This window comes from uncultured Cellulomonas sp. (genome assembly GCF_947494015.1).
GTDB lineage: Bacteria > Actinomycetota > Actinomycetes > Actinomycetales > Cellulomonadaceae > Pengzhenrongella.
The window spans coordinates 57,672-115,342 of the sequence record NZ_CANLTL010000007.1 but is presented as its reverse complement, the minus strand read 5'-3'; the positions used below and the strand labels follow the sequence as shown (position 1 = coordinate 115,342).

The window sequence follows — 57,671 nt, the reverse complement described above, 5'->3', positions numbered from 1 at the left end:
GCCGAGGACCTGCATGCCGACCCGTGCCGCCCTGCCGACGGTCACCGGCCCGGCCGTGCCCGCGGTGCACGCCGGGGCGCCGACGGGCGGGACCCTCGTGGTCGGGACCGTCGTGGGAGGCCCCCTCGGGGGCTGGCCCGGTGCGCGCCCGCGCCCCCAGCGTCGCGTCGTGGTCGCCGACGACGACGGCGACCAGCGGCTGCTCGTGGAGATCGCGGTGCGGCGCGCGGGCCACGACGTCGTCGCCTCGGCGGTCGACGGCACCGAGGCACTGGCGGCAGCCCGGACGTGGCTGCCGGACCTGCTCGTGCTCGACGTCGCCATGCCCGGCATGAGCGGCCTCGAGGTGTGCGCGGCGCTGCGTGCCGATCCCCGGACGGCCGGCGTGCGGGTGCTGCTGGTGACCGCCGCGGCCGGGCCCGCGGCGGTCCGCGCCGGGTCGGCTGCCGGCGCGGACGGGTACGTCGTCAAGCCGTTCCGGGTGCGCGACCTCAGCGCCCGGGTCGCTGCCCTGCTGGTGGCCTGACCGGCAGGTGCGCGGCGAGCCAGTCGAAGACGGCGGTGAAGAACGCCGTCTGCGCCGGCTCGTCCGACAGGGCCAGGTCGTGGATGCCGCCGTCGACGCGGACGAGGGTGACGTCGGGGCCGAGCAGCGGGGCCCGGGCGGCGATGTGGTCGACGTCCAGCACGGTGTCCTGACGGTCCAGGTCGGGGTTGTCCTCCGAGTTCGGCCCGCTGGCGGCCGCGGTGCACACCAGCACCGGCGCCGCGATGGCCAGACCGCGGGCGAGCCGGGCGTGCCCGCGGCGGACCGCCCGCAGCCAGCCCGCGCGTGCCGGGATGCCGGCCGCCGCCTTCAGCTGCAGGTCGTACTGCCACCGGCCGCCGTGGTTGACGTGCAGCCGGCGCGAGTACGGCGACCCGCCGTCGGACACCACCCGCAGCGGGTCCAGCGGGCCCAGGGCGTCGATGATCCGGGTGGAGACCACGCGGCTGAACCACGGGGCGTTGAGGTCGAACCACGGGCTGTTCAGCACGACGGCGTCGACGAGGCCGAGGTCCCGCACCCGGTGCGCCCACAGCGCGGCCAGCAGCCCCCCGGTGGAGTGACCCATGACCACGAGCCGGTCGTGCCCGAGCTCGTCGCGGATCGTGCGGGCCGCAGCGTCCAGGTCGGGGATGTACTCGCGCAGGTCCGTGCAGTAGTGCGGCGTCTGCCACGGCCGCAGCGACCGGCCGCACTTGCGCAGGTCCAGCGCGTACAGGGTGTAGCCGTGCTCCTCGCACCGGTCGGCGAGGTGGGTCTGGAAGAAGTAGTCGTTGAAGCCGTGCAGGTACAGCACCGCGGGCCGCGGGGGCGCGGCGTCGCCGTCGGTGGTGCCGGCCGGGTGGGCGGCGGCGGTGACCGCCGGGCCGCGGCGCACGAGCGTGGCGACCACCGGTCCCTGCGCGTCGGCCCCGAGGTCGATGGTGCTCTGCTCCCAGCCGGGGCCGAGCGGGTCGTCCGTCCACGGGCTGCGCCGGACGGTCACGTGGTCGACGCCACCGTCGCCGGGCCGCGGGCCCCCACCCGCAGCGGCAGCAGCAGCGCCAGGCCGAGGCCGATCACGAGCATGAGCCCGACGATGCCCCAGTGCTGGGAGCCCGAGACCACCACCGACGTCGAGAAGGCCAGCGGGGCCAGGAAGCTCGCCGCACGGCCGGTGGTCGCGTACAGGCCGAACACCTCGCTCTCCCGGCCGGGCGGGATGACCCGCGACAGCAGCGAGCGGCTGCACGACTGCGCCGGCCCGACGAACAGGCACAGCAGCAGGCCGAAGACCCAGAACACGGTCTGGCCGCCGTCGTGCAGGACGAAGACCGCCGCAGCGGCGACCAGCAGCCCGACCAGGGCGGTCACGATGATCGCCTTGGGCCCGACCCGGTCGTCCAGGTACCCGGCCACGATGGTGGAGACCCCCGCGACGACGTTCGCGGCGATGGCGAACAGCACGACCTCGCTCGCGCTGAAGCCGAACGTGCCCGAGGCGATGACGGCGCCGAACGTGAAGACCCCGGCTAGGCCGTCGCGGTAGACGGCGCTCGCGAGCAGGAAGTACAGCGTCGCACGCTGGTGGCGCCACAGCCCGGCGATGTCGGCGACCAGGCGCCGGTAGGACGCCACGACGCCGGTCCGCGGGCGGCGCTCGTTGGGTGGGGCCTCGGGCACCGCGAGCAGCACGGGGACGGCGAACACCCCGAACCACACGGCCGCCAGCAGCACCGAGAGCCGGATGTCCAGCCCGTCGTCGCCGGTCACGCCGAACCAGCCCACCTCGGGGTCGATGAAGCCGACGAACAGGATGAGCAGCAGCACGATGCCGCCGATGTAGCCGGCGCCCCAGCCGATGCCGCTGACCCGCCCCCGGGTGGCCGGCGTCGACACCTGCGACAGCATCGCGTTGTAGTTCACGCTCGCGAGCTCGAAGAAGACGTTGGCGGTGCCCAGCAGCACGATGCCGAGCAGCAGGTTCCCGGTCAGCGACGCCGGGTCCGGCCGGACGAGGAACATCGCGGCGCAGATCGCGACCGTGATCGCGGTGTGCACCGCGAGCCAGCGGCGCCGCCGGCCGGCGTCGTCGGACCGGGCCCCGATGACCGGGGCCAGCAGGGCGATGGCCAGACCCGCGACGGTCAGGCCCCAGCCCAGCCACGCGGAGTGCTGGGCCAGCACGGCGTCCAGCGCCGCGGTGGCGGGCCCGTCGCCGCCGGCCTCCGCGGCCGCGGCCGCGGCGGTGGCCGGGTCGACGAAGGCGTCGCTGGTCAGCCACCGGGTGAACACGAAGGTCGTGATGACGGCGTTGAAGGCCGCCGAGCCCCAGTCCCACAGCGCCCAGGCCGTGACGTCCCGCCGGGTGGGGGAGGGGACCGGTGCCGCCGCCGGGAGCGTGTCGTGGTCGTGGTTCACCGCCGCAGGCTAGTGCGCCGCACCCACGCCTCGGGGGAGGTCCACCCCACCGGGCGACGGCGACTCGCCGACCGTCCGGTGAACGGCGGCGGCCGTGCGCCACGCCCACATCACGAGCGGTACCTGCAGCGGGAGCCGTCCCCACGCGACGGCCGGCCGGCGGGCCGGCGACCGCGCGCCGGGGCGGGCGTCCAGGGCCATCTGCACGTTGCCCGGGAAGACCGCGACGAACAGCGCCGCGGTGGCGAGGGCGCCCGTCCGGCGGGTCGCGGGGTGGGCGACCGCGGCGGCGCAGGCGAGCTCGGCGACGCCGCTGCCCAGCACCCACGGCCGGGGCGGCCCGAGCCATCGCGGGATCAGCCGGTCGTAGAGGTCCGGACGGCGCAGGTGCGTGACGCCGGCCGCGCCGAGCAGCGCGGCGAGGGCGAGCGCCGAGGCGGTCCCGGCGGGCCTGGGGCGGGGGGGCATCCGCTCACGTTAGGCGAGCGCGCTCGCCGGGGGCGGTCCGCGGGTGCGGCATGCTGCGCCGGCCGGTGCGCCGGCCGGTGGGGCGCCGCGGCCTATCCTCGGCGACGTGCCCGCCACCGACCCCGCCGTCCCGGCGCCGGGGCTCGACCGCCGCCTCGGTCTGGCCGACGCCGTCGTGCTGGGGGTCGGGTCGATGCTCGGTGCCGGGGTGTTCGCGGTGCTCGCGCCCGCGGCGGCGTCGGCCGGGCCGGCCCTGCTGGTCGGGCTCGCGATCGCCGCGGTCGTGGCGTACGCCAACGCCATGTCGACCGCGCAGCTCGCGGCCGTCATGCCGACGTCGGGGGGCGCCTACCGGTACGGCCGCGAGCGGCTCGGGCCGTGGTGGGGGTACGCCGCGGGGTGGTGCTTCGTGCTCGGCAAGACGGCGTCGTGCGCGGCGATGGCGATGACCTTCGCCGCGTACGTGCTGCCGGACTGGCAGCGCCCGGTGGCCGTCGCGGCGGTCGTGGTGCTGGTCGCGGTCAACGAGCGCGGTATCACCCGCACCGCCGGGGTGACGCGCGTGCTGGTCGCGGTCACGACCGTGGTGCTGGCTGCCGTGGTGGTGGCGGGCGTCGCGGCGCTCGACGGACCACGGACGGCCCTCGCCGCCGGCGCCGGGACGGACGCGGGCGATGCGTCCGTGCTCGAGGTGCTCCGGTCGGCCGGGCTGCTCTTCTTCGCGATGGCGGGATACGCGCGCATCGCGACGCTCGGGGGTGAGGTCCGCGACCCGCGCCGCACCATCCCGCGCGCGATCGGCATCGCGCTGGGCGCTGTGCTGGTCGTCTACGCGCTGGTCGCGGTGGTGGCGCTCGCGGTCGTGGGGCCCGCCGGGCTCGCGACGTCGACCGCGCCGCTGGTCGACGTCGTCACGGCGGCGGGCCGGCCGGAGCTGGCGCCGCTGGTGCGGGTGGGTGCCGCCGCCGCGTGCCTGGGGGCGCTGCTGGGGCTGGTCGCCGGGGTCGGCCGGACCACGTTCGCGATGGCGCAGGAGGGCGACCTGCCGCGCCGCCTCGCCGCGGTGCACCCGCGGTCGCGCGTGCCGCACCTGGCCGAGCGCGCCGTCGGCGTCGCCGTGATCGCCCTCGTCCTGGTCGCCGACGTCCGGACGCTGCTGGGGTTCTCCTCGTTCGGGGTGCTCCTGTACTACGGGGTCGCGAACGCGGCCGCGCTGACCCAGCGCGGCCGCGAGCGGCGGTGGCCACGCGCCCTGCACGTCGTCGGGCTGGTCGGCTGCCTCGTCCTGGCGGTCACGCTGCCGCCGTCCGGCGCCCTCGCGGCCGCCGCCGTGCTCGCGGTGGGGCTCCTCGGTCGCCACCTCGCCCGTCGCCGGGCGTCCGGTCGGGGTGACGCGGCCGCGAGCTGACGGACGCCGGCCGGGTGGCGTCGCTTCCCCGCGTGGTGGGTGACATGGTCGGCGGCCGTCGCCGATGCCGGGGCGGACACCGGTGCTGACTGCGCCGCCTGGAGCAGCGGTTGCTCTCGAGCAGGTGGGACACCGACGAGTCGCGGCCCCGGAAGCTCTGCTCCACCCGTCCCGCCGGTCATGCCCTCGCCGTGCCGTCCTGAGTGCCACGCTGACCGATCGTCAGCCGCACGCCGTGGTGCGCCGGGTGCCCGAGGCGTCCCGGGGCGACGTCGCCGCCGAGCTCCAGGCGTCCATCGCCGACCAGATCGACGTGCGCGTCGCCGGGGGTGGACCTCGCGGCGCTGCAGAGCGAGCTGATGCCCGACCTGCAGAGGTGATCCGGAGCGAGGTCGGGCCAGGTGGCACGGCCCGACGTGCACCTCCTGCCCGCTGCTCGGAGCCTCTGGGCGCCGCCGTCCCCGGAGAGGCGTTTCGGTTATCGTGCGGAGCCGTCGCCGTGCGTGCGGCGCCCGTCGTCGCGTCTGCCGGGACGTCGGCTCGACCAGCGTGCCGGCAAGGCTCGCCATGAAGGAGGTTCACATGGAGGTGCGCATCGACGCCGCCGCCTGCGTCGGGCACGGGGTGTGTGAGGCTCTTGCTCCGCACATCTTCGAGGTCGACGACGACGGCAAGGCACAGGTCGTCGCCCCGTCGCTCGACGAGGCCGACCGCTCGGACGTCGAGAACGCCGTCAACCAGTGCCCGGAGCAAGCCCTGCGCCTGCTCGGATGAGCACGGCCGGGCTCGTGGTCGTCGGGGCCGGCCTGGCCGGGGTGCGTGCTGTCGAGGCCGCTCGACGCACCGGCTTCGCCGGGCCCGTGACGCTCCTGGGGTCCGAGTCCGATGCGCCGTACGACCGTCCTCCGCTGTCCAAGAAGTTCCTGACCGAGAGCGCCGCCCTGAAGTACCTGCGCACCGCGGACAGCCTGCGCGACGAGCTCGACGTCGACCTCCGGCTCGGTGAGACCGCCACCGCGGTGGACCCGGCCACGAGGACCGTGACGGTCGGTGACCAGGAGCTGCCCTACGCCGGGCTGGTGATCGCCACCGGTTCGACCGCCCGACTGCTGCCGGGGATGCACGGGCCGGCCGGCGTGCACACGCTGCGCAGCCATGCCGACGCCGTCGCCCTGCGCTCGGCGATACGCCCGGGGAGCCGCGTCGTCGTCATCGGCGCGGGCTTCATCGGCTCGGAGTTCGCCTGCTCGGCGTTGCACCTCGGCGCGCACGTCACCGTGCTGGAGGCTGCCGACGTGCCCCTCGTGCGGGCGGTGGGTCCGGCGATGGGCGAGGCGCTCGGTGGTCTGCACGTCCGGCACGGCATCGACGTGCGGTGCGGCGCGCTGGTCGAGGCCGTGATCGGCCGGGACACCGTGGAGGCGGTACGGCTGGCCGACGGCCAGGTGCTGCCGGCGGACGTCGTGCTCGTCGGCGTGGGCGCTGCCCCCGTGACGGACTGGCTCCGCGGCTCAGGCCTGACGATCGAGGACGGCGTCGTCTGCGACGCGACGCTCAACGCCGGCGCCCCGGGCGTGTACGCGGCCGGGGACGTCGCCCGGTGGCACAACCCGACGTTCGACCGGTCGATGCGCCTGGAGCACTGGACGTCGGCGGCGGAGCAGGGCGCGGTCGCCGGTCGCAACGCCGTCGCCACGGGTGGGCCCGAGACCTGCGACGTCGTCCCGTACTTCTGGTCGGACTGGGTGTCCGACCGCATCCAGTTCGTCGGGGTGCCGGAGAGCGACGAGGCCGTCACGGTCGTCGGCTCGGCCGAGACCGGCGACCTGCTGGCCCTCTACCGCACCGGTGACCGGGTGACCGGCGCCCTGGGCGTCAACCAGCGCCGAGCCGTCCTGCGCCTGCGGCTCATGATCGGTCAGCGCGCGGACTGGCAGGCGGCCGTCGAGCTCGCCCGGTCGACCACCGTCCGCAGCCGGTGAGCGTCGCTGCGGAGTCCCGGGGCAGACGCCGGTCCATGACCGCCGAGGCCCAGCTCCCGCACGATCGGCGCTGAGGTCCAGCGCCGGGACCTCGCCGGTGCGGGCGAGGGCTAAGCGGGCCGGGCGCCGGTCAGCGCCGCACCGCCGAGGACCGCGGTGGCCACCGTGACGAGCCCGAAGACCCCCACCCACAGGATCGCCGGCACGTGCGTCAGGCGGGCCAGCACGTCGGCGTCCGACGTCCGCGCGCCGCGCGCCCGGGTCCGCCCGAGCTCCGTCACGGTGCGGACGGCGCCCAGCAGGAGGTACCAGCTGACCGTGCACGCCGCGAGCGTCTGCCACACGGTGGGGGCCCACCAGGTCACCGCGACGAGGGTCACCCCCGTGACGAGGACCGACCACAGACCGAACAGGTTGCGGACGCCGACGCCGAGCACCACGACCACCAGCAGCAGGGCCCACAGCAGCGCGACCCCGCGCCCGTTCGCCGTCGCCCACGCCGCTGCGAGCCCCAGCATCCCCGGGGCGACGTAGCCGGCCGCCGCGGTGAGCACCATGCCCGGTCCCCGCGGACGGCCCACCGACGTGGTCAGGCCGGAGGTGTCGGAGTGCAGCCGGATTCCCGCGAGCCGGCGTCCGGTGAGGACCGCGACACCGGCGTGCCCCGCCTCGTGCACCAGGGTGACGCCGTGCCGGGCGACGCGCCAGGCGGGGGGCCACAGCACCACGAGCGCCGCGACGGCCGCCGTCGCCAGCACGGTCGCCGACGACGGGGCCGGCTGGGTCGACGTGACCCGGCGCCACATCTCGGTGAGCAGCTCGACGGGCACGCCGGACACCGTACGGGCCGGCAGGAGACCCGACTCACACCGGCCGCGCGCGACCCATGGTGCATACTCGGTGGCGGAGCGGCGTGAGTCTGCGCCCTCCCAGCGTCGTGGAGCACCTGCGAGTTCACGCGGCGAGCCCCGACCCCACCACCGCCGGAAAGGCGAACACCTCCATGTCTTCTGCCGTGCCCTCTTTCTCGAGCCTCGGCGTGCCCGAGACCCTCGTCCGCTCGCTGACCGCGTCCGGGATCACCGAGCCGTTCCCCATCCAGACGGCGACGCTCCCCGACACCCTCGGTGGCCGCGACGTCCTCGGCCGTGGCCGTACCGGCTCGGGCAAGACCCTCGCCTTCTCGCTGCCGATGGTCGCCCGCCTCGCCGCGTCCAAGGCGCCCCGCAAGGCGGCCCGGCCGCGGGGCCTGGTGCTCGCGCCGACCCGGGAGCTCGCGACCCAGATCGCCGCGACCCTCGAGCCGCTGGCCAAGGCCGAGCGGCTGTCGCTGACCGTGGTGTTCGGCGGGGTGTCCCAGAACAAGCAGGTCTCGGCGCTCAACGGCGGGGTCGACATCCTCGTCGCGTGCCCCGGCCGGCTCGAGGACCTGCTCAACCAGCGGCTGCTCACGCTGGACGGCGTCGAGATCACCGTGCTCGACGAGGCCGACCACATGGCCGACCTGGGGTTCCTGCCCGGCGTCAAGCGGATCATGGACAAGACCCCGAAGCAGGGCCAGCGGATGCTGTTCTCCGCGACCCTCGACAACGGCGTGGACCAGCTGGTCAAGCGGTACCTCAGCAACCCGCTGACGCACTCGGTCGACTCCGCCGAGTCGCCCGTCGCCAAGATGACCCACCACGTGCTCGCCGTGCACGACGCCGAGTCCAAGCGCCTCGTCGTCAACGAGCTCGCCTCGGGCACCGGTCGCCGGGTGCTGTTCACCCGCACCAAGCACCAGGCCAAGAAGCTCGCGAAGCAGCTGACCGCCGCCGGCATCCCGGCGGTCGACCTGCACGGGAACCTCAGCCAGCCCGCGCGTGAGCGCAACCTCGCCGCGTTCTCCTCCGGTGACGTCCGGGTGCTGTGCGCGACGGACATCGCCGCCCGCGGCATCCACGTCGACGACATCGAGCTGGTCGTCCATGTCGACCCGCCGGCCGAGCACAAGGCGTACCTGCACCGCTCGGGCCGCACCGCACGTGCCGGCTCGGCCGGGGACGTCGTCACCGTGATGCTCCCGGAGCAGGCCGGCGACGTGAAGACGCTGACCCGGCTGGCGAAGATCACGGTCACCCCGCAGCGGGTCGGTCCTGGCTCGCCGGTGACCGCCGCGCTCGTCGGCGAGGTCGCCCCCGTGGTGATGCCGGCCGCCGAGCCGGTGTCCGTGCCGCAGCCGAGGTCGGCCGGCGCCGGCGGCGCCGCCGGCGCGGCCCGCGGCCCGCGTGGTGGTGGCCGACGCCGACACTCCGGCGCAGGCGCGGCCGGTGCCCCGTCCGGTGGCGGGCAGGCGTCGCGCTCGAGCGGTGGCCGCTCGGGTGGCTCGGGCTCCGGCGGCCGTCCCGCCCGCGCGCCGCAGGGCGGCTCGACGACGGTGTACTCCTCATCCACCGGTGGGCGCAGCGGCGCGGTGGAGATGTCCCGCGGTGCGGCGTCGGGTCGTCGCCGCTCCCGCTGACGGCATGGAACACAGGGCCGGTCCTCGCGCGTTGCGCCGGGACCGGCCCTCCGTCGTCTGCACGGCGGGCGGACGGCCGCACGCCCGGAATATCCTGGGCGACGTCGCGAGGGAGAGGGACGCATGCCGTACGAGGTGGAGAAGTCCGACGAGGAGTGGCGGGTCGCGCTGGACCCGCAGGAGTTCGCCGTCCTGCGCCGGGCGGGGACGGAGCGTCCCTACACCGGTGAGCTGCTGGACGAGCACCGCGAGGGCGTCTACCGGTGCCGCGCGTGCGGCAACGAGCTGTTCCGCTCGGACACCAAGTTCGACTCCCACTGCGGCTGGCCGAGCTTCTTCTCCCCGCTCGCCGGGGACGCCGTGGAGCTGATCGAGGACCGCAGCGTCGGGATGGTCCGCACGGAGGTCCGCTGCAGCCGCTGCGGCTCGCACCTGGGCCACGTGTTCGACGACGCGCCGCAGACGCCCACGGGGGACCGGTTCTGCATGAACTCGGTCTCGCTGACCTTCGAGCCGTCGACCTGAGGGTCGACTCGCGGAGCGGACGGGTGGCGCAGGGGGGGACGGCGGCGCAACGGCCACCGGTGACGCAGGAGCCACGTCCGCGCGCCGGCTGGCTGGGGCACCTGTCGCGGATGTGGGAGGACGACGGCGCGATCCTGCAGCGGCAGGTGCCGTTCGTGCTGCTGTTCGTGCTGTCGGTGGTCGGCCTGCTCGTGTTCCGGATCCCGGCCAGCTTCACGTCCCTGGTGTGGGTCGCGGTCGCCGCGGTGGCGCTGATGGCCGTGCTGGCGGTGGCGTTGCCGTGGCGTCGGCTGCCGGTGGGCGCCCGGCTGGTGCTGCCGGCGCTGCAGCTGCTCGCCGTCGGGCTGATGCGTGAGGGCACCGGTGGGCCGTCGTCGCCGTTCCTCGCCCTGCTGTTCCTGCCGGTCGTGGTGGCGTCCTCCGAGCGCGGCCGCAGCGGGGTCGTCCTGTCGACCCTCGCCACCGCGGTCATCGTGGAGGTCCCCGCCGTGGCCGACGGCGGCCCGGGCTCGACGGTGGAGGGGCTGCGCGGCCTGTACGCCGCCCTCGTGGTGCTCGTGGTGGGACTCACCGTGAACGCGATCACCGAACGCCGTCGCGCCGAGGTGCAGGCGCTGGACGCCCTGCGGACGACCGAGGTGCAGCTGCGCGAGCGCAGCGAGAAGGCCGCTGAGGAGCTGGTGACGCGCACGCAGGAGGTGCTGCGGGCCCGGGACCTGTTCGCCGGCGTGATCGACGCCGCCACCGAGCAGGCGATCATCGGCACCGACCCCCGGGGCGTGATCGACCTGTTCAACCCCGGCGCCGAGCGGCTGCTCGGCTGGACGCCCCTCGACGTCGTCGGCCGCCTGCGGATCACCGACCTGCACCTGCCGGAACAGCTTGCCGAGCGGCGCGCGGAGCTCGCCTCGGCCGGCGGCGACGCCGCGGACGTCGGGGTGTTCGGCGCGCTCGTGGGCCAGGCGTACACGGGGGGCTCGGACGTGCGGGACTGGTCCTACGTGCGCGCCGACGGCAGCGACGTGGTGGTGCGCGTCGCGGTCACCCGGCGGCTGGACCCGGCCGGGGCGACCGTGGGCTACATCTTCGTCGCCACGGACATGAGCGAGGAACGGGAGGCGGCCCGGCTCAAGGACGAGTTCGTCAGCCTCATCAGCCACGAGCTGCGCACACCGCTCAGCTCGATCCTGGGGTACCTGGAGCTGATCACCGAGGACGGCGACCTGACCGCGGAGCAGCGCCAGTACCTCGACGTCATCGAGCGCAACGCCTCGCGGCTGCTGCGGCTGGTCGGCGACCTGCTGTTCACGGCGCAGGTGGAGGCCGGCCGCTTCACCCTCGTACGGCAGCCGGTCGACCTCGCGGCGCTTGTCCTGGCCGCGGTGGAGTCCGCGCGGCCGGGTGCCGCGACCGCCGGCGTCGTCCTGGGAGCGACCGGCACGGAGGTGCCGGTGATGCTGCAGGGTGACGCCGTCCGGCTCGGCCAGGCGCTGGACAACCTGGTGTCCAACGCGGTGAAGTTCACGCCGCGGGACGGGCGCGTCGTCGTCGATCTCACCGTCCGGCACGTCGAGGGGCCGAGCGCGCGACAGGGCGAGGGGCAGGGCGCGGACGACGACGGCGGGACCGCGACGGTCGCGGTCAGCGACACGGGCATGGGGATCCCGGCGGCCGAGCTCGACCAGCTGTTCTCCCGGTTCTTCCGGGCCTCCACGGCGACGCGCAACGCCGTCCCCGGAGCCGGTCTCGGGCTGACCGTCACCCAGGCCATCGTCACCGCCCACGGCGGCGAGCTCGCCGTGCGCAGCACGGTGGGCGAGGGCACCACGTTCGCCGCGACGCTGCCCCTCGGGGCGTCCACGGCCGCGGCCACGCCCGGCGCCACCCCCTCGACGGACGGCGTCAGTCCCGGCGCCTGACCTCGTCCAGCGTGGAGTTCAGCCGCTCGAGCGTGGTCGCCAGGGTCTCGATCTCGCCCTCGCTCCAGGACGCCAGCGCCGCGCGCAGCCACTCCCGGCGGGCGCCCTGCGCCTCGGCCAGCCGGCGGGTGCCCTCGTCGGTGAGCTCCAGCAGCTGGCCGCGGGAGTCGGCCGGGTCGGTCCGGCGGGTGAGCAGTCCCAGGGTCTCCAGGCGCTTGACCTGCCGCGAGATGGTCGCGCGGCCGACGCCGACCTGGTCGGCGAGCTCGCTGCCCCGAACCCCGGGCGTCCGGGCGATCCAGACCAGCAGCGGGTAGGCGGCGGCGTCGAGGTCCGGGTGCACCCGGGTCGCGACGGTGTTGGAGGACGCGTGCGCGCGTCGCAGCAGCACGCCGAGCTCGCGTTCGACGCGTGCGTTGATGTCGGTCACCGGCTCATCCTGTCAGCGCGGACGGGTCCGGCGGTGGACCCGTGAGGGGTCCACCGCCGGTGTCGTCCGCGCTGCCGCGGAACCAGGCGGGGCGGTCAGGCGCGCGGCATCGTGTCCAGCGTCGCCTGGGCGGTGCTGCCCTCGCGAGCCAGGGCGTCGTCGGCCATCCGCTGCTCGGCGCCGGAGCGCGTGCCGAGCGGGACCTCCTTGAGCAGCAGCACCGCGACGAGGGTCACCAGACCGAGCGGGGCCGCGATCAGGAACAGGTCGGCGATGCCCTCCCCGAACGCGGCCTCGACCACGGAGCGCACGGGCTCCGGCAGGGTGGAGACGTCGGGGACGGCGGTCGTGTCGCCGCCCAGCGCCGCCGGGTCCACGCCGACCTCCGTCAGGCCACGCAGCAGCAGCGTGCTGATCCGTGAGCCGAGCACCGCCCCGAGGGCCGAGACGCCGACCGCGCCACCGAGCGTGCGGAAGAAGGCGACCACGGCGGTGCCGCTGCCCATCTCGCGGTGGTCCAGGGTGTTCTGGGTCGCGAGCACGAGGTTCTGCATGAGCATGCCGACGCCCGCCCCGAGGATCGCCATGTACAGGCTGACCAGCACGAAGCTCGTGTCGTAGCGGATGGTGCCCATCAGCGCCAGGCCGACGGTGAGGGTGATGGCCCCCGCGACCATGTAGCGCTTGTAGCGCCCGGTGCGGGAGATGATGCGGCCGCTGAGCGTCGAGGAGACGAGCAGCCCGAGGATCATCGGGATGGTCAGCAGGCCGGACTGGGTCGGGGTCTTGTCCCGGGCGATCTGCATGTACTGGCTGAGGAACACCGACGTGCCGAACAGGCCGACGCCGACGGCGACGCTCGCGACGACCGCCAGGACGAGCGTGCGGTTGCGGAACAGGTGCAGCGGCAGGATCGGCTCGGCGGCGCGCGACTCGACCCACACGGCGAGCGCGAGCAGCGCGGCGGAGCCGGCGAGGAAGGCGACCGTCTGCCACGACGCCCACTCGAAGTCGGTGCCCGCGAAGGTGACCCACAGCAGGAGGGCCGAGATGCCGGCGGAGAGCAGCAGCGCACCGGCGTAGTCGATCTGCACCTTGCGGCGCCGCAGCGGCGGGAGCTTGAGCGTGCGCTGCAGGACGATGATGGCCGCGACCGCGAACGGGACGCCGACGAAGAAGTTCCACCGCCAGCCGGGGCCGTCGGTGATGACCCCGCCGAGCAGCGGCCCGCCGACCATGCCGATCCCCATGACGGCTCCCATGAGCCCCATGTACCGGCCACGCTCGCGCGGGGAGATGATGTCGGCGATCAGCACCGTGCCCAGCGCGGTCAGCCCGCCGGCGCCCAGGCCCTGGAAGGCGCGCATCGTGATGAGCATCGCGGTGGACTCCGAGAAGCCGGCGACCGCGGAGGACACCACGGAGATCACCAGCGCGACCTGGATGAGCAGCTTGCGGTCGACGAGGTCGGCGAGCTTGCCCCACACGGGCGTGGAGATCGTGGTGGTGAGCAGGGTCGCGGTGACGACCCAGGTGAAGGCGGACTGCGTGCCGTCGAGGTCGGAGATGATCCGGGGCAGCGAGGACGAGACGACGCTCGTGGCCAGGATGGAGACGAACATCCCGAGCAGGATCCCGGAGAGGGCCTCGAGGACCTGCCGGTGCGACATGGCGGGGCGGGCGGGTGGTGCGGCGGTGGTCATGCGATCTCTCGTTCCGGGGACGGTGCGGATGTGACGTGGGGTGCCGGCTGCGGGCCGGGCGGGTGCGCAGGCGGCCGGTCCGGCGGGGGACCGGACCCGGCGGTACCGGCGGCCGCGTGGTGGTGCGACCCGATGGCGGTCGCCACCCGGCGGATCTGCGCGGCGGCGGCGGCGACGTCGTCCTCGGACCAGTCCCCGAAGACGCTCGCGGCCAGGTCGAGGGCGGCCTGCGAGGAGCGCGCCGCGAGCTCGCGGCCGGCGTCGGTGAGAGCGACGGTGCGGGTGCGCCGGTCGGCGGCGGGGACGTCGCGCTCGACGATCCCCGCCTCGACCAGCCCGGCGACGTGGCGGCTGGCGACGGACACGTCCACGCGCAGCGCGTGGGCGAGCTCGCCGACCTGGCGGGGACCGCCACCGAGCAGCCGGACGACGGCGAGCCCGCCCCGGCCGCACTCGAGCTCACGGGACAGCCAGGCGCCGGACTCGCGCTGAGCCCGGGCCATGTCCTCGATGGCCCCGATGAGGGCCACGTGCGCGGACACCATCGCGTCACCTCCGGTAGTTGCTTGGAGCAACTGTATGCCCGGTCGTTGCAGACGGCAACGGTCCGCCGTGGTGACCGCCGTCACGCACATCCCCACGGTGCGGGTGGGACGGGCGGTGTCCACACTGGGGTGGTGAGTGACCACGACAGCGCGCCGAGAAGACCCCGCCGTCCCGCGATGCTCGACCCCCGGCAGGCCGACGAGCTGCCTGGCGACATCGACCCCGCCGTCCGCGCCGAGCTCGCGCACACGACCGCGGGCGCCCTGGTGCACCAGGCCCGCGCCATGGACGACCCCGAGGTGGTCGAGCGGCTGATCCGCCTGGTCGAGGCGGAGGGCCTCGACGTCGTCGCCGCGATGTGGGCCGACAGCCCGCCGGACACGCTGCCCGGTGCGCTGTGGCGCCTGTACGTGGTCCGCGAGTGGGTCCGCCGCGACCCGCAGACGCTGGCCGAGCGGTTCCGGATGGGGGTCACCGCGGCGCCCGTGCACGTCGCCGTGGCCGGGGTCGCCGAGGCGCCCGGGCCGGCCGAGCTGCGCCAGGTGGTCGACGCCGTGCTGTCGGGCGTCTACGCGGGTGACCTCGCGGTCGCCCTCGAGCGCGGCGCGGCGTTCTGCCGGGTGCTCGCGACCGGTGCCGCGTTCGATGCCGACTACGTCGAGGACCGCGACGCCGAGGCGGCGCTCCGGCTGACCCGCGGGGCGGGCTCGCTGGTGCGGACCGCGGAGGAGCTCGAGCAGGCGGCGTCCCTGTGGCGCGCCGACCGGCTGGAGTAGGTCAGCCCAGCAGCGGGCCCAGCACCAGGTACATCAGCGCGGCGACCGCGGCGGCCATCGGGATGGTCAGCACCCACGCCAGGCCGATGTTCCGGGCCACCCCCCAGCGCACGGCGGACAGCCGCTTGGTGGCGCCGACCCCCATGATCGCCGAGGTGATCGTGTGGGTCGTGGAGACCGGCGCCGCGAACGCGAACGCGGTCGTGTAGAGCACCGAGGCGGCGACGGACTCGGCGACGAAGCCGCGGGCGGGGTCCAGCTCGATGATCTTGCGGCCCAGGGTGCGCATGATCCGCCACCCGCCGGCGTACGTGCCCAGCGAGATCGCGGTGGCCGCCGAGAGCTTGACCCACAGCGGGATCTCGTCGCCCTCGTGCAGCCCGCCGGCCACCAGCGCGAGCACGATGACCCCCATCGTCTTCTGGGCGTCCTGCAGCCCGTGCCCCAGCGACATGGCCGCGGCCGACGCCGTCTGCGCGATCCGGAAGCGCCGCTGCGCACGGGCCGGTGCGGCGTTGCGGAAGATCCACAGCACGGCGACCATCAGCGCGTACGCCAGCCCGAACCCGATCAGCGGCGACAGGATCATCGGCAGGACGACCTTGTCGAGGATGACGTCCCAGTGCACGGTGGTCGCCGAGGCCACGCCCGCGCCGGTCAGACCGCCGATGAGGGCGTGCGTCGACGACGACGGCAGTCCCAACCACCAGGTGATGAGGTTCCAGGTGATGGCCCCGATCAGGCCGGCGAGCACGATCGCCAGACCGTGGGTGCCGGCGTCCGGGGCGACCTCGATGATGCCCGACCCGATGGTCTGCGCGACCTCCGTGCCCAGCAGCGCGCCCACCAGGTTGAACACCGCCGCCATCAGCAGCGCGACGCGGGGGGTCAGGGCGCGGGTCGAGACCGAGGTCGCGATCGCGTTGGCAGCGTCGTGGAAGCCGTTCGTGTAGTCGAACCCGAGGGCGAAGGCGACGACGACGACGACGAGGACGATCTCCACCGGTGCTCAGGACTCCTTGAGCGCGATGGTCTCGACCGTGTTCGCCACCTTCTCGAAGGCGTCGGCCGCGTCCTCGAGCTTCTCCACGACCTCCTTGAGCTTCATCAGCAGGATCGGGTCGGCGACCTCGTCGAACAGGTGCGCGAGCAGCTTGCGGTGCGCCTTGTCGGCCTGGTTCTCCAGCCGGTTGACCTCGACCCAGTACTCCTCGAGGCCGGACATCGCGCGCAGCCGCGGCATCGCGTCCGCGGTGAGCTCGGCGGCGCGCTGCAGCACGTGCACCTGGTCCGCGACGCGCGCGGGCAGCTCCTCGAGCCGGTACAGCACGATGAGGTCGGCCGCCTCCTCCATGTGGTCCATGCAGTCGTCGAGGTTCGAGGCCAGCGCGTAGATGTCGTCGCGGTCGAACGGCGTGACGAACGTCTGGTTGAGCCGCCGCATGACCGAGTGCGTCGCCTCGTCCGCGAGGTGCTCGACGTCGCTCATCCGCTTGGCGATCTCCTTGCGGCCCGCACGGTCCGCGCCGAGCAGCTCGGCGAGGAGGTTCGCGCCGGTGACCAGGTGCTGCGCCGACGCGGCGAACAGGTCGAAGAACGAGGTGTCGCGCGGTGTCAGGCGCAGGCGCACGTGAGGACTCCGAGGGGAGGGGGGCGGGTCGGACACAGGCTAGGGCAGCCGGACAGTGAACACGCAACGTCCGCAGGTCGCCTGAGGTGACCGTCACACCACGCGAGGGTGAACAGCGCGGGACGGTGAAGGGCGACGCCGGACCGCAGAAGCGCCTGTCGGCGCGAAGGCCGCTCGAGGCGGCTTTGTGTGGAGCCCGGGGCTAACGCGGCCCGACGTCGCCCGACCAGTGTAGGCGCCGGTGCGCGTGGTGCCAGCCCGGGGCGGCGTGCGCCGCGGCGCCGGCGACCGGCGTCACGCGCCCGGCCGCCGCCGTCACTCGGCCGGCGGCCGGTGCTGCTCGACGGCGATGACCCGGGGGCCCTGGGCGGTGTGCGCCACGTGCGCGACCAGCACCTCCCCGGTCTTCAGGTACGGGTCGGCACCGGGCAGGGCGTCGGCGACCGGCCGCGGGGAGTGCTGGCCGAGCACGTCCAGCACCGTGGGCAGGACCGGACGGTGCGTGCACAGGACCACGTCCCGACGGCGCTCCAGCAGCCGGTGCACCCCGCCCGCCACCCGGCTCGGGGATCGCTCGTGCTCGGCCTCGGTGAGGTACGCCCGGGCGCCCGGGACCAGGCCGGCGGCGTCGGCGTACGGCTGGATGGTGGCCGCGCACCGCTCCCACCGACTGGTGACGACGTCGAGCACGCCGAACGCCGCGAGCACCGGCACCAGGGCCCGCGCCTGGGCGCGCCCGGTGCCGGTCAGCGGTCGGTCGGTCTCGCCGCCCTTCCAGGCCGACCGCCGCTTGGCGCGCCCGTGGCGCGCGATGACCAGCACGTCCGTCATCAGTCGCTGCTTGGCGTGCAGGGCGAGCAGCGCCTCGAGCGGCTCGACGTCGGTCGCCCGGGTCAGCATGCGTCGCGCCTTGTCCACGCTCACCCACCGCACCGCGTCGATCTCGTCGTCGCCCGCCGGGCTGACCGGCGGCCGGGCGGCGAGGGCGGGGGCGTCGCTCTTGCGGGCGACCCGTGCCGACCAGTACTGCACCCGCTTGGTCCCGCCGTCGCCGGTGCGGTAGCGCAGCGTGGGGAGCGGGGCGCCGAGCACGATGGCCAGCCCCGTCTCCTCCTCGACCTCGCGCACCGCCGCGGCGGCGACGCCCTCGCCCGGGTCGAGCTTGCCCTTGGGCCAGGACCAGTCGTCGTACTTGGGCCGGTGGACGACGACGACCTCGAGCACGCCGCGGCGCTCGCGCCAGACGAGCGCACCGGCCGCCTCGACCGGACGCTGGCGAGGCGAACCCGACGTCATCGGTCGATGATGTCCACGCCGGGGACGGGTCGCAATGCGGGCCGGGCGGTCATCGCGACCGCGACGGGCGACGGCGGGAGGCGATGTACCGCTGCTGGAGGTCCAGCAGCGGGGCGCCGTCCGCGTCGAGGTGGTGCCGCACCCAGGTGTCGTCCGGCCCCAGGTGCCACGACGCGGTGCCGTCGTCCATCGAGGCGTCGATCATCTCGACGAGGTCGTCGACGTGGCCGGGGTCCACGATCCGCACGAGCGTCTCGACGCGGCGGTCGAGGTTGCGGTGCATGAGGTCCGCCGAGCCGATGAAGACCTCGGGGCCGTCGTGGGTGGCGTCGGCGAACGCGAACACCCGCGAGTGCTCGAGGAAGCGGCCCAGGATGGACCGGACGCGGATCGTCTCGCTCAGCCCCGGCACCCCGGGCCGCACCGCGCAGATGCCGCGGACGACGAGGTCGATCGGCACCCCGACGCGCGAGGCGCGGTAGAGGGCGTCGATGGTGGCCTCGTCGACGACCGAGTTGACCTTGATCTTGACCCACGCCGGGTGACCGGCGAGGTGGTTGGCCGCCTCCCGGTCGATGCGCTCGACCAGTCCGGTGCGCACCGAGCGCGGGGCGACCAGCAGCCGGTGGAACCGTGACTTGGGGGCGTAGCCGCTGAGCTGGTTGAACAGCCGGGTCAGGTCCTGGCCCACCTCGGGGTCGGAGGTCAGGATGCCCAGGTCGGTGTACAGCCGGGCGGTCTTCGGGTTGTAGTTGCCCGTCCCCACGTGGCAGTACCGGCGCAGGCCGTCCGGCTCCTGCCGCACGACGAGGCTGAGCTTGCAGTGGGTCTTGAGGCCGACGATGCCGTAGACCACGTGCACGCCGGCCTGCTCGAGCTTGCGCGCCCAGGAGATGTTGGCCTGCTCGTCGAACCGCGCCTTGATCTCCACCAGGGCCAGGACCTGCTTGCCGGCCTCCGCGGCGTCGATGAGTGCGTCCACGATCGGGGAGTCCCCGGACGTGCGGTACAGCGTCTGCTTGATCGCGAGCACGTCGGGATCCGCCGCGGCCTGCTGCAGGAACGTCTGCACCGACGTCGAGAACGAGTCGTACGGGTGGTGCAGCAGGATGTCGCGCTCGCGGATCGCGGCGAACACGTCGCTCGCCTTGGCGCTCTCCACCTCGGCCAGGTGCCGGTGCGTGGTGGGCACGAACCGCGGGTAGTGCAGGTCGCTGCGGTCCAGGTCGGCGATGAGGTTCAGCCCGGTGTGGTCCAGCGGCGCCGGCAGCTCGTAGACCTCGTGCTCGGCGACCCCGAGCTCGCGGATCATCAGCTCGCGGATGCGCGGGTGGATGCCCTCGGCCAGCTCCAGGCGGACCGGCGGGCCGAACCGGCGGCGCAGCAGCTCCTTCTCCATGGCCTGCAGCAGGTTCTCCGCGTCATCCTCCTCGACCTCCACGTCCTCGTTGCGGGTGACCCGGAAGGTGTGGTGCGCGGTCACCTCCATGCCGGGGAACAGCTGGTCGAGGTGGTGGCCGATGAGGTCCTCGAGCGGGACGAACGAGATCGGGCCGCGCTCGGGTGCGGCCGCCTGCGCGCTCGGCGCGCTCGGCCGGCCGCGGGCGTCGACCGCGATGAACCGGGGCAGCAGCGGGGGCACCTTGACCCGCGCGAAGTGCTCCTTGCCGGTCGAGGGGTTCACCACGACGACGCCGAGGTTGAGCGACAGCCCCGAGATGTACGGGAACGGGTGCGCCGGGTCGACGGCGAGCGGGGTCAGCACGGGGAAGATCTGCTTGCGGAAGTACTTGTGCAGCCGGTCCTGCTCGTCGGCGCCGAGGTCGTCCAGCGGGACGAGGGTGATGCCCTCCTTGGCCAGGGCGGGCTGGACCGAGTCCGTGAACACCCGTGCGTGCCGCTCGCTGAGCTCGTGCGCGCGCTCGGCGATGCTCTCCAGCACCTGCCGCGGGCTCATCCCGGAGGCCGCCGTGACGGCCAGGCCGGTGGCGATGCGCCGCTTGAGGCCGGCCACCCGGACCATGAAGAACTCGTCGAGGTTGGAGGCGAAGATCGCCAGGTAGCGCACCCGCTCCAGCAGGGGCTGGGCGGGGTCCTCGGCGAGCTCCAGCACCCGCTGGTTGAAGGCCAGCCAGCTCAGCTCGCGATCGGCGAACCGCGCCCGCGCGTCGTCGCCGAACTCGTCCGTGTCGGCGCCGGCGGAGGCGTCGCGCGGGTCACGGGTGTCGCGCGCCTGCGTCGGCGCGGGGACGGCGGCGATGTGCGGCCGGGGCTGAACGCCGACGCTGCGGGGGAGCGGCTGGTCCGTCATCGGCCCATCGTGCCACCGGACCACGCGGGCGTGCGGCGGGGACCGGCCGGTGGTCAGCCGAACTGGACGTCCACGCCGGTCCGCTCGAAGCCGGCGCGGGTGTACGTGCGCACCGCCACCGTGTTGTCCGCGTCGGTGTAGAGCATGACCCGCCGCAGACCGCGTGCAGCCAGGTGCGCCAGCCCGAGCCGGGTCAGCGCGCCGCCGAGGCCGAGTCCCTGGGCGTCGGGGTCGACCCCGACGACGTAGATCTCGCCGACCGGCTCGCGGTCGTCCTGCGCCGGGTGCACCTTCGTCCACACCGAGCCGAGCAGGACCCCGTCCCGCTCGGCCAGCAGGAAGCCCTCGGGGTCGAACCACGGCTCGGACATCCGGGCCTCGAGGTCCTCGCGGGTGATCCGGCCCTGCTCGGGGTGGTGCGCGAAGGCCCGCGCGTTGACCCGTCGCCACCGCTCCTCGTCGGCGCCGCGGCGGAACGCCGTCACGGTGACGCCGTGGGGCAGCGTGGGATCCGGGTCGACGGGGTGCTCGTCGAGGTCCACGGTCATCTGCCACAGCTCGCGGACCACGTCCATGCCCGCGGCCGTGGCCAGCGCCCGGGCCGCCGGCAGGTCCCCGTGCGCCCACACGACCAGGGACCGCGGCGGGTCGGCGTCCGGCGAGGTCGCCGCCACCTGCCGCAGCGCCTCGAGCAGCCGCCGCCCCATCCCGGCCCGGCGCAGCGGCGGCGCCACGACGAGCTCCGCGCTGCCGACGTCCGGGGCGCCGAGGTCGAGCTGGGCGTAGCCACCGAGCGCGCCGTCGACGTCCCGGGTGAGCAGGTGCACGGTCGCCGTCCCGGTGCCGAGCGCGAGCAGCGGCCCCTCGGACAGCGGGGCGACCCCGTCGGCGGCCGTGGCCTCGGCGGCGAGCGCGCGGACCTCGTCGGCGGTGTGGCCGTCGAGCGGGCCGCGGTGGACGGCGGGCAGGCGCGCTGGCATGGGTCCATCCCATCACGCCGACCGGGTGCGCAGCCGCCGGTCGGCGGACAGGGTGGAGGCGTGACCCCCCGCGCGCCGCGAGCCGTCGACGTCGTCGTCGTGGGCGCCGGTCAGGCGGGGCTGTCGGCCGCGTACCACCTGCGTCGGGCCGGTCTGCGCGCGGCCCCGGCCGCCGCCGGCTCCGACGACGACGGCGCCGGCACGTTCGTGGTGCTCGACGACGCCCCGGCCCCCGGTGGGGCGTGGCAGCACCGCTGGGACTCGCTGACCATGCAGCACACGCACGCGGTGCACGAGCTGCCCGGCCTGCCGCTGCCCGCCGTCGACCCGGCGGAGCGGGCGTCGGTCGCCGTGGCGCGGTACTTCGAGGCGTACGAGCGTGCGTGGGACCTCGCCGTCGTCCGGCCGGTGCGGGTGCGGTCCGTGCGGGACGTGCGCGACGAACCGGACCGGCCCGACGTGACCGACGCGCCCGGCAGGCCTGCCGCCGCGAGCGGGCTGCTGGCGGTCGAGACCGACGCGGGCACCTGGCAGGCCCGGGCGCTGATCAACGCGACCGGGACGTGGCAGCGACCGTTCTGGCCGTCCTACCCGGGCCGGGACGCGTTCGCCGGCGAGCAGCTGCACACCCACGACTTCCGGTCGGCCGCGGACCACCTGGGCCGGCACGTCGTCGTGGTCGGCGGCGGGACCAGCGCGGTGCAGCTGCTGCTCGAGATCGGCCGGATCACCACCACGACGTGGGTCACCCGGCGCCCGCCCCAGTTCCTCACGCGCCCGTTCGACGAGGAGTGGGGCCGCAGCGTGGTCGCCGCGGTCGACGCCCGGACGCGGGCCGGCCTGCCGCCGCAGAGCGTCGTCGGGGTGACCGGGCTCCCGCTCACCGAGGAGTACCAGCGCGGCATCGACGACGGCGTGCTGGTGCGGCTGCCGATGTTCTCCCGGATCGTGCCCGACGGCGTCGTCTGGCACCCGCGCGACGTCCCGCCGGCGCCGGGGCACCAGCGCGCGGACGTGCTGCTGTGGGCGACCGGGTTCCGGCCGGCCCTGGACCACCTGGCGCCGCTGGGACTGCGGCGGCACGGCGGCGGGATCGTCATGGACGGCACCCGGGTGGCGTCCGACCCGCGCATCCAGCTCGTCGGGTACGGACCCAGCGCGAGCACCATCGGGGCCAACCGCGCCGGCCGGGAGGCCGTGCGCGACGTGCGCCGGCTGCTCGCGCTGTGAGCGGCCGCCCCATCCCCGTCACCGTCCCCCCGTCGAGTGCGACGCATCGGACCGTTCGGGTCGCGCCAAGGGTCCACAACGTCGCACTGGGCCGGTCGCTGCCGTCGAGTGCGACGTTTCCCACCGTTCGGGTCGCGCCAAGGGTCCACAACGTCGCACTGGGCCGGTGGCTGCCGTCGAGTGCGACGCATCGGACCGTTCAGGTCGCGCCAAGGGTCCACAACGTCGCACTGGGCCGGTGGCTGCCGTCGAGTGCGACGCATCGGACCGTTCGGGTCGCGCCAAGGGTCCACAACGTCGCACCGGGCCGGTGGTTGCCGTCGAGTGCGACGTTTCCCACCGTTCGGGTGTCGTCAAGGGTCCGCGACGTCGCACTCGCCCAGGTGTCCGGGGCTGGCCGGTCCGAGGCCGCCGTCGCCGGCGCGGTCAGGTCCGGACTCAGCCGTCGATGAGCTCGATGGTCGCGAACGGAGCCGTGTAGCTGCGCTCGCCCACCGCGACCGCCCGCAGCAGTGGCAGGTACGCCAGCGCCTCGGCCCACGGCATGGCGTCGGTCGTGATCTCGCGGCCGTCCGTGTAGTGGTACGCGAGACGGACGAAGCCCTCTCGACCGGGAGCGCCGCCCCGGTCCGTCACCATGCTCATCGTGCCGACCCCCGCCCCGTGTGCCGCGCCTCAGTGGCGCTCGCGCACGCCCTATCGGCGGGGGCCGGCGGTGTGTGAGCCCTGTCTCGGCCGTCCCGGCTCAGTCCTCCGACGCGGCCGGTGACTGCTTGTCCAGGCCCCGGCTGATCAGGTCCATGACCGAGGCGTCGGCGAGGGTGGTGGCGTCCCCGACCGCGCGGTGCTCGGCGACGTCGCGCAGCAGGCGGCGCATGATCTTGCCCGACCGCGTCTTGGGCAGCTCGGCGACCACGAGGATGCTGCGCGGCTTGGCGATCGGGCCGATCGCCCGGGCCACGTGGGACCGCAGCTCCTCGACCGTGCCGGACGTCTCCTCGTTGCCGCCGCGCAGGATCACGAACGCGACCACCGCCTGACCGGTGGTGTCGTCGGCGGCGCCGACCACCGCCGCCTCCGCGACCGACGGGTGGGAGACCAGCGCGGACTCGATCTCGGTCGTGGACAGCCGGTGGCCCGAGACGTTCATGACGTCGTCGACCCGGCCGAGCAGCCAGATGTCGCCGTCCTCGTCCTTCTTCGCGCCGTCCCCGGCGAAGTACAGGCCCGGGAACCGGGACCAGTACGTGTCGGCGAACCGCTGCGGGTCGCCCCAGATGCCCCGCAGCATGGCCGGCCACGGCTCGGTGAGCACGAGGTATCCGCCGCCGCCGTTCGGCACCGGGTGCGCCTCGTCGTCGACGACGTCGGCGCTGATGCCCGGCAGCGGCACCTGGGCCGAGCCGGGCTTGAGCGTGGTGGCCCCCGGCAGCGGGGAGATCATGATCGCGCCGGTCTCGGTCTGCCACCAGGTGTCGACGATGGGGGTCCGGTCGCCGCCGATCACGCGCCGGTACCACATCCATGCCTCGGGGTTGATGGACTCCCCGACGCTGCCCAGCAGCCGCAGCGAGCTCAGGTCGTGCTGGCCGGGCAGCTCCTCACCCCACTTCATGCAGGTGCGGATCGCCGTCGGCGCGGTGTAGAGGATCGACACCTTGTACTTCGCGACGATCTCCCACCAGCGGGCCCGGTGCGGGGTGTCCGGGGTGCCCTCGTAGATGACCTGGGTGGCCCCGTTCACCAGCGGCCCGTAGACGATGTAGGTGTGCCCGGTGACCCAGCCGACGTCGGCGGTGCACCAGTAGACGTCGGTGTCGGCCTTGAGATCGAAGACGTTCAGGTGCGTGAACGCGGTCTGGGTCAGGTACCCCCCGGTGGTGTGGAAGATGCCCTTGGGCTTCCCGGTCGTGCCCGAGGTGTAGAGGATGAACAGCGGGTGCTCGGCCTCGACCCACACCGGGGTGTGCTCGGTCGGGGCGGCCTCGACCGCCTCGTGCCACCACACGTCCCGACCCTCGGTCCAGGCGACGTCCTGCCCGGTGCGCCGCACCACCAGGACGTGCTCGACCGGTCCGCCGCCGGCCAGCGCCTCGTCGACCGCGGGCTTGAGCGCGCTCGCCGTGCCGCGCCGGTAGCCGCCGTCGGCGGTGACGACGACCTTCGCCTCGGCGTCGGCGATCCGCGAGCGCAGCGCCTCGGCGGAGAAGCCGCCGAAGACGACCGAGTGCGGGGCCCCGATCCGCGCGCAGGCCAGCATCGCGATGACCGCCTCGGGGATCATCGGCAGGTAGATCGCGACCCGGTCACCGGTGGCCACGCCCAGACCGGTGAGCACGTGCGCGACCCGCGACACCTCCCGCTGCAGGTCGGCGTACGTCAGGGTCCGGGTGTCGCCCGGCTCGCCCTCGAAGTGCAGGGCGACCCGGTCGCCGTGGCCGGCCTCGACGTGGCGGTCCACCGCGTTGTAGCAGGCGTTGAGCTCGCCGTCGGCGAACCACCGCGCGACGGGCGCCCCGGACCAGTCCAGCACCTCGGTGAACGGCCGGTGCCAGGAGATCAGCTCGCGGGCCTGGTCGGCCCAGAAGCCGGTGCGGTCGGCCGCCGCCCAGGCGTACAGCTCGGGGTGGGCGTTGGCGTGCTCGGAGAACTGCGGGTCCGGCGGGAAGCGCCGGTCCTCGGTCAGGAGGTTCTCCAGGCTGGGCGAGGTGGGGGACTCCTCGGTCACTTCTCCTCCGGTCCGCAGCCGCGCTGCGTGCATGGGTGACTGCTCTGTCGGTCCTGCTGCCGCCGCACTCTAGTCCGGGTGGGTCGCGCGGCCGCGCGGCGTCGGTCCGCCGGCGTCACCGGTCCCCGCCCGAGGCGCGGGTGCGCTCCCGGAACGAGCCCACCTCGATGCCGCGGCGCCGCACCAGCGACGCCCCGAACCCGGCGGCCAGCAGCACGATGCCGAGGGTGAAGATCATCCCCGTGGTGGCGATCGTGATGATGTTGAGCAGGCCCTCGCGGTTCTGCTGGGTCGCCAGCAGCCGGACCGTCTCGCGCTGGGTGTCCGCCGGGGCGAACAGGTAGGCGGCGCCGAGCACGACGGCGACCAGGCCGCCGGCGAAGGGGATGGTGCTGGTGCGCACCGCGAGCGTCGCGACCGCGCCGGCCACCAGGGCGCCCAGCGTGACCAGGACCATGCCCAGCGCATCGGGGGCGACGGCGTCCTCCCCCGCGCCGGCGGCCAGGATCCGCGACATGCCCAGCGCGAGCAGCACGAGCGCGAGCAGGGTCAGCACGATGCCGACGATCGCGCCGACGACGTGGCCGCCCGGGCCGGTGGTGGGCGGTCCCTGCGGCTCGGGGAAGGCCGGGTCTGCGGCGCGCGGGGACCGTCCGGCGTCGGCGGTCTCCTCCGGGGTCACAGCCGTGCTGCCGGTGGCCCGGGTCGGCTCGGGCGACGGGTCGTCGGGACGGTGGGGCTCGCGTCGGCTCATCGGGGTGCTCCTGTCGTGTCGAGGCGGGCGGCGCCGGACGCCGTCACCGCTCGGTGCCGTGCGCGGTCCACGCTAGGGCGGCAGGCACGGTGACGCCCGGTGGGCCCTACGCGCCGGCGCGGGCGGCCTGCTCGACGGCGGCCGCGACCACGGGGGTCACCTCCGCGTTGAACACGCTCGGGACGATGTAGGTCGGGTTCAGCTCGTCGGGCGTGACCACCGACGCCAGCGCCGTCGCGGCGGCGAGCAGCATCCCGTCGCTGATGTGGTGGGACTGGGCGTCCAGCAGCCCGCGGAAGACGCCCGGGAACGCCAGCACGTTGTTGATCTGGTTGGCGAAGTCGGAGCGGCCGGTGCCCACCACCGCGGCGTACCGGGCGGCCTCGACCGGGTCGACCTCCGGCCGCGGGTTGGCGAGCGCGAAGACGACGGCGCGGTCGGCCATCCGGGCGATGTCCTCGCCGGTCACGATGTCCGGTGCCGACACGCCGATGAAAACGTCCGCGCCCACCAGCGCCTGCGCGATGGTGCCGGTCACGCCCCGGGGGTTGGTGTGCTCGGCGGTCCAGCGCAGCTGCGGCGCCAGGCCCGGGCGGTCGGCGTGGATGACGCCGTCGATGTCGGCCACCACGACGTCGTCCGCGCCCGCCGCCAGCAGCAGCTTGAGCACGGCGGTCCCCGCCGCGCCGGCGCCGGACAGCACGATGCGCACGTCCGCGAGGTGCTTGTCGACGACCCGCAGCGCGTTGGTGAGTGCGGCCAGCGCGACGATCGCGGTGCCGTGCTGGTCGTCGTGGAACACCGGGATGTCCAGCCGGGCGCGCAGCCGCCGCTCGATCTCGAAGCACCGCGGCGCGGAGATGTCCTCGAGGTTGATGCCCGCGAAGACCGGCGCGATCGCGCACACGGTCTCCACGATGGCGTCGACGTCCTTGGTGTCCAGCGCGATCGGGAAGGCGTCGATGCCGGCGAACCGCTTGAACAGCGCCGCCTTGCCCTCCATGACCGGCAGCGCCGCGAGCGGGCCGAGGTCGCCCAGGCCCAGCACGGCGGTGCCGTCGGTGACGACGGCGACGGTGTTGCGCTTGATGGTCAGGTTCCGCGCGTCGCCCGGGCGCGCCGCGATCGCCTCGCAGACCCGGGCGACCCCGGGCGTGTAGACCATCGACAGGTCGTCGCGGTTGCGCAGCGGCACCTTGGACTCGATGGACAGCTTGCCGCCCAGGTGCAGCAGGAACACGCGGTCGCTGACCCGGTCGACCTGGACCCCGGGCAGGGCGCGCAGGCCGTCGACGATCGTGGCGGCGTGGGTCTCCCCGCGGGTCGCGCAGGTGACGTCCACGGTGATGCGCTCGTGCCCCGACGCCGTCACGTCGAGCGCGGTGACGATGCCCTCCGCCCGCTCGATCGCCGTGGTCAGCTCGCTGACGGCGGTCGGCCGGGCCTCCACCTCGAGGCGGACGGTGATCGAGGACGAGACGCTCGGCGATGGGCCCATGGGTCTCATCTTGGCCCCCGGGTGCGGGCGGCGCGGCCCGGCGGGGGCCCGGCGGCTCTTCGGCGGGTCGGCGGCGTGGCGGTGGTCCGGCGCCGCCCGGCGGCGCCGCGGGGTCGGCGGCGTGGCGGTGCGGCCGACCCCAGGGTCGCCGTTGCGCGCGCCCGTGCACCGCCGGGGCCGCCCGCGCGCGCCTGGATCGCCCGCCACCGGAGAGGGTCGGGGGTGCGGCCGGTGGGGCCGCGCCGGACCGGTCGCCACCGGGCGGGAGGCGGTGAGCCGATGGACCGAGCCGGTCCCGGCGTGGGCGCGACGACCGTGGTCGGTCTGGTCGGTGCGTGCGGGGGTGCGGGCACGACGACGCTCGCCGCCGCCCTGGCGCACACCTGGGGGTCGGCGGTCCCCGGCGGGGCGCCCGGCGGGGAGGCCGGCGGGGGGCCGGACGGCGAGCCCGGCGGCGCCGCGCCGGTCGTCCTGGTCGACCTGGACGCCGCTGCGCCCGGCCTGGACGTCCAGCTCGGCATCGAGGACGTGGACGGTCTGCGCTGGGCGGACCTGTCCGGTGCACGCGGTGACGTCCCCGGTGCCGAGCTCGTCGCGCTGCTGCCGGTGTGGCGGGGGGTACCGGTGCTCAGCGGCGACCGCTGGCGGCCCGGGCCCGCACCGCCGGAGGTGGTCGCCGACGTGCTGTCCGCGCTGGTGGCGTGCCACCGGACCGTCGTGCTGGACCTGGGCCGGCGTGAGGTGCTCGACGAGGGGCCCGCCCTCGCGCACTGCACCGTCGTGCTGGTGGTGACCCCGTGCGACCTCCGGTCGGTGGCCGGGGTGGTGGCGCTGCGGCGCGTGCTGGGGCAGACGGTGGCCGACGTCCGGCTCGCGGTGCGCGGGCCGGGACCCGGTGGGCTGAGTGGACTGGAGGTGGCGCACGTGGTCGACCTGCCCGTGGCGGGGAGGGTGCCCCACGACCGGCACCTGGGGGCGCTGGTCGAGCGCGGGTTCGGCCCGGTGCCCCGGCGCCGCGGCGGCTTCGGCCGTGCAGTGCGCCGGCTGGCGCGGGACCTGTCATGAGCCTGCTGGAGCGGCTCGAGGCCGCCGGCCGCCCGGCCCCGCCGGGGGACGAGGTGGTCAGCCCCGACCTGCTGGACGAGGTGCGCGCCCGCCTCGTCCAGGGCGGGCAGGCCCCTTCGCCCGAGCACGTGCGTGCCGTGGTGCGGCAGTGCGGCGCCGTGCTGGGCAGCCGTGCCCTGGCCGTTCTGGTGTCCGCTGTGCGCGCCGAGATGCTGGGGGCGGGACCGCTGCAGGCGCTGCTGGACACCCCGGGGGTCACGGACGTTCTGGTCAACGCCCCCGACCAGGTCTGGGTCGAGCGCGCCGGGCGGCTCGAGCGCGCACCGGTGGATCTGGGTTCCACCGAGGCGGTGCGCGCACTCGCGGTCCGGCTGGCCGCCGCCGGTGGCCAGCGGCTCGACGACGCCTCGCCGCTCGTCGACGCCCGGCTGCCGGACGGCACCCGCCTGCACGCGGTGCTGCCGCCGGTGGGTGGTCCCTGCGCACTGCTGTCCCTGCGGGTGCTGCGCCCGCACGCCTTCACCATGGCGGAGCTGGTCGCCACCGGCGCCGTCGCCCCCGGCTTCGCCCCGGTGCTGCGGTCCCTGGTCGGGGCGCGCGCGAACGTGCTCGTGTCCGGCGCGACCGGCACGGGCAAGACGACCTTGCTGTCCGCGCTGCTGTCCCTGGTGCCGCCGGACGAGCGGATCGTCTGCATCGAGGAGGCCGGTGAGCTGGCCCCGGACCACCCGCACGTGGTGCGGCTGCTCACCCGGCGCCCCAACGTGGAGAGCTCGGGCGGGGTGGACCTGCCCGAGCTCGTGCGGCAGGCGCTGCGGATGCGCCCGGACCGGATCGTGCTCGGCGAGTGCCGCGGGGCGGAGGTCCGGGAGGTGCTGACCGCGCTGAACACCGGTCACGAGGGTGGCTGGGCGACCGTGCACGCCAACACGGCCGCCGACGTCCCTGCGCGGCTGGAGGCGCTCGCGGCCCTCGCCGGCCTGGACGGTGACGCCGTCGCGGCCCAGGTGGTCAGCGCCGTGGACGCCGTGGTGCACCTGCGCCGGGTGGCGACCGGGCGGGTGCTCGCGGAGATCGGCGTGGTGCAGCGCGACGCGACCGGGAGGGTCGAGGTCGTCACGGCCCTCAGCCGCCGTCCCGACGCCGTCGACGCCGGGGGTCCGGCCGGCCCGACGGACCCCGAGGGCGTCCGGCAGGGGCCCGGGTGGTCGTCCCTGGAGCGGCGGCTCCGCGCGGGTGACCGGTGAGCTGGCTGCTGGCGGCCACGGTCGCCGCGGCGGTCCTGGTGCTCCGCGGACCGGTGGGACGCTCACCGGCCCGGGCCGCCCGGGCCGGCGTCGGGCGGGGTCGCCCCGATCCGGTGCCGGGCACCGGTGCCGGTGCCGGTGCCGGTGCCGGTGCGAGGGTCCACCGCGGCGTGCTCGGCGCACTGACCCGCCACCTGCCCGGCCCCGGCCGCACCGCCGGGGACCGCCCGGACCTGGCCCCGCTGGTGACCGACGTCGCCGCACGGCTCAGGTCCGGCGCCGACCCCGGGTCTGCGTGGTCGCAGGTGCTCGGTGTCCCCGTGCCACCGGGTGGGCCGGGCGTCGACGACCTGACGCGACATCGCGGCGAGCGCGCCCAGGCCGTCGTCGTCGTGGTCGCCGGACGCCTCGCCGCCGAGCTCGGTGCGCCCCTGGCCCCCCTGTTGGACGGCGTCGCGCAGGCACTGGTCGCGCAGGCCGAGGCCGACGGGGACCGGCGAGCCGCGCTCGCCGGTCCCCGCGCGACCGCCCGAGTGCTCACGGGGCTGCCCGCGCTCGGCGTGGTGCTCGGCACCGCCGTGGGTGCGGACCCGGTGGGCGTACTGCTGGACGGTGCGGTCGGCTCCGCGGCACTCGGCGCGGGCGTCGTGCTCGTCGTGACCGGCCGCGCCTGGACCGCCCACCTGGCCCGCAGCGCGGCGGCCGCCGGCCCGGCGACATGACGCCCCTGCTGGTCCTCGCGGGCACGCTCGCCGCCACTGCCGCCCTGCCCTGGTGGTGGACCGGTCGCGCCCGGCGGCTGCGAGCCGTCGCGCGCGCCCCGGTCGCCGAGGTCACCCCTGTCCCGGACGAGTCCGGACCGGTCGACGTCGTCGTGGTGCTGCGGCTGCTGGACGCCGCCATCGCGTCCGGGGCCGGCCTGCCGCGGGCGCTCACCGCGGTGGGCCGTGCGCTCGGGGGCGCCGACGGGGACGCGCTGGTGCGCGTGTCCGCCGCACTGGTGATGGGTGCCGGCTGGCACAACGCCTGGGTCGGGGCGCCGGCGCGGCTGGATCCGGTGGTGCGGTGCCTCGGTGCGACGTGGTCGAGCGGTGCGGCGCCGGGACCGGCCCTGCGCGCCGCGGCCGACCACCTGCTGCGCGCGCGGCGCACGGAAGCGCGCGAGGCGGCCGGGCGGCTCGGTGTCCGGCTGGTCCTGCCGCTGGGGCTGTGCTTCCTGCCGGCGTTCGTGCTGATCGGGCTCGTCCCGGTGATGGTCTCCGTCGGCAGCCAGCTCACGCGGTGAGCCACCGGCCCGTCCTCAGGCCGCGCCCGGGCCGCCGTCGTCCACCGGGGCGCCGACGGGCACGCCGCACGCCATGGCGCGGCGGGCAGCGTGGACTGCGCGATCACCCCGACGACAAGGAGCACACCATGTCCCTCACCCTGACCCACCGGGCACTGACGGCCCGGCGCACCGCGGGGCGGTCCCCGTCGGCCGGCTCCGTGCCGGGGTCGCCGGCCCGCCCGGCGCATGCGACGGTGTCCGACCCCGCGGAGCGCCGTCCGGCCCACCCGGCGGCGCCGGTCACCTGCGAGCCGGCGGCGCCGCTCACCTCCGAGCCCGCGCACACGGCGATCACGGACCCGGCCGAGCACGTCCCGGCCGGGCCGGTGGACCGGCAGGTCGATCCGGAGGCCGGCATGGCGACCGCCGAGTACGCGATCGCGACGGTCGCCGCCGCGGGGTTCGCCGGGCTGCTGGTGGTGATCCTGCGCAGTGCCGAGGTGCGCGAGCTGCTGCTCGGGATCATCCGGTCCGCGCTGTCCGTATGAACCGGGATGCGAGGGCCCGTGGCCCGCGGCCTGCCCGTCCTGGCCGGCCGGCACCGCCCGGCCACCGGGAGCGGGGCACGGTGACGGCCGAGCTGGCCCTCGCCCTGCCGGCCGTGGTCGGGCTGCTGCTGGTCGTGGTGCTCCTGTCCGGGGCGGCGACCGCGCAGCTGCGGTGCGCCGATGCCGCGCGGGCCGGCGCCCGGGCCGCCGCGCTCGGGGAGGACGTCGCCGAGGTCACTGCGGTGGCGGGGCGGGTCGCGGGCGGCGGGGCGGGCGTGGCGGTCTCCCGGGGCGGGGAGTGGGTCACGGTCACGGTGCACCGGCCGCTCGGACCCGGACCGCTCGCCCCGGCGGGTCTGACCGCTCGGGCGACGGCCACCGCCCGGATCGAGCCGTGACCCGCCGGCGCCCGGGACACGGGGACGAGCGCGGGTCCGGCACGGTGCTCGTCCTCGGGCTGGTCGCCGTCGCCCTCGTCCTGCTGGTCGGGGTGGCGGCGCTCGCGGGCGCCGAACGTGCCAGGTCGGCCGCGCAGTCGGCGGCCGACCTGGCGGCCCTGGCCGCGGCCGCGCGGCTCGCGGACCCCGGCGGCACCGGCGCCGCAGCGTGCGCGGTCGCGCGCGAGGTGGCGGGCCGCAACGGCGCCCGGCTCACGGGCTGCCGCCCCGGGGCGGACGGCGCCGTCGTCGTCAGCACCGCACGGTCCGCGGGGTCACCGGGGACCGCAACCGCACGTGCCCGGGCGGGGCCGGCGGATCTGCGTCCGGGCGGCGCTGGAGCGGGCCGTGACCGGTGAGCCCCGCCCCGAGTGCCGCCGCTCGGTGGCCGCCGCGAAGCCGCCCTCGGTGAGCGCCGCCGACGGACCACCGGCCAGTGCACGGTCAGCCCGGCGCGTGAGCCAGGACGGCGTCCAGCAGCCGCACGGCGGCGTGCTTCTCGAGCGGGTTGTTGCCGTTGCCGCACTTGGGGGACTGCACGCACGCGGGGCAGCCCGTCGAGCAGCGGCAGGTCGCGATCGCCTCGCGGGTCGCTCGCAGCCAGGCCGTTCCCAGGTGGAACCCGCGCTCGGCGAAGCCGGCACCCCCGGGGTACGCGTCGTAGACGAAGACGGTTGCCTGCTCGGTGTCGACGTGCATCGCGGTCGACACCCCGCCCAGGTCCCACCGGTCGCACGTCGCCAGCAGTGGGAGCAGCCCGATGGACGCGTGCTCGGCCGCGTGCAGCGCGCCCGGTGCCACGTCCGCGTCGATCCCGGCGTCTTCGAGGATCGACGCCGGCGCTGTCCACCACACCCCCGTGGTGGACAGCGTCTGGGCCGGCAGGTCCAGCGGCTCGGACCCGACCACCTGCATGTCCGGGATGCGCTTGCGCTGGAAGCTGACCACCTGCGTCGTGACGTCGACCGGACCGAAGCCCCACATGACCGGTCCCCACTCGCGCCGCTCGCGCACCGCTCGGATCTCGATGGACGTCAGCCAGCGCGCCCACGTGCCGAAGTCGACCGACCGCCGGTCGACCAGCGCGACGCCGTCGGCCAGGTGCAGCTCCTCGACGACGAAGGTCGCGCCCTGGTGCACGTACACGGCCCCCGGGTGCAGCGTGGCGTCCGCCGACGACGCGTCGACCGTCCCGAGCATCCGTCCCGTGACCGCCTCCACCACGCGGACGGGGTCACCGCCGGTGCCGCGCAGGTCCGTCAGCCGGGCGGCGCTGTCCGCGTGCGTCCAGTACCAGCCCGACGCGCGTCGGCGCAGCGCGCCGCGGTCGACGAGGACGTCCAGCAGCTCACGGGTGCCGGGCCCGAACAGGTCGCAGTCCTCGGCCCGCAACGGCAGCTCCGCCGCGGCCGCGCACAGGTGCGGGGCAAGCACGTACGGGTTCGTCGGGTCGAACACGGTCGCCTCGACGCCGGCGTCGAAGATCGCCTCCGGGTGGTGAACCAGGAAGGTGTCCAGCGGGTCCTCGCGCGCGACGAGCGCCACCAGTCCTTCGCTCCCGGCCCGCCCGGCGCGGCCCGCCTGCTGCCACAACGACACCCGGGTGCCGGGCCAGCCGGCGATCAGCACGACGTCGAGCCCGGAGATGTCCACGCCGAGCTCCAGCGCGTTGGTCGTCGCCAGCGCGCGCAGCCGACCGTCGCGGATCGCCGACTCCAGGGCCCGCCGCTCCTCGGGCAGGTAGCCGCCCCGGTACGCCGCCACCGTGCCGGCCAGCGACGGGTCGACGGACACCAGGTGCTGCTGGGTGACGGTGGCGACCGACTCCGCCGCGCGCCGGGACCGCGTGAACGCCAGCGTGCGCGCCCCGGCCACGGTGAGGTCGGCGAGCAGGTCCGCGATCTCCGCGGTGGCCGACCGGCGCGGCCGCGCGGGATCGTCCTCGACGACCCCCGACCCGCTGCCCAGCAGCCGCCCGTCGTCCGGGCCGGCCGGGCGGCCGTCGGACCCGGTGACCGGGCTTCCACCATCAGCGACCCCGCCGACCCCGCCGACCCCGCCGACCCCGGCGGCACCCTCGTCACCAGCAGTGGCCCCACCGGCACCGGCAGCACGTGCGGGTGCGACCGTCGCGGTCGGTGCCGCCGACGCCGGCGCACCGCTGGAGACCGCAGATGCCCACGGGTCGTCCTCGAGCGGCTCGGCCGCCCGGGTGAATGCTCCGCCGTCGTCCGGCCCGCCATGGCCGGGCAGCTCGGGAGGCTGCCACAGCGCGAACGTCCGCCGGCCGGCCGGTGCCCGGTCGTGGGTGACGGCGACGACGTCGTCGGGCGCGACGCCCAGCAGCCGCGCCGCACTGACCGCCGGGTCGGCCGTGGTCGCCGACGCCATGAGGAAGGTCGGGCCGGCCGGGTCGCCCAGGTGCGCGGCGAGCCGACGCAGTCGTCGGAGCACCGCGGCGACGTGCGCCCCGAACACACCGCGGAAGGCGTGGCACTCGTCCACCACGACGTAGCGCAACGAGGTGAGCAGCCGGACCCAGCGCCGGTGGTGCGGCAGCAGCGCGAAGTGCAGGGAGTCGGGGTTGGTCAGGACGACGTCGGCGTGGTCCTGCACCCACCGGCGCTCCTCCACGGGGGTGTCGCCGTCGCAGGTCGCCACCCGGACGTCGCGCGCGTGCCCGGCGTCGAGCAGCCGTTCCAGTGCGACCAGCTGGTCGGCCGCGAGCGCCTTGGTGGGGGACAGGTACAGGACCGATCCCCGGCGCCGGGCCGACTCGATCCGCCCGGGGTCCAGGACCGACGCTGCGACGTCCGTCCGCACGGAGGTCAGGGACGGCAGCCAGAACGCCAGCGACTTGCCCGAGCCGGTGGACGTGGCCACCACGGTGTGCCGGCGCGACCAGGCGGCGTCGGCGGCCTCGACCTGGTGCTCCCACGGGCGGCTCACGCCGAGCGCGCGGTACCCGGCGACCAGGTCCGGGTCCGCCCAGGCGGGCCAGTCCGCCGGGGTCCCGGACCGCTCGGGCACGTGATGGACGTGGGTCAGCCGGTCAGCGCGGCGCCCGTGGGCCACCAGCACGTCGAGCAGCTCCTCCGAGCGGTGCGCCGCCTCGGTCACCGCCCGCCCTGCCCGGTCTCTCCCACGTGCCCAGTCTCCCACCCGCGGGCACCGCCCGCCGCGAGCGGGCCCGGCGCCCGTCCCCCGGACGGCGGCCACGGACCGTCGTCCCCGGCACGCCGGGCCCCGGGTTTGGTTAGATACGGTGGTCGTTCCCCAGGAGGTGAGCCATGGACGTCTCCGTCCACACAGAGGTGCACGGTGACCAGGTGGTGGTCCAGGTCGCCGGTGAGATCGACGTCTACACCGCCGCGTCCCTGCGTGAGAAGCTCGCCGACCTGATCGACGCCGACCACACCGACGTCATCGTCGATCTCACCGGGGTCACCTTCATGGACTCCACGGGCCTGGGCGTGCTCGTCGGTGCGCTCAAGAAGGTGCGCGGCTTCGGCGGGCGCCTGCAGCTGGTCATCGACCAGGAGAAGGTCATCAAGGTCTTCCGGATCACCGCCCTGACGCAGGTCTTCACCATCCACGAGACGCTCGAGGCCGCGCTCGCCAGCTGAGGCGGTCCTGGCGGCCCGCGCCGACGGCCGCCGGCACGGCACGCCGGGCTCGACCGGCACCTCCGACCGATCCGCCGAAGGCGGACCTGGGGCACCGAGCGTCTGGCTAGACTGCGCGCAGTCCGGCGGCAACGAGGCCGTCGGAGCACAGGGGGGCGTCGGCTCTCGGGCCTGCGCGGGTGTCGAGGAGGACGCATGCTCACGCTCGGAACCACGAGCCTCACGATCGTCGGCGTGGTCGCGGTGATCGCCGTGGCCTGCCTGTTCTACGCGGTCGTGCTCCGCCGGCAGGTGCTCGCCGCCGGCGAGGGGACCCGCCGGATGCAGGACATCGCGCAGGCCATCCAGGAAGGCGCGTCCGCCTACCTCAACCGGCAGTTCCGCACCCTGGCGCTGTTCGCCCTGGTGGTCTGCGCGCTGCTGTTCCTGCTGCCGGGTGACACCGGCATCAAGGTCGGTCGCTCGGTCTTCTTCGTGCTCGGCGCGGGGTGCTCGGCGGCGATCGGCTACCTCGGCATGTGGCTGGCCACCCGCGCGAACCTGCGGGTCGCCGCGGCAGCGTCCCTGCCCGGCGGCCGCTCCGAGGGCGCCCGGATCGCGTTCCGCACCGGCGGCGTGGTCGGCATGTGCGTCGTCGGTCTCGGTCTGGCCGGGGCAGCCGTCGTGGTGCTGATCTGGCGCGGTGACGCGCCGGCGGTGCTGGAGGGCTTCGGCTTCGGCGCGGCGCTGCTGGCCATGTTCATGCGGGTCGGCGGCGGCATCTTCACCAAGGCGGCCGACGTCGGCGCCGACCTCGTCGGCAAGGTCGAGAAGAACATCCCCGAGGACGACCCCCGCAACGCCGCGACCATCGCCGACAACGTCGGGGACAACGTCGGCGACTGCGCCGGCATGGCTGCCGACCTGTTCGAGTCCTACGCCGTGACCCTCGTCGCGGCGCTGATCCTGGGCAAGGCGGCATTCGGCGAGCAGGGCCTGGTCTTCCCCCTCATCGTGCCCGCGATCGGTGCGCTCACCGCGATCCTCGGGGTCATGATCACCCGGGTCCGCGGCGACGAGAGCGGACTGACGGCGATCAACCGCGGCTTCTACACCTCCGCGGCGGTCGCCGCCGTGCTGTCGGCGATCGCCGCGTTCATCTACCTGCCCGGCTCGTTCGCCGAGCTGACCGGCGTGGACGGCGCGCTCGCCGCGAACACCGGGGACCCCCGGCTCGTGGCCACCGGCGCGGTGCTCATCGGCATCGTCCTGGCCGGCATCATCCTGTGGCTGACCGGGTACTTCACCGGGACGACGTCCAAGCCGACCCTGCACGTCGCGCGCACCTCGCAGACCGGCGCGGCCACGGTCGTGCTGTCCGGGATCGGGGTGGGCCTGGAGTCCGCCGTCTACACCGCCGGCATCATCGCCGCCGCGATCTGCGCCGCGTTCCTGCTGTCCGGCGGGTCGGTGATCCTCGCCCTGTTCCTCATCGCGCTGGCCGGCTGCGGTCTGCTCACCACCGTCGGCGTCATCGTCGCGATGGACACCTTCGGCCCGGTGAGCGACAACGCGCAGGGCATCGCGGAGATGTCGGGCGACGTCTCCGCCGACGGCGCCCAGACCCTGACCGACCTCGACGCCGTCGGCAACACCACCAAGGCGATCACCAAGGGCATCGCCATCGCGACCGCCGTGCTGGCCGCGACCGCGCTGTTCGGCTCGTACGCGGCCTCGGTCTCCACGGCCCTGGACGGGCTGGGGGAGACGGTCGCCGGGCTCACCGGCGTCACCGGGGCGATGCTCAGCTACGACATCATCAGCCCGGTCACCCTGGTCGGCGTCATCCTGGGCGGCGCGACGGTGTTCCTGTTCTCGGGACTGGCGATCGACGCCGTCACCCGCGCCGCCGGCGCGATCGTGTTCGAGGTCCGCCGCCAGTTCCGGGACAACCCCGGCATCATGACCGGCGAGGTGCGGCCCGAGTACGGCCGCGTGGTGGACATCTGCACCCGCGACTCCCTGCGCGAGCTCGCGACGCCCGGGCTGCTCGCCGCGTTCGCACCGATCGCCGTCGGGTTCGGCCTCGGCGTGGGCCCGCTGGCCGGCTTCCTCGCCGGCGCGATCGCCACCGGCGTGCTGATGGCCGTGTTCCTGGCCAACGCGGGCGGCGCCTGGGACAACGCGAAGAAGATCGTCGAGGACGGCCACTACGGCGGCAAGAACTCCGAGGCGCACGCCGCGGTGGTCATCGGCGACACGGTGGGTGACCCGTTCAAGGACACCGCTGGACCGGCCATCAACCCGTTGATCAAGGTGATGAACCTGGTCGCGCTGCTCATCGCCCCGGCCATCGTCACGATCAGCGTGGGCGACGACGCCAACCACGCCGCCCGCCTGGGGATCGCGCTGGCCGCGACGGTGATCGCCTTCGGCGCCGTCATCGCCTCGCGGGTGCGGGCGGCGCGGGTCGACAGCGAGGACCACGTCGACCAGGAGCCGGCACTGGTCCGCGACTGACGGCGGCACCCGGGACCGGCTCACCCCGGGCGCGGACCCGGGCCCTGGGGTGTGATGGCCCCATGCGGGTGATGACGTACAACGTCAAGGGTCTGGACATCGGTGTCGGTGCGCTCGTCGAGGTGATCGACGACGCCCGCCCCGACGTGCTCGCCCTGCAGGAGCCGCCCCGGGGCCGGCACGGTCACCGGCGGCTGGCCGAGCTGGCGGGCCTGACCGGGCAGCGCGTCGTGGTGGGTGAGGGCCCGTCGCGCACCACGGCCCTGCTGGTCCGTCAGGGCGTGCGGGTCGACGGCGCCCGGGGCCGGGCGCTGCCGTGGCGGCTGGGACAGGTGCCGCGCGGCTACTGCCTCGCACGGATCGGCGGGGTGACGGTCGTGGACATCCACCTGCCGCTCGGCTCCCGCGAGCGCCTGGCCCACCTGGACCGCGTCCTGCACGACATGCTCACCGAGCCGGGCCCGTACGTCGTGATGGGTGACCTCAACGAGCAGCCCGGCGGCCCCGTCTGGGCCCGGCTGGGGTCGGGGCTGGTGGACGCGGTCGAGTCGGCCGCACCGACCTTCACCGCGCGTCGGCCACGTCGCCGCCTCGACGCGGTGCTGGTGAGCCCGGGGCTGCGCGTCACCGGCTCGACCATCCGGTCCGACGACGTCACCCGCCGCGCGAGCGACCACCTGCCGATCGTGGTCGACCTCGACGTGCCCCTCGACGCCTGACCCGCCCGCCGCACGCGCACCCGCGCGGCGGCCGGCCCCGCGAGCGCGATGATGGCCGCGTGAGCACCCACGACCTGCCGCGCACCGACCCGCACCGGCTCGACCACCTCCGCGGTGACCTCGACGCCGCGGGGTACACCGTCGACGGCGTCGAGGAGCTGCTCGGCCCGGTGGCGTCGGCGGCCCTGCACCGCGAGGAGCCGGTGCCGGCCCTGCGCGCGACCGGCCCCGGCTCGTCCGCGCCGGAGCGTGCGTCCCTGGTCCGGCTGTTCGTGCTCGGGACCCACGTCGCCCGGGCGGACGCCGAGCGCGCCTTCGCCCGGCTCGGGGTCGACGGCGCGGTCGCGCTCGGGCTGGTGGCGGCGGCGGGCTGGGGTGCGGGCGACCCCGTGCGCGCCGTCGTCGACCTGCGCCCCTACCGCGCCGAGGACGCGGCCGGCACCGTCGACTGGTGGCTCGCGTCCGACCTCGGCGAGCTGGCGACCGGCCGCGCGCTGCGCACCGACCACGTCCTGGGCGTCGGTGGTGCGTCGACCACGCTCGCCCAGGTGACGGTCCGCGACCCCGTCGGGCGGGCGCTGGACCTGGGCACGGGCTGCGGCATCCAGGCGCTGCACGCCTCCCGGCACGCCGACGCCGTCGTCGGCACGGACATCTCCACCCGGGCGCTCGCCTTCGCGCGGTTCAACGCCGCGCTCGCCGGTCTGGGCGCCGACCGGCTCGAGCTGCGGAGCGGCTCCATGCTCGAGCCGGTCACCGGCGAGCGCTTCGGGCTCGTGGTGTCCAACCCGCCGTTCGTGATCACCCCCCGCGTGGCCGGCATGCCGGCGTACGAGTACCGCGACGGGGGCCGCGCCGGGGACGCCGTCGTCCGGGACCTGATCACGGGGGTGGGCCAGGTGCTCGAGCCGGGCGGAGTGGCGCAGCTGCTCGGCAACTGGGAGGTACGCGGCGGCCAGGACTGGGACGAGCGCGTGGGACGCTGGCTGGACGAGTCCGGGCTGGACGGGTGGGTCGTGCAGCGCGAGCTGCAGGACCCGGCCGAGTACGCCGAGACCTGGATCCGCGACGGCGGGTCCACCCCCGAGCGCGACCCGGAGGACTGGCGGGCCCGGTACGGGGCATGGCTGGACGACTTCGCCGCCCGCGACGTGACCGCGATCGGGTTCGGGATCGTCACCCTGCGCCGCCCGGTCAGCGGCCGGCCCACGCTGCGCCGGCTCGAGGAGCGCACCGGCGCCGTCCAGCAGCCGCTCGGCGCGCACGTCGCCGCCGCGCTGGCCGCGCACGACTGGCTGGCCTGCACCGACGACGCGGCGCTCGCATCCACCCGGCTGACGGTCGCCGCCGATGTGACCGAGGAGCGCTACCTCACACCGGGCAGCCCCGACCCGGACGTCGTGCTGCTCCGCCAGGGCGGGGGGCTGGGCCGGGCGGTGCGCGCCGGGACGGCGCTGGCCGGCCTGGTCGGCGCGTGCGACGGCGAGCTCACGGTCGCCCAGCTGGTGGGTGGCATCGCGGCGCTGTTCGAGGTGCCCGCGGCCGACGTCGCCGCGGAGGTCCTGCCCGCCGTCCGCGGCATGGTGGCCGACGGCATGCTGACGCCGCAGACCTGACCCCGCGCCCGGGCGCGACGGCCGGGTAGCCGGTCCTCGACGTCGGTCCGCTCGCCTACCGTGGTGGGGTGTCCTCCACCGCGCACGTCCCCACGCCCCGGTCCGGGCCGTACCCGGCCGGGCGCCGCCGACGCGTGGGAGCGGTGCTGTTCTGCCTGCTGGTCGCGCTCGGCTCCGCGGCCGGCGTCTGGCTGACCTACCGGGTGTTCGTGCGGACCTACACCGGCCAGCGCGTGGACCAGGTGGTCTTCGAGGGGTCGTCGTACGGCCGCGGGCGGCTGTGGCAGGTCGCCGAGCCCGTGCTCGACGTCGTCTCCGTCCCGTACATCGCGCTCGTGCTGCTCGCGGCGGTGCTCATCGCGACCCTGCGCCGCCGGTGGGAGCTCGCGGTGCAGGTCGCGGTGCTCATGGGTGGCGCCAACCTCACCACCCAGGTGCTCAAGTACTGGGTGTTCGACCGCCCGCAGCTGGGCATCTCGCCCGGCTCGGCCAACGCGCTGCCCAGCGGGCACACCACCGCCGCCGCGTCCGTGTCCGCCGCCCTGGTGTTCGTGGTGCCGCCGCGGGCGCGGCCGTGGGCCGCCGTGCTGGGCGCGGTCTACACCTCGGCCACCGGCGTCTCGACGCTGATCGGGCGCTGGCACCGGCCGAGCGACGTGGTCGCCGCGATCCTGGTGGTGCTGGCCTGGACCGGTCTGGCGTGCGCGCTGGCCGCGCTGTCGCGTCCGGCGCACCGGTCGGTCCCCGGCGTCCGCACCGGGGACGGCGGCGACGCCCCGGTCGACATGTCCGCCACCGCAGCGCTGGCGCTGCGCGACGCACCGGCCCGCAACACCTCGCGCGTGCTCGGCGGGATGCTCGTGCTGGCGTCCGTGGGCGCCGGCGTCCCGGCCGCGATCGCCCTGCGGCAGGTCTGGCTGGCGCCGGACGCGCCGGCCACCGCGGGGGAGCTGATCACCGGGTACATCGGCGGCGCGCTGGGCATCGTCGCCGCGGCGTGCCTGGCGTTCGCCGTCCTGCTCGCCGTCCGGGACGCGGCCGGACGAGCCGGTTGACGCAGGGACGTAGAGTGCGCGGCGACGCGCTCGGTCGGCCCGTCCGCTGTCTGGAGAGATGAGGGTTCGTATGTCCGCCTCCCGCAAGCTGGTCATCGTGGAGTCGCCTGCCAAGGCGCGCACGATCGCCGGCTACCTCGGTGACGGGTACGAGGTCGAGGCCAGCGTGGGTCACATCCGTGACCTGCCGCAGCCGTCCGAGCTGCCCGCGGAGATGAAGAAGGGACCCTTCGGCAAGTTCGCGGTCGACGTCGAGAACGGGTTCGAGCCGTACTACGTCGTCGACGCGGACAAGAAGAAGAAGGTCGCCGAGCTCAAGCGGCTGCTCAAGGACTCCGACGAGCTCTTCCTCGCCACCGACGAGGACCGCGAGGGCGAGGCCATCGCCTGGCACCTGCTGCAGGAGCTCAAGCCCAAGGTGCCGGTCAAGCGGATGGTCTTCCACGAGATCACCCGCGAGGCCATCACCCGCGCCCTGGAGAACACCCGCGAGCTCGACGGCGCGCTCGTCGACGCCCAGGAGACCCGCCGCATCCTGGACCGTCTCTACGGCTACGAGGTGTCCCCGGTCCTGTGGCGCAAGGTCCGCCAGGGCCTGTCCGCCGGACGCGTCCAGTCCGTCGCGACCCGCCTGGTGGTCGAGCGCGAGCGGGAGCGGATGGCGTTCCGGGCCGCGGACTACTGGGACGTGCGCGGCGACTTCGCCGTCAGCGAGCCCCACTCCGACGATGCTGCCGACGCCGCCCGCTTCGCCGCGCGCCTGGCGACCGTCGACGGCGCCCGCGTCGCGACCGGGCGCGACTTCGACGACCGCGGTGCGCTGACCACCGCCGATACCGTCCACCTCGACGAGGTGGCTGCGAACGCGCTGGTCGACGGGCTCGCCACCAGCCGGTTCACCGTCCGGAGCCTGGACACCAAGCCGTACTCGCGCAAGCCGGCCGCACCCTTCACGACGTCGACCCTCCAGCAGGAGGCGTCCCGGAAGCTGCGGATGGGCTCGCGGCAGACCATGCGCACGGCGCAGGGCCTGTACGAGAACGGCTACATCACCTACATGCGGACGGACTCGCCCGCGCTGAGCTCGCAGGCGATCGACGCCGCCCGGCGCCAGGCGGCCGAGCTGTACGGCGCGGAGTACGTGCCCGGCTCGCCGCGGGTGTACGCGTCCAAGAACAAGGGTGCGCAGGAGGCGCACGAGGCGATCCGGCCCGCCGGGGACTCGTTCCGCACGCCCGCGCAGGTCGCGCGGGAGCTGTCCGGTGACCAGTTCCGCCTGTACGAGCTGATCTGGAAGCGAACCGTCGCCTCGCAGATGGCCGACGCCAAGGGCTCCACGGCGTCGGTCCGCCTGGGCGCGCAGGCCGCCGACGGACGCGACGCCGTGTTCGCCGCGTCCGGCACCGTCATCACGTTCCGCGGGTTCATGGCCGCGTACGAGGAGGGCCGCGACACCGACCGCTACGCCGACGACGCCGCGGGTGCACCGGCGGCGAAGGGCGCAGCGCCCGGCGGCGCGTCCGCCGGGACAGCCGGGGAGGGCACCGGCACCGGCGCCGGGAAGGGCGCCCCGGCGGAGACCCGGCTGCCGAAGATGGCGGAGGGCGACGCGCTCACCGCGACCGACCTGACGGCCGACGGGCACCGCACCTCACCGCCGCCGCGCTACACCGAGGCGTCCCTCATCAAGGCGCTGGAGGAGCGCGGCATCGGCCGGCCCTCGACGTACGCCGCGACCATCTCGGTCATCCAGGACCGCGGCTACGTGATCTCCCGCGGCCAGGCGCTGGTGCCCAGCTGGCTCGCGTTCGCCGTCACCCGCCTGCTGGAGGAGAACTTCGAGCGGCTGGTGGACTACGACTTCACCGCCGCCATGGAGGCCGACCTCGACCGGATCGCCGCCGGACGGGAGGACCGGCGCGAGTGGCTCGGCCGGTTCTACTTCGGCAGCGGCAGCGGGGCCGCCGGTACGGGTGGCAGCGGCTCCGGGGGCGACCCCGAGCTGACCGGCGGGCTGCGTCAGCTCGTCGAGGGGCTGGGCGAGATCGACGCCCGCGAGGTCAACTCCATCCCGCTGGGTGACGGCCTGACCCTGCGGGTCGGCCGCTACGGCCCGTACGTGGAGGACCCGTCCGCGCTGGACGCCAACGGCGACCCCAAGCGCGCGTCGGTCCCCGACGACCTGGCCCCGGACGAGCTCACCGCCGAGCGGGCGCGCGAGCTGATCGAGACCCAGGCCGACGGGGACCGGGTGCTCGGCGAGGACCCGTCCACCGGCACCACGATCGTGGCGCGCAGTGGGCGGTACGGGCCGTACGTGACCGAGCTGCTGCCCGAGCCCGAGCTCGACCCGGGCCTGTCGGCCGCCGCCAGGAAGAAGGCGCTCGCCGCGGCCCCCAAGCCGCGGACGGCGTCCCTGCTCAAGACGATGCAGCTGGCGGAGGTCACCCTCGACGACGCCCTGCGGCTGCTGTCGCTGCCGCGCGTGGTGGGCGTGGACCCGGAGTCCGGCGTGGAGATCACCGCGCAGAACGGCCGGTACGGCCCCTACCTCAAGCGGGGCACGGACTCGCGCACGCTGCCGACCGAGGAGGCGATGTTCGACATCACCCTCGAGGAGGCGCTGGCGATCTACGCCCAGCCCAAGCGCGGCCGCGGCGCGACGGCGGCCGCGCCGCTGCGCGAGCTCGGCGAGGACCCGGTGTCCAAGAAGCCCGTCGTGGTCAAGGAGGGTCGCTTCGGCCCGTACGTGACCGACGGCGAGACGAACGCGACGCTGCGCAAGGAGGACGCGGTCGAGTCCGTGACCCTCGAGCGTGCCGCCGAGCTGCTCGAGGAGAAGCGGGCCCGCGGGCCGGCCAAGGGCCGCAAGCCCGCCGCCCGCAAGGCCCCGGCCAAGCGCGCTCCGGCCAAGAAGGCGGCCGCCAAGAAGTAGCCCGCGGGGCGGGCGGGGTGACCGGCGTCACCGACTAGGTTGGTCGCCATGAGCCATGTCGAGGACCCCCGCACCGCCCCGCCGATCCGCTGGGGCATCCTCGGAGCCGGCGGTATCGCCGCCTCCTTCGCCGACGCCGTCAACGCGCACACCCGCGCGCAGCTCGTCGCCGTCGGGTCCCGCAACCGGGACCGCTCGTCCCGGTTCGCGACCGCGCACGGGATCCCCACGACCCACCTCGGGTACCGCCAGCTCGTCGAGGACCCGCAGGTCGACGCCGTCTACGTCGCCACGCCGCACTCCGAGCACCGCGAGCACGCGCTGCTGGCCATCGCCGCCGGCAAGCACGTCCTGGTGGAGAAGGCGTTCACCCGCAACACCGGCGAGGCCGAGGAGGTGTTCGCCGCCGCCCGCGCGGCGGGCGTCTTCGTCATGGAGGCGATGTGGACGCGCTTCCTGCCGCACATCGCCAAGGTGCACCAGGTCATCCGCGCCGGGGAGATCGGCGAGATCGTCAACATCTCGGCCGACCACGGCCAGCGGTTCCGGTTCGACCCGACCAGCCGCCTGTTCGACCCCGCGCTGGCCGGTGGCGCCCTGCTGGACCTCGGGGTGTACCCCATCTCCTTCGCGCACGACTTCCTCGGTGTGCCCGACGCCGTGCACGCGGTCGGCCAGCTCACCGAGACCGGCGTCGACGGCCAGGTCAGCGTGGTGCTGACCTACGGCGAGCAGGTGCAGGCGACGCTGTCCACGACGCTGTGGTCGCGCACCCCCACGCGCGCGCACATCTCGGGTACCGAGGGCTCGATCCAGGTCGAGGGCAGCTTCTACGCGCCGTCGTCGTTCGTGGTGAACCGCAACGACGGCGCCCGGTGGACGTTCGACCAGCACGCCAAGCGCGGCCTGCAGTACGAGGCCGCCGAGGTCGCGCGCTGCGTGGCGCAGGGCCGCACGCAGAGCGACCGGATGACCTGGGACGGCACCCTCGACGTCATGCGGACGATGGACGAGGTCCGCCGCCAGATCGGGGTCACCTACCCCGGTGAGTGACGCGGGTCGCGGCGATCGGGCACGTGGGTGGCGCCGGATACCCTGGCGCACGTGACCACGCCCGCCCCGACCGGCCCGCCGACCGGCCTCTTCGTGTCGTTCGAGGGCGGGGACGGCGCCGGGAAGTCGACCCAGCTGCGGCTGCTCGGCGCGTGGGTGCGGGACGTCCTGGGTCGGGAGGCCGTGCTCACCCGGGAGCCGGGTGGGACGGACCTCGGCCGGCTGCTGCGCACCGCCGTGCTGCACGGGGACGACGTCGACGCGCGCACCGAGGCGCTGCTGTACGCCACGGACCGGGCGCACCACGTGCACACGGTGGTGCGGCCGGCGCTGGCGCGCGGGGCGGTGGTGCTCACCGACCGCTACCTCGACTCGTCGGTGGCGTACCAGGGCAACGGGCGCGACCTCGGCGAGGACGAGGTCGAGCGGCTGTCCCTGTGGGCGGCGGACGGCCTGGTGCCGGACGTGACCGTGCTGCTCGACCTGGACCCGCGCGCGGGCCTGGCGCGGCTGGACGGCGCCCCCGACCGGCTCGAGCGGGCGGGGGAGGAGTTCCACCGCCGCACCCGCGAGACGTTCCTGCGCCGCGCCGCGGCCGACACCTCCGGCCGGTGGCTCGTGCTCGACGCCGCCCGGCCCGTCGACGACGTCCAGGCCCTCGTCCGCGCGCGCGTCGCCGCCGAGCTCGGGGTGGCGGTGGCCCGGTGAGCGTGTGGGACGACGTCGTCGGGCAGGAGGCCGCGACGGCGGTGCTGCGGGAGGCCGCCACCGACCCGGCGGCGATGACCCACGCCTGGCTGCTGACCGGGCCGCCCGGGTCCGGGCGCTCCAACGCGGCCCGGGCGTTCGCGGCCGCGCTGCAGTGCGAGCGCGGCGGGTGCGGGGTCTGCCAGGCGTGCACGACGGCGCTGGCCGGCACCCACGCGGACGTCACCGTGGTCGCGACCGAGCTGGTCGGGATCCGCATCGACGAGACCCGCTCGCTGGTGTCGCTCGCCCAGCGCAGCCCGTCCGAGGGGCGGTGGCGGGTCATCATCGTCGAGGACGCCGACCGGATGGCCGAGCGCACCTCCAACGTGCTGCTCAAGGCCATCGAGGAGCCGCCGCCGCGCACGGTGTGGCTGCTGTGCGCCCCGAGCCCGCAGGACGTCGTGGTGACCCTGCGGTCACGCTCGCGCGTGGTGGCCCTGCGGGTGCCGCCGGTCGAGGCGGTCGCCGAGCTGCTCGTCACCCGCGACGGTGTGGACCCGGCCGTGGCGGCGGTCGTGGCGCGCGCCTCCCAGAGCCACATCGGTATCGCCCGCCGGCTCGCGCGGGACCCGCAGGCGCGCGCCCGGCGATCGCGGGTGCTGGCGATCCCCGGCGCGATCCGCGGGGTCGGGGACGCGGTGCTCGCCGCGGGTGACCTGGTCGAGGTCGCCCAGGACGAGGCGCGCGCGGCCACCGAGCACCGCGACGCCCAGGAGAAGGCGGCGCTGCTGCACGCGATGGGGGCCGAGGGGGCGGCGACCCTGCCGCCCAGCTTGCGGGCGCAGGTGACCCAGCTGGAGAAGGACCAGAAGAGCCGGGCCACGCGGGCCCAGCGCGACGTCCTGGACCGGTCGATGGTGGACCTCCTCTCGCTGTACCGCGACGTGCTGGTGGTCCAGCTGGGAGCCGGGGTCGACCTGGTCAACACCGAGCACGCCGACGACGTCCGGGCGTTGGCGGCGGCGAGCACCCCCGAGCAGACGCTGCGCCGGATGGACGCGATCGGCGAGGCCCGCACCCGGCTGGCCGGCAACGTCGCACCGCTGCTCGCGGTCGAGGCCATGACGATCGCGCTGCGGCCGCAGGGCTGACCGACGAGCGGCTGCGGGAGCGGGCGGCCGGAGGACGGGGCAGCCGCGGGAGCGGGCGGTCGCGGAGGGGCGCGGACGCGGGCGGCTGCACGACGTCCCGCCGGTTACCGTGGTCGCGTGCCGCGCCTGCCCCTGCCGTCCCCCGCCCGCGCCCCGCGCACCCCCCGAGTCCCACGGTCGTCGGGGACGGCGCACGCCGGTCGGTCCACCACGGGACGCCTCACCGCCGGTCGGTTCACCGCGGTGGTCGCCGTGCTCGCGCTCGGCCTCGTGGGGTGCTCGTCGACGCCCACCAAGAACCAGCAGCCGGTCGCGCCGCCGTCGACCCCGGTGGTCGGTGACGACGTCGACCCGGCGCTCGAGCCGTTCTACTCCCAGGTCATCGAGTGGTCGGCATGCGGCGACTTCCAGTGCGGCACCGCGACCGTGCCGATCGACTACGCCGAGCCGGGTGCCGGCAGCTTCGAGCTCGCACTCAAGCGCGCGCCCGCCACCGGCGCCGACCCGATCGGCTCGCTGCTGATCAACCCCGGCGGACCCGGCGGGTCCGGGGTCGAGTTCGTCGAGACGGCGGTCGCGCGGATCTCCGACCGGGTGGTCGAGGAGTACGACGTGGTGGGCTTCGACCCGCGCGGCGTCGGGCTGTCGTCCCCCGTCACGTGCCTGGACGACGCGGGCAAGGACGCGCTGATCTCCCGCGACTTCGACTACGCCTCCGACGCCGGGCTCGCCGAGGCGCGCGAGGCCTACCGGGCGTTCGGTGAGGCCTGCGCCGCCAACACCGGCCCGCTGCTGGGGCACGTCGACACGGTGAGCGCCGCCCGTGACCTCGACGTCCTACGGGCCGCTCTGGGCGACGAGCAGCTGACCTACCTCGGGTACTCCTACGGCACCGCGCTCGGCGCGACCTACGCCGGGCTGTTCCCCGAGCGGGCCGGCCGGCTCGTGCTCGACGGCGCGCTGGACCCGTCGCTCGAGCCGGCGCAGGTCGGGCTCCAGCAGGCCGTCGGGTTCGAGAACGCCCTGCGTGCCTACGTCGCGGACTGCCAGGCCGGCGCCGACTGCCCGCTGACCGGGACCGTCGACGACGGGCTCGCCCAGGTCCGCGACCTGCTGGACCGCGCCCGGCGCAACCCGCTGCCGACCGAGTCCGACCGGGTGCTCACCGGGACGCTCGCGTTCTACGGCATCGCGGTGACCCTCTACGACGACCAGAACTGGGGAGCGCTCACCCAGGGCCTGACCGCGGCCCTGCGGCAGGGCGACGGAACGATCCTGCTCATCCTCGCCGACGCCTACAACGAGCGCGGCGAGGACGGCACCTTCCTGTCGAACTCGACCGAGGCGTTCACCGCGGTGAACTGCCTCGACGGCGCGTCGTCGGCCGACCCGGCGACCATGCGGGCCGAGGCGGCCGAGCTCGCCGAGGCCGCCCCGACCGTGGGGTACTTCTTCGGCTACGGCGGTGCGGTCTGCGCCGAGTGGCCGTACCCGGCGACCGGGCAGGCCGGTCCGATCACGGCCGAGGGGGCGCCGCCCATCCTGGTGATCGGCACGACGAACGACCCGGCGACGCCGTACGCCTGGGCGCAGGCGCTGGCCGAGCAGCTGTCCTCGGCGGTGCTGCTCACCTACGAGGGGGAGGGGCACACCGCGTACGGCCGCTCCAACGAGTGCATCGCCGACGCCGTCGACGCGTACCTGCTCGAGGGCGCCGTGCCCGACGAGGGGACGCGCTGCTGACGGTGCGCCGTCAGCCCGGTCCGTCGGGCCGGTGAGTCGTGCGCCGGTCAGGCGGTCGCCGGCGCCTGCCCCCCGGCGGCGTCCACCTCGAGCCGGGCGTGCACCGCGAACGTCTCGCCGGCGGGTCCGCTGAGCACCGCGATGCGGCCGAACGCGCTGTCCCACGGTTCGCGGACGACCCCGCCACCGTGCCCGACGGCGATCGCGACGGCGTCGTCGACGTCCGGCACGGCGAAGTAGATGAGCCAGTGCGGCTCGGCGTCGCCCACCGCGTCCGCGGGCAGCCGGCCGATGCCGCCGGCGGTGCGGCCCTCGACGCTGAACGTGCGGTAGGAGAACCCGGGGCCGCTGAGGTCGGTGTACCTGTACCCGAACACCGCCGCGTAGAAGTCCCGCGCCGCGTCGTCGTCGTGGCTCATCGTCTCGCACCACGTCATGGCGCCCGGCTCGTCGACGACGTCGACCCCGGTCAGCGCCGCCGACATCCACAGCCCGAAGACCGCCCCGACCGGGTCCACCAGCACCGTCAGCGCACCCGCGTCCCCGGCGTCCATGGGCGGGACGAGCACGGTCGCGCCCGCGTGCACGGCGGCGTCCACCGTGACGTCCAGGTCCGCGGTGGCCAGGTAGATCGTCCACTCCGGGGTGGGGTCGTCCGGCCCGGGCAGGACGTCGCCCACGCCGGCGGCGTTGCGGCCGTCGACCGACGCGATCAGGTAGGTGGTGCCGTCCGGCGCGGGCGCCGACTCGAACGTCCACCCGAACAGCGCCGCGTAGAAGTCGGCGGCCTGCGCGAGGTCGGTCACCATGAGGTCCGGCCAGGCCGGTGTCCCGGGCGGCCACGGCTCGCGGTGGGTCGTCATGGGGGCTCCCTCCGCCGGTCGTGGGTCGGGTCCCGGACGCCGCCCAGCCTGACCGGGCGAGGCGACGGCGGCAAGCGTGGCCGACGGCGCGCCGGGGCGAGTCGCCCGCATGGCCCTCGCTTTGGTGTCGCGGCGCAGGACGGTTACAGTGGGCTCCGCTCGTGGCGCCTCGCGCCGTGAGCGCGCCGCCTTAGCTCAGTCGGTAGAGCGTCTCACTCGTAATGAGAAGGTCAACAGTTCGATTCTGTTAGGCGGCTCCACAGCGAAAGCCCGTCTCACCTGCCACACCGCAGGCCCGAGGCGGGCTTTGCTCGTGCTCACAGGGCCTGGGTCACTGAGTGGATCTCACGGCGTCATCGGCTAGTGTGACTGGGCGGCGGCGGCGCGCGTTGCGTCGGGAGTGGGTGCCGCGGTGGTGCAGTCGTCACCAGGGGGCGGCTGACGTCCGGGGGAGCCATGGACGCAGCAGTCGTCGTCAAGAAGGTCGTCCGGCCGGCTGTCGTGCAGTACAGCATCCGCAACCGGCGCAGGAAGGCCAGGTCCATCCGCGCCTTCATGGCGGAGCACGGCTGCACGACAGTCCTGCTCGTGGGTACCAACGGAGACCGCCCGCACGTGGCCAACGGGGACGTGGTCGAGCGGGCCGTCGTGGTGGGGCACACGGTGCGGATGGGCATCAACATCCGTCCGGTCGACTCCCCGTACCCCTTCACGGTCGCGAACGGCTGTGACATGCCCTTCGACGACGACTACGTGGACTTCTCGCTCGCGAACGCGATCATCGAGCATGTCGGCGACGAGGACGAGCAGCGCAGGTTCGTGGCGGAGCAGACGCGGGTCGCCAGGTGCTGGGTGATCACGACGCCGAACCGGTGGTTCCCGGTCGAGCCCCACACCTCCGTGCTGTTCCTGCACTGGATGCCCGCCTGCCGGGCAGGTCGCAAGGAGTTCAGCCGGCTCATGTCCAGACGGGAGTTCACCGACCTGCTGCCGCCCGGGACCCGGGTGACCGGCCACTGGTGGAGCCCCACCTTCAGCGCCTACTTCGCTCGCTAGGCGCACCGGGCCCACACGTCGCTGACAGCCGGCGCGGGTCCTGGATCGACGACGGCGTCGTGCTGCTGCGCGGGGGGCCCCGACGTCCCGCGCGCGCGCCGATGGTGGCGGCCGGGTTCCGTGCCGTCGGTCGGGGCAGGCGCTCGCGTCGATCGACGGCTGGCCGCGACGGCTGCGATGCGCTGACCTCGGACGGCGTTCGGGATCGGGCCATCACCGGTCGGTGCTGCGTTCACCTCACGGACGTGCGGGTGCCGTTGCGTGGGGGCGTCCGCACCGCCCCCGACCCGAGGTTGCCGCATGCCCGTCACGCCCGGACCGCGCCGTCGCGCGTCCACCGCCCTGCTCACCGCCGCCGCACTGACCGCGTCCGCGGTCGGCACGGTCGCCGCCGGAGCGCCCGCTCTGGCGGTCACCGGCTCGCCGACCGTGCTCGTCACCGAGATCGCCCCCGACACCGCCGGGGCGGACGACTTCGAGTACGTCGAGGTCACCAACCTCACCACCGCCGACGTCGACCTGGCCGGGTACCAGCTGGCCTACACCTACGTCGACTCCGCGGACCGGACCCGCGACGTCCCGCTCGAGGTGCCCGTGGGCGCCGTCGTCCCGGCCGGTGGCAGCACGGTGCTGTGGCTGTCGTACACGAGCGGGTCGGTGGACAGCTTCGCCCGCACCGAGCAGCAGTTCCGCGACCACTGGGCCGCGGTCGGCGCCCCCGCGCCCGAGTACCCGGTCGTGCGCGTGACCGGCCAGCCCGGGATGGCCAACGGCGGCAACCGTGGCATCCGCGTGACCGACCCCGACGGCGGAGCCGGATGGGCGTACTACCCGGCCGGTTCCGCGGGTGCGGACGCGACCGTGCACTTCCGGGTCGACGGCGGCCCCTCCGGGACCGCCGTGCTGTTCTCCGCAGCGCCCGCGACCCCCGGCGCGGTGGATCCCGCGGCCCTGGTCGTCCCGGAGCCCGACCCGGAGCCCGAGCCCGAGCCGGACCCAGACCCGGAGCCGGAGCCCACGCCCGACCCCGAGCCCACGGAAGTGCCCGCGCCGGACCCCACGCTCGACGTCGCCCCGCTGCAGATCACGGAGCTGCTGCCGGACAGCACCAACGTCGGCACCGCCGACGGCTACGAGTTCGTCGAGATCCTCAACGCCACCACCGAGCCGGTCGACTACGCCGACTACACGCTCGACTACCTGTACCCGGACGCCGAGCTGGTCAGCACGAACGTCGTCGAGTGGCCGAGCACGCCCCGGTCCCTCGTGATCCAGCCGGGCGGCACGCTCGTGCTGTGGGTCAAGAACGGCCAGAACGACAGCCTGACCGACGCCGACTTCAACGCCGTGTGGGGCACCTCCCTGACCCTGGGCGTCGACCTGGCGGAGGTGCTCGTCGGCGGGATGGCCAACGGCAGCCCGCGCGGGCTCGAGGTCGTGACGAACACCGGCTTCAGCGTCAGCCGTGCGTACTACAACGTCGACGGCGGCGACGACACCACCGCCGACCAGGGCATCCAGTACGGGGTGCACCCGGCCGGGACGAACCGGCAGGTGCTGCTCGGCACCGCCCCGGCGTCCCCGGGCACGGTCACGCCCGAGCAGGTCCCGGCCTCTCTCGCGGTGCCCGCGCCCGACACGGCGGAGCCCGTGGTCACCGACCGGACCGCCGCCGAGGTGGACCCCGCGCAGGACTTCGTGATCGACCTCGGCATCACCGACGACGTCCAGGTGCGCACCGTCACCCTGCACGTGCGCACCGACGTCGACGAGTCCGCGACGCCGTTCACGCTGCGGCACGACGGTCAGGACGGCTACCGGCACGTCATCAGCACGGTCGACCTGACCGGCAAGCGCTGGGTCGAGTACTGGGTCGAGGTGTCCGACGGCACGCGCACCACCACGAGCGAGACGCGCCGGGTGCCCGTCGCCGGCGTGGACCAGAGCCCGGTCCGGGTGATCCCGGCCGACGGCGCCTTCGTCAGCGGCAGCACGCGCGTCGCCGCGGCCGGGGACACGTACCCGCCCACGCTGACGCTGGCGGTCGACGGCACGCCGGTCACCACGGCGCCGTCCCTCGAGGCCGAGCCCGTCGTCGCCTTCGAGGCGACGTCGACCGACGCGTTCTTCCGCAACGGCGTGCTCATCGGCACCGACGTGCTGCACGTCTTCGACGAGGGCTTCTACGCCGAGGAGGTCACCGTCAGCACGCCGGTGGCCCTGCGGTACGTCGCGCGGGGCGAGGAGCTGGTCGTCAGCGTCTACGCCGGCACCAAGGCGTGGCCGATGATCGACCCGGACGAGAACAACGACGACTTCCAGCTCCGCAACGTCCGGCTCGTCCTGCCCGACGGGCGCACCCTGCGCCCCGCCGGCCAGACCGACCCGACGCAGTGGGTCGCGATGGGCGACAGCGCCGGCAAGCTCGACGTCCTCGACGCCGCGTTCACCCTGCCCGACGACGCCTTCACCGCCGTCGCGCACACCTGGGACACCAGCGCGGTGGCGGACGGCGAGCACACCGTCACGGCGACCGACGGGGACACCACGGTCACCCGCACGCTGGTCGTCGACAACACCGCGCCGGTCGTCACGACCGGCCTGGAGAGCGGCCGCCGGTACCAGGGGGAGATCGTCGTCGACCCGCAGGTGACCGACGCGGGCGCCGGTGTGGCCTCGGTCGTCGCCACCCTGGACGGGCGCTCCGTGACGCTGCCGCACACGACGTCGTCGCTGGACCTGCCCGCGGGCGAGCACCTGCTCGAGGTGACGGCGGCCGACACCCTGGGCAACACGCGCGTCGAGACGGTCGCCTTCACCACCCCCGAGGAGCGCCCGACGGGCACCGTGGTGAGCCCGGCCGACGGCGCCACCGTCACCGCCGGCGACGTGCGCCTGGAGGCGCTCGTCGAGGACCCCACCGGCGACGTGCTCGACGTCGAGCTCCGTGAGGGCACCCGGCACGTCCCGACGGACGGCACGGTCACCGCCTACAGCGGCACGACCCAGGTCGCCCTCGACGCGGAGCGTGACGGCAAGGTGCTGCTCGGCGCCGCCGAGCTCGAAGCCATGACGGGTGCCGACGGCGTCGACACCGAGGTGTCCTCCGACCGGCAGCTGCCCTACCAGCTGTTCGAGGTCGCCGTCGGCGACGCCGGAGCCGGCCAGGAGGTCCGGGTCGGCTGGGACGGGCGGACCAACGCCGACGCCAAGGTCCTGCTGTACGTGCTGAACACCGCGACCGGCACGTGGGAGGAGGTCGACCGGGTGCTCACCACGGGCGGCGCGCCGACCGACATCACGCTCGGCGCGGTCGTCCCCGCGGCGGACCACGTGGCCGCCGGGACCGTCACCGTGCTCGTGCAGCACTCGGAGGGCTTCGCGGGCGCCGACCTGAGCACGCGCTCCAGCGAGGTCCTCCCGCACAACGCGCAGGACGTCCCGCGGTCCGGGTACGACTTCACGCTGGGCTGGGAGTCGGACACGCAGTACTACAACGAGGCGTTCTACGAGCGGCAGCTCGACATCCACGAGTACTTCCTGGACCGCCGCGACGAGCTCAACCTGCAGTACGTCCTGCACACCGGTGACGTCGTCGACGACTGGGACCAGGAGTACCAGTGGCTCAACGCCGACCCGGCGTACCGGATGCTCGACGAGGCGGGCCTGCCGTACGGCGTGCTGGCCGGCAACCACGACGTCGGCCACGCGCTGGAGGACTACTCCGCGTTCTCCGGGTGGTTCGGCGAGGCCCGGTTCGCGGACAACCCCTGGTACGGCGAGAGCTACCAGGACAACCGCGGGCACTACGACCTGATCACGGCCGGCGGCATCGACTTCCTCATGCTCTACCAGGGGTGGGGTGCCGGTGACGCGGAGATCGCGTGGATGAATGACGTCCTCGCGCGCTACCCCGAGCGCAAGGCCGTGGTGAACCTGCACGAGTACATGCTCACCACCGGTGGGCTCGGGCCGATCCCGCAGCGCATCCTCGACGAGGTCGTCGCCACCAACCCGAACGTGATGATGGTGACCGGCGGTCACTACCACGACGCGTTCACCCGGGTCGACGGGTTCGACGACGACGGCGACGGCACCCCGGACCGCGAGGTCTACCAGATGCTGTTCGACTACCAGGGGCTGCCCGAGGGCGGTCAGGCGTTCCTGCGCCTGCTGCACTTCGACAACGAGGCCGGCCGGGTCCTGGTGCGCACGTACTCGCCGTACCTGGACGCGTACAGCTCCGAGGACCCGACCCTCGACCTCGAGCACCAGAGCTTCGACATCCCCTACACCGCGCTCGGCATCGAGCCGCGGACCAAGGTGCTGGCCACCGACTCCGTCACCGTGGAGGTGCTCACCGACCGGATGATCGCCACCGCGGCCGACGTCGCCGGCGGCACCACGGTGAGCGCCACCTGGGCCGGCGTCACGCCGGGCGAGCACTCCTGGTACGTGGTCACCCGCGACCCGTACGGCGCGGTCCACACCTCGCCGGTGGCCACGTTCACCGCCGTGGAGACCGCGTCCGACGACGTCCCGACCCTGCTGGCGCAGCTGCGCACGGCCTACGACGGGTTCGTCGCGGCCGGGGACCTGTCCGGCCCGATCGTGCAGCAGCTCGAGAACAGCCTGCGACAGGCCGACCGGCACGTCGCCGGCGACCGGCCCGGGCCGGCCGTCGTCTCCCTCGAGCGGGCGCTGGACCGCCTCGCGAGCCCCAAGCGCCCGGACCGTGTGGCACCGGAGGCCGGGCGGAGCCTGACCGAGCAGATCACCCGGCTGGTCGAGCTGCTGTCCTGATCGACTGACGCCCGACGGGCTCCTCCCCGCGTGGGGGAGGAGCCCGTCGTCGTCGGTGGGCGGCGCGACGGCCGTCCACCACGGCGCCACGGGGTGCCGCAGCGTCCTGCGGTACCCCGGGCGCGATCCCGACCGGTCAGGCGGTCGGGACGGTTCCCTGCTGCTGGAGCAGCTCGGCGGCGATGTCGACGCGCGCCGCCAGGTCGATGTCGTCCGCCGCGGCGGTCGCGAGCTCGACGGTCCGGGACGTCACCGGGCGACCCAGCGCGCGGTACTCCCAGCCGGCCGCCCGGTAGGCGTCGGCGTCCAGCGCGTGCCGGCCGTCGACGACCTTCCGCTGCGCGACGAGCCAGCCCATCATCTCCGGGTCGGCGTCGCGGAACTGCGCCCACTCGGTCAGCAGCACGACGACGTCGGCCCCGTGGACCGCCTCGGGCAGCGAGCCGGCGTAGGTGAGGTCCGGGTACGCCCGGCGTGCGTTGGCCATCGCCTCGGGGTCGTACACCTGCACCAGGGCGCCCTCCTCGTGCAGCATCCGGGCGACGTCCAGCGCCGGGGCGTCCCGGATGTCGTCGGAGTTGGGCTTGAAGGCGGCGCCCAGGGCGGCGACGCGCACGCCCTGCAGCGAGCCGCCGGCGAGCTCGCGGACGAGGTCGACGGTGCGGGTGCGGCGACGGCCGTTGATGGCGTCCACCTGGTGCAGGAAGGACACGGCCTGCCCGACGCCGAGCTCCTCGGCGCGGGCCGCGAACGCGCGGATGTCCTTGGGCAGGCAGCCGCCGCCGAAGCCCAGGCCGGGCTTGAGGAAGCGGCCGCCGATGCGCTCGTCGTACGACAGCGCGCGGGACAGCAGGTTGACGTCGGCGCCGGTGGCCTCGCAGATCTCGGCCATCGCGTTGATGTAGGAGATCTTCGTCGCCAGGAACGAGTTCGCCGCGACCTTGACCAGCTCGGCGGTGGCGAGGTCGCACTCCACGAGCGGGGTGCCGCGGTCCAGCACCGGGGTGAAGGCGGCCTTGAGCTGCTCGGCGGCCCACCGCGACTCGGTCCCGAACACGAGCCGGTCCGGCTGCAGCGTGTCGGCGACGGCGTAGCCCTCACGCAGGAACTCCGGGTTCCACGCCAGCTCGACGGCGGCGCCGGCGGGGGCGATCGCGTGCACGGTGTCCCGCAGCTGGGCGGCGGTGCCGATCGGCACGGTGGACTTGCCGACGATGAGCGCCTTGCGACGCAGGTTCTTGGCCAGCGCCTCGGTCGCGGCCTGGACGTAGGAGATGTCCGCCGCCTGGGAGCCCTTCTTCTGCGGGGTGCCGACGCAGATGAAGTGCACGTCACCGAACTCCGCCGCCTCGGCGAAGTCCTGGGTGAAGCGCAGCCGGCCGGTCGCCAGCGTGTCGCGCAGCAGCTCGGCGAGCCCGGGCTCGAAGAACGGCACCTCGCCGGCGGCCAGCTTGGCGATCTTCTGCGGGTCGACGTCGACGCCCAGCACCTCGTAGCCGACCGCCGCCATGCACACGGCGTGGGTCGCGCCGAGGTAGCCGGTGCCGATGACGGTGAGGCGGGGACGGGCGACGACGGGCTCGTCGGTCGCGCGGCCGGGGAGCTGGGGGCTGGTCTCGTGCATGGCTGTCTCCTCAGTGGGCCCCGGTGCCGGGGCGGGGGTGTGT

47 protein-coding genes and 1 tRNA gene are annotated in these 57,671 nt (G+C 74.9%); 29 read left to right on the top strand and 19 right to left on the bottom strand.

Annotated features, from left to right (window positions below; translation table 11 throughout):
* The first annotated feature begins 13 nt into the window (after window positions 1-13).
* Window positions 14-526, top strand: coding sequence for a response regulator transcription factor (locus tag Q0840_RS09865; protein ID WP_298459231.1), 513 nt, complete (start codon window positions 14-16; stop codon window positions 524-526).
* Here Q0840_RS09865 and Q0840_RS09860 read toward each other — a convergent pair.
* Genes Q0840_RS09860 through Q0840_RS09850 form a run of 3 tightly spaced genes read right to left on the bottom strand, consistent with a single transcriptional unit; the run spans window position 492 to window position 3,415 of the window.
* The gene (locus Q0840_RS09860; RefSeq protein ID WP_298459229.1) at window positions 492-1,532 is read right to left on the bottom strand and encodes an alpha/beta hydrolase; all 1,041 of its coding nucleotides are present in this window, start codon (window positions 1,530-1,532) and stop codon (window positions 492-494) included. The two genes, Q0840_RS09865 and Q0840_RS09860, sit on opposite strands and share 35 nt — an antisense overlap.
* Entirely contained in the window at window positions 1,529-2,947 is a 1,419-nt protein-coding gene (locus Q0840_RS09855; protein ID WP_298459227.1) for an MFS transporter, read from the bottom strand. Before Q0840_RS09855 ends, Q0840_RS09860 begins: the two co-directional genes overlap by 4 nt.
* A gap of 9 nt (window positions 2,948-2,956) precedes the next feature.
* Window positions 2,957-3,415 (bottom strand): MauE/DoxX family redox-associated membrane protein, encoded by a 459-nt coding sequence (locus tag Q0840_RS09850; protein WP_298459225.1) that lies wholly within the window; start codon window positions 3,413-3,415, stop codon window positions 2,957-2,959.
* A gap of 106 nt (window positions 3,416-3,521) precedes the next feature.
* Here Q0840_RS09850 and Q0840_RS09845 point away from each other — a divergent pair, with 106 nt between their 5' ends.
* The 3 genes from Q0840_RS09845 to Q0840_RS09835 all read left to right on the top strand — a co-directional run bounded on the left by Q0840_RS09845 (window position 3,522) and on the right by Q0840_RS09835 (window position 6,805).
* On the top strand, window positions 3,522-4,823 hold the full coding sequence (locus Q0840_RS09845; protein ID WP_298459224.1) for an APC family permease: 1,302 nt from the start codon (window positions 3,522-3,524) through the stop codon (window positions 4,821-4,823).
* A 582-nt stretch (window positions 4,824-5,405) separates the two neighbouring features.
* The gene (locus tag Q0840_RS09840) at window positions 5,406-5,597 is read left to right on the top strand and encodes a ferredoxin (RefSeq protein WP_298459223.1); all 192 of its coding nucleotides are present in this window, start codon (window positions 5,406-5,408) and stop codon (window positions 5,595-5,597) included.
* Entirely contained in the window at window positions 5,594-6,805 is a 1,212-nt protein-coding gene (locus Q0840_RS09835) for an NAD(P)/FAD-dependent oxidoreductase (protein ID WP_298459221.1), read from the top strand. The genes Q0840_RS09840 and Q0840_RS09835 overlap by 4 nt, the downstream gene beginning before the upstream one ends.
* 110 nt (window positions 6,806-6,915) lie before the next feature.
* Here Q0840_RS09835 and Q0840_RS09830 read toward each other — a convergent pair whose 3' ends face one another.
* Window positions 6,916-7,635, bottom strand: coding sequence for a M50 family metallopeptidase (locus Q0840_RS09830; RefSeq protein ID WP_298459219.1), 720 nt, complete (start codon window positions 7,633-7,635; stop codon window positions 6,916-6,918).
* Between the two features lie 173 nt (window positions 7,636-7,808).
* On the opposite strand from Q0840_RS09830, the gene Q0840_RS09825 reads away from it, so the two are divergent.
* The 3 genes from Q0840_RS09825 to Q0840_RS09815 all read left to right on the top strand — a co-directional run bounded on the left by Q0840_RS09825 (window position 7,809) and on the right by Q0840_RS09815 (window position 11,749).
* Window positions 7,809-9,305, top strand: coding sequence for a DEAD/DEAH box helicase (locus tag Q0840_RS09825; protein WP_298459217.1), 1,497 nt, complete (start codon window positions 7,809-7,811; stop codon window positions 9,303-9,305).
* A 123-nt stretch (window positions 9,306-9,428) separates the two neighbouring features.
* Window positions 9,429-9,830, top strand: a complete 402-nt coding sequence (gene msrB / locus Q0840_RS09820; protein ID WP_298459216.1) for a peptide-methionine (R)-S-oxide reductase MsrB — start codon at window positions 9,429-9,431, stop codon at window positions 9,828-9,830.
* 59 nt (window positions 9,831-9,889) lie between these two features.
* Window positions 9,890-11,749, top strand: a complete 1,860-nt coding sequence (locus Q0840_RS09815) for a cell wall metabolism sensor histidine kinase WalK (RefSeq protein ID WP_298459215.1) — start codon at window positions 9,890-9,892, stop codon at window positions 11,747-11,749.
* Here the strand turns inward: Q0840_RS09815 and Q0840_RS09810 are convergent.
* From Q0840_RS09810 to Q0840_RS09800, 3 genes are all read right to left on the bottom strand, one after another.
* Window positions 11,733-12,179 carry a MarR family winged helix-turn-helix transcriptional regulator gene (locus Q0840_RS09810; RefSeq protein WP_298459213.1) on the bottom strand — a complete coding sequence of 149 codons (447 nt, stop codon included), beginning with the start codon at window positions 12,177-12,179 and terminating at the stop codon, window positions 11,733-11,735. The two genes, Q0840_RS09815 and Q0840_RS09810, sit on opposite strands and share 17 nt — an antisense overlap.
* A gap of 95 nt (window positions 12,180-12,274) precedes the next feature.
* Complete coding sequence (locus tag Q0840_RS09805) at window positions 12,275-13,882, bottom strand: MDR family MFS transporter (protein WP_298459211.1); 1,608 nt, start codon at window positions 13,880-13,882, stop codon at window positions 12,275-12,277.
* Window positions 13,879-14,427 (bottom strand): MarR family winged helix-turn-helix transcriptional regulator, encoded by a 549-nt coding sequence (locus tag Q0840_RS09800; RefSeq protein ID WP_298459210.1) that lies wholly within the window; start codon window positions 14,425-14,427, stop codon window positions 13,879-13,881. Before Q0840_RS09800 ends, Q0840_RS09805 begins: the two co-directional genes overlap by 4 nt.
* Window positions 14,428-14,604: 177 nt before the next feature.
* Between Q0840_RS09800 and Q0840_RS09795 the strand changes: the two genes are divergently transcribed.
* Window positions 14,605-15,204: a hypothetical protein gene (locus tag Q0840_RS09795; protein WP_298459358.1), complete on the top strand. Its 600-nt coding sequence runs from the start codon at window positions 14,605-14,607 to the stop codon at window positions 15,202-15,204.
* A gap of 1 nt (window position 15,205) precedes the next feature.
* On the opposite strand, the gene Q0840_RS09790 is transcribed toward Q0840_RS09795, so the two are convergent.
* The 5 genes from Q0840_RS09790 to mshD form a co-directional block, all read right to left on the bottom strand.
* The gene (locus Q0840_RS09790; protein WP_298459209.1) at window positions 15,206-16,207 is read right to left on the bottom strand and encodes an inorganic phosphate transporter; all 1,002 of its coding nucleotides are present in this window, start codon (window positions 16,205-16,207) and stop codon (window positions 15,206-15,208) included.
* A gap of 6 nt (window positions 16,208-16,213) precedes the next feature.
* Window positions 16,214-16,834 (bottom strand): DUF47 domain-containing protein, encoded by a 621-nt coding sequence (locus Q0840_RS09785; RefSeq protein ID WP_298459208.1) that lies wholly within the window; start codon window positions 16,832-16,834, stop codon window positions 16,214-16,216.
* A gap of 315 nt (window positions 16,835-17,149) precedes the next feature.
* Window positions 17,150-18,130: an NUDIX hydrolase gene (locus Q0840_RS09780; protein WP_298459206.1), complete on the bottom strand. Its 981-nt coding sequence runs from the start codon at window positions 18,128-18,130 to the stop codon at window positions 17,150-17,152.
* Window positions 18,131-18,179: 49 nt separating this feature from the next.
* Complete coding sequence (locus tag Q0840_RS09775; RefSeq protein WP_298459204.1) at window positions 18,180-20,441, bottom strand: RNA degradosome polyphosphate kinase; 2,262 nt, start codon at window positions 20,439-20,441, stop codon at window positions 18,180-18,182.
* 53 nt (window positions 20,442-20,494) lie between these two features.
* The gene (gene mshD, locus Q0840_RS09770; RefSeq protein WP_298459203.1) at window positions 20,495-21,421 is read right to left on the bottom strand and encodes a mycothiol synthase; all 927 of its coding nucleotides are present in this window, start codon (window positions 21,419-21,421) and stop codon (window positions 20,495-20,497) included.
* A 60-nt stretch (window positions 21,422-21,481) separates the two neighbouring features.
* Between mshD and Q0840_RS09765 the strand changes: the two genes are divergently transcribed.
* On the top strand, window positions 21,482-22,651 hold the full coding sequence (locus Q0840_RS09765; RefSeq protein ID WP_298459200.1) for an FAD-dependent oxidoreductase: 1,170 nt from the start codon (window positions 21,482-21,484) through the stop codon (window positions 22,649-22,651).
* A 438-nt stretch (window positions 22,652-23,089) separates the two neighbouring features.
* On the opposite strand, the gene Q0840_RS09760 is transcribed toward Q0840_RS09765, so the two are convergent.
* The 4 genes from Q0840_RS09760 to Q0840_RS09745 all read right to left on the bottom strand — a co-directional run bounded on the left by Q0840_RS09760 (window position 23,090) and on the right by Q0840_RS09745 (window position 27,631).
* Window positions 23,090-23,296, bottom strand: coding sequence for a hypothetical protein (locus tag Q0840_RS09760; protein WP_298459199.1), 207 nt, complete (start codon window positions 23,294-23,296; stop codon window positions 23,090-23,092).
* Between the two features lie 100 nt (window positions 23,297-23,396).
* A complete protein-coding gene (acs, locus tag Q0840_RS09755; protein ID WP_298459198.1) occupies window positions 23,397-25,412 on the bottom strand; it encodes an acetate--CoA ligase in 2,016 nt (671 codons plus the stop codon).
* Between the two features lie 82 nt (window positions 25,413-25,494).
* On the bottom strand, window positions 25,495-26,133 hold the full coding sequence (locus Q0840_RS09750) for a hypothetical protein (RefSeq protein ID WP_298459196.1): 639 nt from the start codon (window positions 26,131-26,133) through the stop codon (window positions 25,495-25,497).
* A gap of 106 nt (window positions 26,134-26,239) precedes the next feature.
* A complete protein-coding gene (locus tag Q0840_RS09745; protein WP_298459195.1) occupies window positions 26,240-27,631 on the bottom strand; it encodes an NAD-dependent malic enzyme in 1,392 nt (463 codons plus the stop codon).
* Between the two features lie 279 nt (window positions 27,632-27,910).
* On the opposite strand from Q0840_RS09745, the gene Q0840_RS09740 reads away from it, so the two are divergent.
* From Q0840_RS09740 to Q0840_RS09710, 7 genes are all read left to right on the top strand, one after another.
* Entirely contained in the window at window positions 27,911-28,696 is a 786-nt protein-coding gene (locus Q0840_RS09740; RefSeq protein ID WP_298459194.1) for a pilus assembly protein FlpE, read from the top strand.
* The gene (locus Q0840_RS09735) at window positions 28,693-29,943 is read left to right on the top strand and encodes a TadA family conjugal transfer-associated ATPase (RefSeq protein WP_298459192.1); all 1,251 of its coding nucleotides are present in this window, start codon (window positions 28,693-28,695) and stop codon (window positions 29,941-29,943) included. Before Q0840_RS09740 ends, Q0840_RS09735 begins: the two co-directional genes overlap by 4 nt.
* Window positions 29,940-30,665, top strand: a complete 726-nt coding sequence (locus Q0840_RS09730; protein WP_298459190.1) for a type II secretion system F family protein — start codon at window positions 29,940-29,942, stop codon at window positions 30,663-30,665. The genes Q0840_RS09735 and Q0840_RS09730 overlap by 4 nt, the downstream gene beginning before the upstream one ends.
* On the top strand, window positions 30,662-31,228 hold the full coding sequence (locus Q0840_RS09725; RefSeq protein ID WP_298459189.1) for a type II secretion system F family protein: 567 nt from the start codon (window positions 30,662-30,664) through the stop codon (window positions 31,226-31,228). Before Q0840_RS09730 ends, Q0840_RS09725 begins: the two co-directional genes overlap by 4 nt.
* A gap of 128 nt (window positions 31,229-31,356) precedes the next feature.
* Window positions 31,357-31,758 (top strand): DUF4244 domain-containing protein, encoded by a 402-nt coding sequence (locus Q0840_RS09720; protein ID WP_298459188.1) that lies wholly within the window; start codon window positions 31,357-31,359, stop codon window positions 31,756-31,758.
* A gap of 80 nt (window positions 31,759-31,838) precedes the next feature.
* Window positions 31,839-32,156, top strand: a complete 318-nt coding sequence (locus Q0840_RS09715; RefSeq protein ID WP_298459187.1) for a TadE family type IV pilus minor pilin — start codon at window positions 31,839-31,841, stop codon at window positions 32,154-32,156.
* Window positions 32,153-32,554 (top strand): Rv3654c family TadE-like protein, encoded by a 402-nt coding sequence (locus Q0840_RS09710; protein WP_298459186.1) that lies wholly within the window; start codon window positions 32,153-32,155, stop codon window positions 32,552-32,554. The genes Q0840_RS09715 and Q0840_RS09710 overlap by 4 nt, the downstream gene beginning before the upstream one ends.
* Before the next feature lie 85 nt (window positions 32,555-32,639).
* On the opposite strand, the gene Q0840_RS09705 is transcribed toward Q0840_RS09710, so the two are convergent.
* Window positions 32,640-35,315 (bottom strand): DEAD/DEAH box helicase, encoded by a 2,676-nt coding sequence (locus tag Q0840_RS09705; protein WP_298459185.1) that lies wholly within the window; start codon window positions 35,313-35,315, stop codon window positions 32,640-32,642.
* Between the two features lie 170 nt (window positions 35,316-35,485).
* Here Q0840_RS09705 and Q0840_RS09700 point away from each other — a divergent pair, with 170 nt between their 5' ends.
* The 10 genes from Q0840_RS09700 (at window position 35,486) to Q0840_RS09655 (ending at window position 49,282) form a co-directional block, all read left to right on the top strand.
* Entirely contained in the window at window positions 35,486-35,821 is a 336-nt protein-coding gene (locus Q0840_RS09700) for an STAS domain-containing protein (RefSeq protein ID WP_298459183.1), read from the top strand.
* A 195-nt stretch (window positions 35,822-36,016) separates the two neighbouring features.
* A complete protein-coding gene (locus tag Q0840_RS09695) occupies window positions 36,017-38,320 on the top strand; it encodes a sodium-translocating pyrophosphatase (protein ID WP_298459181.1) in 2,304 nt (767 codons plus the stop codon).
* A 62-nt stretch (window positions 38,321-38,382) separates the two neighbouring features.
* Complete coding sequence (locus Q0840_RS09690) at window positions 38,383-39,039, top strand: endonuclease/exonuclease/phosphatase family protein (RefSeq protein ID WP_298459179.1); 657 nt, start codon at window positions 38,383-38,385, stop codon at window positions 39,037-39,039.
* A gap of 59 nt (window positions 39,040-39,098) precedes the next feature.
* A complete protein-coding gene (locus Q0840_RS09685; protein WP_298459178.1) occupies window positions 39,099-40,655 on the top strand; it encodes a methyltransferase in 1,557 nt (518 codons plus the stop codon).
* A gap of 68 nt (window positions 40,656-40,723) precedes the next feature.
* Window positions 40,724-41,710: a phosphatase PAP2 family protein gene (locus tag Q0840_RS09680; protein ID WP_298459176.1), complete on the top strand. Its 987-nt coding sequence runs from the start codon at window positions 40,724-40,726 to the stop codon at window positions 41,708-41,710.
* Between the two features lie 70 nt (window positions 41,711-41,780).
* Window positions 41,781-44,645, top strand: a complete 2,865-nt coding sequence (gene topA / locus Q0840_RS09675) for a type I DNA topoisomerase (protein WP_298459174.1) — start codon at window positions 41,781-41,783, stop codon at window positions 44,643-44,645.
* Window positions 44,646-44,693: 48 nt separating this feature from the next.
* Window positions 44,694-45,698 (top strand): Gfo/Idh/MocA family protein, encoded by a 1,005-nt coding sequence (locus Q0840_RS09670; protein WP_298459172.1) that lies wholly within the window; start codon window positions 44,694-44,696, stop codon window positions 45,696-45,698.
* 51 nt (window positions 45,699-45,749) lie between these two features.
* On the top strand, window positions 45,750-46,406 hold the full coding sequence (tmk, locus tag Q0840_RS09665; RefSeq protein WP_298459170.1) for a dTMP kinase: 657 nt from the start codon (window positions 45,750-45,752) through the stop codon (window positions 46,404-46,406).
* Window positions 46,403-47,539, top strand: coding sequence for a DNA polymerase III subunit delta' (locus Q0840_RS09660; protein WP_298459169.1), 1,137 nt, complete (start codon window positions 46,403-46,405; stop codon window positions 47,537-47,539). Before tmk ends, Q0840_RS09660 begins: the two co-directional genes overlap by 4 nt.
* 117 nt (window positions 47,540-47,656) lie before the next feature.
* A complete protein-coding gene (locus Q0840_RS09655) occupies window positions 47,657-49,282 on the top strand; it encodes an alpha/beta hydrolase (protein WP_298459168.1) in 1,626 nt (541 codons plus the stop codon).
* Window positions 49,283-49,329: 47 nt separating this feature from the next.
* Here the strand turns inward: Q0840_RS09655 and Q0840_RS09650 are convergent, their stop codons facing one another.
* Window positions 49,330-50,145, bottom strand: coding sequence for a VOC family protein (locus Q0840_RS09650; protein WP_298459166.1), 816 nt, complete (start codon window positions 50,143-50,145; stop codon window positions 49,330-49,332).
* Window positions 50,146-50,329: 184 nt separating this feature from the next.
* On the opposite strand from Q0840_RS09650, the gene Q0840_RS09645 reads away from it, so the two are divergent.
* The 3 genes from Q0840_RS09645 to Q0840_RS09635 all read left to right on the top strand — a co-directional run bounded on the left by Q0840_RS09645 (window position 50,330) and on the right by Q0840_RS09635 (window position 56,004).
* Window positions 50,330-50,405: transfer RNA gene (locus tag Q0840_RS09645), tRNA-Thr, on the top strand.
* A gap of 196 nt (window positions 50,406-50,601) precedes the next feature.
* On the top strand, window positions 50,602-51,201 hold the full coding sequence (locus tag Q0840_RS09640; protein WP_298459165.1) for a methyltransferase domain-containing protein: 600 nt from the start codon (window positions 50,602-50,604) through the stop codon (window positions 51,199-51,201).
* A gap of 300 nt (window positions 51,202-51,501) precedes the next feature.
* Window positions 51,502-56,004, top strand: coding sequence for a lamin tail domain-containing protein (locus Q0840_RS09635; RefSeq protein WP_298459163.1), 4,503 nt, complete (start codon window positions 51,502-51,504; stop codon window positions 56,002-56,004).
* Window positions 56,005-56,140: 136 nt separating this feature from the next.
* On the opposite strand, the gene Q0840_RS09630 is transcribed toward Q0840_RS09635, so the two are convergent.
* Window positions 56,141-57,628, bottom strand: a complete 1,488-nt coding sequence (locus Q0840_RS09630; RefSeq protein WP_298459162.1) for a UDP-glucose/GDP-mannose dehydrogenase family protein — start codon at window positions 57,626-57,628, stop codon at window positions 56,141-56,143.
* Window positions 57,629-57,671 lie beyond the last annotated feature (43 nt).

What these genes read in the sequence shown, in the direction of transcription:
- Q0840_RS09865 (WP_298459231.1), top strand. Translation starts at nt 14, where the DNA reads ATGCCGACCCGTGCCGCCCTGCCGACGGTCACCGGCCCGGCCGTGCCC.
- Q0840_RS09850 (WP_298459225.1), bottom strand. Translation starts at nt 3,415, where the DNA reads ATGCCCCCCCGCCCCAGGCCCGCCGGGACCGCCTCGGCGCTCGCCCTC.
- Q0840_RS09840 (WP_298459223.1), top strand. Translation starts at nt 5,406, where the DNA reads ATGGAGGTGCGCATCGACGCCGCCGCCTGCGTCGGGCACGGGGTGTGT.
- Q0840_RS09835 (WP_298459221.1), top strand. Translation starts at nt 5,594, where the DNA reads ATGAGCACGGCCGGGCTCGTGGTCGTCGGGGCCGGCCTGGCCGGGGTG.
- Q0840_RS09825 (WP_298459217.1), top strand. Translation starts at nt 7,809, where the DNA reads ATGTCTTCTGCCGTGCCCTCTTTCTCGAGCCTCGGCGTGCCCGAGACC.
- msrB (WP_298459216.1), top strand. Translation starts at nt 9,429, where the DNA reads ATGCCGTACGAGGTGGAGAAGTCCGACGAGGAGTGGCGGGTCGCGCTG.
- Q0840_RS09805 (WP_298459211.1), bottom strand. Translation starts at nt 13,882, where the DNA reads ATGACCACCGCCGCACCACCCGCCCGCCCCGCCATGTCGCACCGGCAG.
- Q0840_RS09800 (WP_298459210.1), bottom strand. Translation starts at nt 14,427, where the DNA reads ATGGTGTCCGCGCACGTGGCCCTCATCGGGGCCATCGAGGACATGGCC.
- Q0840_RS09795 (WP_298459358.1), top strand. Translation starts at nt 14,605, where the DNA reads ATGCTCGACCCCCGGCAGGCCGACGAGCTGCCTGGCGACATCGACCCC.
- Q0840_RS09780 (WP_298459206.1), bottom strand. Translation starts at nt 18,130, where the DNA reads ATGACGTCGGGTTCGCCTCGCCAGCGTCCGGTCGAGGCGGCCGGTGCG.
- Q0840_RS09775 (WP_298459204.1), bottom strand. Translation starts at nt 20,441, where the DNA reads ATGACGGACCAGCCGCTCCCCCGCAGCGTCGGCGTTCAGCCCCGGCCG.
- mshD (WP_298459203.1), bottom strand. Translation starts at nt 21,421, where the DNA reads ATGCCAGCGCGCCTGCCCGCCGTCCACCGCGGCCCGCTCGACGGCCAC.
- Q0840_RS09760 (WP_298459199.1), bottom strand. Translation starts at nt 23,296, where the DNA reads ATGAGCATGGTGACGGACCGGGGCGGCGCTCCCGGTCGAGAGGGCTTC.
- acs (WP_298459198.1), bottom strand. Translation starts at nt 25,412, where the DNA reads ATGCACGCAGCGCGGCTGCGGACCGGAGGAGAAGTGACCGAGGAGTCC.
- Q0840_RS09750 (WP_298459196.1), bottom strand. Translation starts at nt 26,133, where the DNA reads ATGAGCCGACGCGAGCCCCACCGTCCCGACGACCCGTCGCCCGAGCCG.
- Q0840_RS09745 (WP_298459195.1), bottom strand. Translation starts at nt 27,631, where the DNA reads ATGGGCCCATCGCCGAGCGTCTCGTCCTCGATCACCGTCCGCCTCGAG.
- Q0840_RS09740 (WP_298459194.1), top strand. Translation starts at nt 27,911, where the DNA reads ATGGACCGAGCCGGTCCCGGCGTGGGCGCGACGACCGTGGTCGGTCTG.
- Q0840_RS09735 (WP_298459192.1), top strand. Translation starts at nt 28,693, where the DNA reads ATGAGCCTGCTGGAGCGGCTCGAGGCCGCCGGCCGCCCGGCCCCGCCG.
- Q0840_RS09725 (WP_298459189.1), top strand. Translation starts at nt 30,662, where the DNA reads ATGACGCCCCTGCTGGTCCTCGCGGGCACGCTCGCCGCCACTGCCGCC.
- Q0840_RS09720 (WP_298459188.1), top strand. Translation starts at nt 31,357, where the DNA reads ATGTCCCTCACCCTGACCCACCGGGCACTGACGGCCCGGCGCACCGCG.
- Q0840_RS09700 (WP_298459183.1), top strand. Translation starts at nt 35,486, where the DNA reads ATGGACGTCTCCGTCCACACAGAGGTGCACGGTGACCAGGTGGTGGTC.
- Q0840_RS09695 (WP_298459181.1), top strand. Translation starts at nt 36,017, where the DNA reads ATGCTCACGCTCGGAACCACGAGCCTCACGATCGTCGGCGTGGTCGCG.
- Q0840_RS09690 (WP_298459179.1), top strand. Translation starts at nt 38,383, where the DNA reads ATGCGGGTGATGACGTACAACGTCAAGGGTCTGGACATCGGTGTCGGT.
- topA (WP_298459174.1), top strand. Translation starts at nt 41,781, where the DNA reads ATGTCCGCCTCCCGCAAGCTGGTCATCGTGGAGTCGCCTGCCAAGGCG.
- Q0840_RS09670 (WP_298459172.1), top strand. Translation starts at nt 44,694, where the DNA reads ATGAGCCATGTCGAGGACCCCCGCACCGCCCCGCCGATCCGCTGGGGC.
- Q0840_RS09650 (WP_298459166.1), bottom strand. Translation starts at nt 50,145, where the DNA reads ATGACGACCCACCGCGAGCCGTGGCCGCCCGGGACACCGGCCTGGCCG.
- Q0840_RS09640 (WP_298459165.1), top strand. Translation starts at nt 50,602, where the DNA reads ATGGACGCAGCAGTCGTCGTCAAGAAGGTCGTCCGGCCGGCTGTCGTG.
- Q0840_RS09635 (WP_298459163.1), top strand. Translation starts at nt 51,502, where the DNA reads ATGCCCGTCACGCCCGGACCGCGCCGTCGCGCGTCCACCGCCCTGCTC.
- Q0840_RS09630 (WP_298459162.1), bottom strand. Translation starts at nt 57,628, where the DNA reads ATGCACGAGACCAGCCCCCAGCTCCCCGGCCGCGCGACCGACGAGCCC.